The sequence below is a fragment of the Paenibacillus aceti genome (genome assembly GCF_003614185.1).
Taxonomy (GTDB): Bacteria; Bacillota; Bacilli; order Paenibacillales; family Paenibacillaceae; genus Fontibacillus; species Fontibacillus aceti.
On the sequence record NZ_KZ987724.1, the window covers coordinates 11,512 to 69,182 of the forward strand.

Genomic DNA, 57,671 nt, shown 5'->3' on the forward strand with positions numbered 1-57,671 from the left:
AGTTGAGTCCGTATAATTGTGTAAAAACAGCATCTCTCTAAAAATAAGGGAGCCATTTTCAATCCCCCTCGGTTAGAATGAAGTTGACTAGACAACATTCGAAGGAGAGGGAATTTGAAATGGCTCAATACCAGATTACCGTAGATTCGCAACTTTTGCATCAGCTTTTTCTCGGCAATTCACAGGATTCGGGAGTGGCCAAGTTGTTGGAATCCGTATTGAACCAAGTCTTGCAGGCACAGGCGACCGAACAGTTGGGGGCGGAACCCTACGAACGGACAGATGAGCGTCAAGCATATCGAAATGGTACATACCCACACCAATTGACTACACGTGTCGGTACGATCACGCTTCGTGTCCCTCGCATTCGCGGCGGGAAGTTCTCCACCGAGTTGTTCGCCCGTTATCAACGCAGCGAACAGGCACTGGTGCTGGCTCTCATGGATATGGTCGTCAACGGTGTGTCTACCCGTAAGGTGGCCCAGATCACAGAAGAATTGTGCGGTACGGAGTTTTCCAAATCGACCGTGTCCGATCTGTGCAAACGGTTGGATCCTATCGTGAACGCCTGGAACAACCGTCCGCTACACGATTCTTCGTTCCCCTTTGTCATCGTCGATGCCCTGTACCTGAAAGTACGCGAAGAAGGGCGGGTGCGGTCACGGGGCGCTCTCATCGGGATCGGTGTCAATGCCGATGGATACCGGGAGGTATTGGGCGTTATGCTCGGCGACAGCGAGTCGGAGGCCAGCTGGAGCGAATTTTTTGGCTGGCTGAAAAGCCGTGGGCTTAAAGGCGTCGATCTGATTGTGTCGGATGACCATGGAGGGTTGGTTCGAGCCATCCGCAGGAACTTCCAAGGGGTGACCTGGCAGCGATGCCAGACGCACTTCATGCGCAACATTCTTGACGCCACACCCAAATCCTTGCAGGACGAGATTCATAGCCGGATTCGCCCCATTCTGGAGGCACCGGATGCAAAGACGGCACGGATGCTGTTAGAGAAGGTACTGGAGGAGTATGAAACGAAAGCGCCGAAGGCCATGGCTGTCCTGGAAGCAGGCTTCGAAGATGTCACAGCCGTCTTGGCATTACCGGAAAAGTACCGCAAGCGTCTTCGCACCACCAATCCGATGGAGCGGTTGAATGAGGAAATCCGCCGCCGTGAACGCGTGATTCGGATTTTTCCGAATCGAGAGTCTGCCATCCGCTTGATAGGGGCCTTGCTCATGGAAACGGACGAGAAATGGGCTAGCGGCAAAAAGTATTTGGACATGACAGAATATCTTGAATGGCGTCAAGGACAATCCCCAATCTCCTCCCATACCAAAGTCACTCGCATCGGCTAATAAACACCGCATCTAAGCCTGTCAAGGCCGCGAAGCGTTCCATTTTTAGCCTTGACAGGCTGAATGAAATACACTTTTGAAAAACCCAGCAATCCCTTGCTGGGCCTGCCATACGGCGAGTGACGGGGTGCAGGGGGGGTGCTCCCTGCGTCTCCCCCTTCGGGGGACGGAAGGGGGCATTCTAACCGAGGGCAATTTTACACACAAATATGGACTTGATCTAACAAACCGGTTGGTTATAATTGCTTATTAAGGGGGTGTAGATTTGAAGTATTCCGTTATTCCGATTCCGTATCTGCCGGGATGTCCAATCCATTTCATGATGAATGATACTAACTCCGAAGAGCTCCATCAACACTCAGGTCTGGAAATCATCTGGCTCTTTACTGGAAAACTGAAAGTGACAATCGGCCCATATGATTATCATCTACATGAAGACGATCTTCTGCTAATCAACCATTTCGAATCCCATCGCGTCATTCCGCAAGCCTTGAATACTCGCTTTATTCAATTGCATATGGATAGCCTTTTTATATATAAACATAATCACGATTTTTACAGCTTGAATTATGATCTGAAATCCTTCAAAAATAGTGAAGACAATCAACATCCGTATGATGTTGTTCGTATTTTATTCAGTCAATTGATTGCCTATCCGAATAAAGGGAGTCGGGCAAAGAACAAAGATGTTCTTCGATTGCTCGGATACTTAACGTCTCGTTTCAGTAGAAAGCTCCCCACGCCGGAACCGGAAAATCGTGCTTTGAATAAAGATTTTAATATTGTCCAGCAAATATTGAACAGGGTTGAACTGGATTTCAAAGGGAAAGTTACGTTAAATCAAATCGCAAGGGAGCAGCATTATAATTCATCTTATCTGTCGGACATCTTCCGGAAAAACGTCGGGGTTACTTTTAAAGCTTATTTGGAAGAAGTTCGGATCAGGTATTCTTTGTTTTTGCTGCAAAACCAGGGAACATCCATTATGAACGTGGCCTTGTCTTCAGGCTTCAGCGATGAAAAAAGCTATTATAAAGCCATCAAAAGTAAATTTTCGTTAACCCCGCTACAGTTGCGCAAAAAGTATCAAGAGGGGAATAACGACGGCCCGGATTTGCTCGGAGCTTCCAACGAGCCATTGATTCATCACTACGCTTCGCTTCCGATCGAATTAAAAACAATAGAGGAACATACGATCCATTCCGCCATTGTCAAAGATATTCAAGCGGATGGATACGAATTGAAGCAGGTGTGGAACAAAATGATGAACATTGGATCCGCCAATACGCTGTTAAATCAAAATATTCGCGATCAAATCAAAGAGATGCGGGAAGAAATCCCAATCGAATATTTACGTTTTGAAGGCGTATTCAACCAGGAATTGGACGTGATTCAGAAAGATCGAGAAGGGTTGAAATTCAATTGGAAATTTATTAACAACATTCTGGATTATATGCGGGAGCTTGAACTCAAACCATTTATTTGCTTAAGTTACATGCCGCTTTTATTTGCCAGCAAAAGCACCAGTTTTTTTAATTATCAGGGAAATACCTCTCCCCCCAAAGAAATGAGTCAATGGCTATCCCTGGTTCAATCCTTTATGATGAATTGCATAAATCGTTACGGCCTTGATACGGTTTCGGAATGGTACTTTCAAATATGGACCGAGTTTCCGGTGCATGGTATTCATTGGAGCGGTACGCTGGAACAGTATTTCGAATTATATAAGCAAACGGCGCTGCTCATTAAGGGAATATCTCCATCGCTCAAAGTGGGACCTGCAGCGGAAAACTTCCATACGGACGATCAACTTTCTGAGAAACTGCTCGAATTCTGTCAAGAAAATGCGGTGCCCCTTGATTTTTACAGCTGCAATATTTACCATAATCGCGTCAAATTTAAAGATTGGCTGGAACGGTCCCAAACAAGTCCTGTTGATATTAAGGTAATTCCGTTTCAATATGAAGCCAAAAATCATACCAAGCATTTGCTGGAAAAGACGCATCGCATGCTGAAAGCTCACGATAAGGAGGATATGGAATTCATCGTAACACGCTGGAACTTTAGCTGGGATGTGACGAACTTCCTTCACGATACGGCCTTTATGGCCACTTTTATTATCGATAATATGCTTGATCCAGCGGCGGTGCATGCCAAGGCCATCGGTTTTTTATCGGCTTCCGATATTCTCTATGAATGGGATATTAAAAGCAATCCCTTTTTCGGGGGGACAGGGTTGGTTAATACGGAAGGCATCAAGAAATCCGCGTATTATGCCTTCGTCTTCTTATCTAAGTTAGGCGGCACCGTGTTTGCCAAAGGCAAAAATTATATCATGACCAAACAAGGAGGTAATATCCAAATTTTAGCTTATAATCACACCTACCCTGACCAATTGTTCATGAAGGGAGATCAATCGGAGCAGCATTCTTATGATATTTTTGAGGAATCCAATGATATGCTATTTAATATTCACCTTCAAAATATATACGGAACGTATAAATGCAAACAATACAGCCTTAACCGAAAGCATGGATCCGCTTATGACGAATGGATTCGCATGGGCGAATACGCCGATCTGAATCATGAAGAAACGGATTACTTGAAAAATATATCCAGACCTTCTCTGCAATTAAAACAGCTCACCTTAACAGGCGATTTTCATCTTACTTTGCATGTTCCGGTTCATGGGATTGAATGCATCATCTTAAATAAGTTCTATAAGTAAGAGTTGAAAGACTACTTTTTAAAAGTAAACCAAAGAATTCCCTGGATCATTTGGGGGAAATTCTTTGGTTTTTTATTTTTTCTTGCGGATATCCGCTGCACTTGCGCTTATCTTCCTATCACTTGCCCAAGAAATCGGAAGGAATCATGGACGGATCTGCATTAAAATTTGTTTGAAAGCGGTTTTATAGAGATTTGAAAAACAGATTGGAGGAGATATTGGATGAAGGCCAATAAACAGGTTCGCTTGTCTTATACCGCGAAGGCGAAGAAAATCGTCAGCCAAATGAGTTTGGAAGAAAAAGTATATCTCATGAGCGGAAGAGTCTCCATGGAAGAGATGCTGGAAGATTTTAAGGTGAGACATTACAACTGGCGACCTTATCCCGCCGGCGGAAATGACCGCTTGGGAGTGCCGGAAATGAAATTTGTCGACGGCCCGCGTGGAGTCGTATCCGGCAACAGCACCTGTTTTCCGGTAGCTATGGCAAGAGGCGCTGCCTTTGACCCGGAACTTGAAGAGCGCATTGGGCATGCAATAGGCAAAGAGGTTCGTGCGCAAGGCGGCAATTTTTTTGGCGGCGTTTGCATTAATCTCCCGTATAACCCGGGTTGGGGCAGAAGCCAGGAAGTCTACGGCGAGGAATCGTTCCACTTGGGCGTCATGGGCTCCTCTTTGGTAAAAGGCGTTCAGGGAGAAAATGTAATCGCTTGCGTGAAGCATTATGCTTTCAACAGCATGGAATGGGCTCGATTTAAGGTAAGCGTCACCGCCGATAAACGAACGGAACGCGAGGTTTTTTTGCCGCACTTTAAGGATTGTGTAGATGCGGGTGCCGGCAGTGTGATGAGTGCTTATAACATGTACCACGGAATTCATTGCGGGCATCATGATTATTTGTTAAATCGGGTTTTGAAGGATGAATGGGATTTTGACGGCTTTGTCGTCAGTGATTTTGCCTGGGGTATCAAAGATACGGTCGAAGCGGCAAATGGCGGTATGGATGTTGAAATGTGCCATACGAAATTTTTTGGCGACAAGCTGGTTGAAGCCGTAAGGAACGGCCAAGTCAGTGAAGAAAAAATCGATGAGTCGGCAGTAAGAATTGTCCGTACATTACTGGCATTTACAGAAGCAGACAAGGATACGTACGGGAAGGACCTGATCGCAAGCCAAGAGCATATCGCATTAGCGCTGGAAGCGGCCGAGAAGTCTATGACCTTGATGAAAAACGATCACCATGTCCTGCCGTTCTCAAAAACGAAAACAAAGCGTATCGCGGTTATTGGCGAACTCGGCAGCAAAGGAAATATCGGCGATCATGGTTCAAGCCGTGTGTTTCCGCCATACGTTGTTACACCGCTCCAGGGGATCGAACGTTTACTTCCAAATGCCGAGGTGATCTTCAATAACGGTAAAGACCTGGAGCAAGCGAAGCAATTGGCGAAATCCGTTGATGCCGTTGTCTTTGTCGTAGGATACGACCACGATGATGAAGGGGAATCCGTCACGAACGAAGATGCCGATTTGAAGGCGGGTGGGGACCGTAAAAACAGTCTTGGTTTGCATACGAAAGATATTGAACTGATCAACGCGGTTGGCCCCGTTAACCCAAACTCTGTTGCGGTATTGATCGGCGGCAATATGATCATGATTGAAGAATGGAAGCCGTCGGTTTCCTCCATCCTGATGGCCTACTATCCGGGAATGGAAGGCGGCACCGCCATAGCCAAAACGTTGTTCGGCGACGTCAATCCGGGCGGCAAACTGCCTTTTGTGGTACCGGCGAGCGAAAGCCATCTTCCCCAAGTGGATTGGGATGCAACCGAGATCAAATATGACTATTATCACGGATATGCCAAATTGGAGAAAGAAGGCATCCAGCCTTCCTTGCCATACGGATTTGGTTTATCCTACACCAGCTTTGCGATTTCCAATGCTTCCTTCAAAACAATGGATAATCAAATCATCGCTGCTTGCGAGGTTGAAAATACAGGGGACGTAACGGGCGACGAAGTCGTGCAACTGTATGTCGGTTTCGCCAACTCCAAGATAGATCGGCCAGTTAAAGTTCTGCGCGGGTTTAAGCGGATTACGCTGAAGCCGGGTCAAAAAGCGAAGGTTGAAATCGCCTGCCCGGTTGAAAAAATCAAGTGGTTCAATCCTGCCGCAAACCGGTGGGAGCTTGAAGAGATGGCCTATGAAGTGTACATCGGAACCAGCAGCACGGAGAAGGATTTAATCAAGGGAAGTATTTACTTACACTAGTTTCTCCTTGAAAACGTTCCCATCAGGAGGGTGCACAATGGCGACAAGAGAAGAGTCGAATCAAAAGTTGTCCTTATTGGAAAAAGTAAGCTACGGTTTGGGAGATACGGCTTCAAACTTGATTTATGCGGTGGTTACCACTTATTTAACTTTCTATTTTACGGATGTTTATGGCATTGGCGCTGCCGCCGTAGGAACGCTATTGCTGGTTGCAAGACTTGTGGATATGCTGGACAGTCCCATTTTCGGCATCTTTATCGACAAGACGCATACCAGATGGGGGAAATCAAGACCGTGGATTTTATGGTCCTGTTTTCCGTTCACCATCGTGACGATCCTGTTGTTTATGGGACCTGAGTTAAGCGCGTCCGGGAAGCTGGCGTATGCCTACATTTTCTATATTGCTTCCAACATCCTGTATACCGCCGTTAACAATCCGTTAACTACCTTGCTTCCGAGCTTGTCCAGCGATGTTCAGGAAAGAACGGTAGCTAACTCCTTTCGGATGTTTGGCGGGCAACTGGGCGGATTGCTTGTCAATCTGACGTTATTGCCGCTTGTCGCATTTTTCGGGAATGGGGATCAGCAAAAAGGCTTCTTCCATACGATGATTCTGTTTGGCGCAGTGGGACTTGTGATGTTCCTGATCACATTTTTCAATACGAGAGAACGGGTTCAGGATCGATCCGGGGGAAAATCATTGCCTGTACGAGAGAGCGTCAAGGCGATAAAAGGCAATATGCCATGGTTTGCCGGGGTTTTAGTGGGCGTCGTATTTTTTATCTTGTACGTGGTGAAATTGTCGTCGGGCATTTATTACATTACCTACAATCTGAATCAGCCTGACCTCGTTACTACGGCCAATACGCTCGGCTCGTTGACGCTGGTGGGAATTATCTGTGTGCCGTTCTTATCCAAGAAGTTCAGTAAAAAAACGTTGATGATCGCCGGAATGGCCATCAGCATGCTCGGTCAGTTGATTATTTATCTTGGCGGTAATAGTACGGCCATGGTGCTTACGGGTATAGTCATTGGCGCCGTTGGTCTAGGCTTGCCGGTCGGGTTATTGTTTGCACTCATTGCCGATACGGTTGACTATGGCGAATGGAAATCGGGCGTCCGCGCGCAAGGCTTGCTTGCTTCTACCGCTTCCGGGATCGCGATTAAATTAGGCTCCGGTCTTGGCGGAGCGATTCCGGCTTGGTTGCTTGCGGCAGGGGGTTATGTTGCCAATCAAACTCAGACGCCATCCGCACTTCATATGATAGAAATCAGCTTTATTTGGCTGCCGATCCTTTTATGTATATTGTCGATTCTCATCTTGGTTTCTCTGTACCGGTGGGAGAAACCGCATCATGAGATTGTTGCGGAATTGGAAGCGAGAAGAGTTCAATAAAATCGCGAAACGCAAACGAGCTCTCTTTCCCGACGAAAGAGAGCTTTCTTTTTCACCAATCCACCTGCTTGTAATCCTTTAAAAATACCCCGGTCCAAGGGCGCTCCGCATCTTTTCCTTCATAGATCGGATCGCAGATTCTGGCCGCGGCATCCTCAAAGTCCAGAGGCAATTCGATCGCCTTGCGGGCCTTCGCCTGCTCCGGGAACTGGTTCGACACCCATCCGGGATCCACGGAGGTAATGAAGATACGATCCTTTTTATATTCCTTGGACATGGTTAGAGTCATCATATTCAGCGAGGCCTTCGCCATGTTGGTGTGAACGTGGTAGCCTCCTTTTCTTTTCATTTGAAAACGGCCTTCCGCCGCGGATACATTTACGATAAAACGGTTTGGATGCGGACTTCGTATCATGGCGTCTTTCAGTTTGGTATTGATTAAAAAGGGCGCGGTCACGTTGATCAATTGAACTTCGAGCATCTCCACCACGGAAATTTGCCGGGACTCGGCCGTCCATGAATTTTGAAGCTGGGAAGAGGAAGCCGGCAAGCTTCGTTCCGGATTCAGCAATTGCAGATACGGGGAATCCGCCGTTTCACTGCTTATCGGATTGGCAATGCGGGGAAGAGCGGTTCCTCCGGCAAGTTGCGGAGACCCTTGTCCGCCAAAAAGCTGTTTTTGGAGTTCCGCTTCTTTTAGCATCAACCCATCGTATTCCTCGGGGGACATTCTCACCGTCTGCGCAGCATTATTGATAATAATGTCGATGTAAGGGAACTCCTTGTTTATGTAGCGGGCAAACATCTCGACTCTTTCGATTTGGCGAAAATCCAACCCGTAAATATGAATACGATCCTTCCAAGTGTCAAAGTCGGGCTCTTTGATATAACGCTGCAGCGCATCGTACGGAAACCGGGTCGTTAAGATAACCCGTACACCATCGCGGAGCAGACGCAGCGCCGTATGATAGCCGATTTTTGTCCGGCCGCCCGTCACCAGAGCGATATAGTTGTCCAGGTGATGCCTGGCTGTCCGTTTCAGCTCATTGTATTCGCCGCAGGCCCGGCATAGCTTGGTATAGTGGTCGTGGACGACCGGATTCGGTTCTTTGCATATATAGCATCTAAATTTTCGGCCGTTTTCCGTTGCTGTTCCCGGGTTCTTCATCTTACCACCTTGAGAAATAATTTACATCCATCATAACATATGATAAAATTTTCTCACACAGTAGCTTAATTAGTTTCCCCTGAAAAAGTCAGGGTGTTTTGAGCATAATTAAAAGGAATTCAGCACCTCAAAATGGAAATTGTTATTGACGAGATAACAAAGTTCCACACCCCGAGGGAAGAATTCCTTTGCTATAGGAGTTCAACAGAAGCCCTCGGGAATCCTTCCAAGAGGTGAAGAAAATGTTGAAACTTCGAGACGAGCAATTGACCATCTGGGATGCCATTCTCCCGGAATCTGTTAGAAAGTTGCCGGTCGAGCTTGCAATCATAGATCAATTACTGGACGACGACCGTTTTCTTCAACCGTTTACTGAGTTGCACCCGAAAGGCAAGAAAAGCGGCCGTCCTACGCTTGCAATTGAAAAGTACATCCGTCTTATGGTCCTGAAGCATAAATACAATTTGGGCTACGAGTCACTCGTGAAGGAAGTCGGTGACAGCATCACATGGCGAATGTTCTGCCGGTTTGCCATCGACGAACCGATGCCCGACCCGTCTACGCTCATCTATGCCCGCAAACGCTACGGCGACAAGATCGTCGAAGACATCAATGCCGCACTCGTAAAGCAGTGTGAGGAAAAAGCCGTTCTGAAAACCCGCAAATTGCGCACGGATACGACGGTTGTGGAATCCGACATCCATCACCCGACAGACGCTACGCTGTTGCAAGATGGCGTAAAAGTCATCACTCGAACGATTCAGAAAATCCGGAAAGTCGCCTCCCACACTGTTCAAGGCTTTGAAGATCGTACGGCAGAAATCAAGGAAAAGATTCTGTCCATCGCGAAAGTTCTACGTCGCCGCACCCGTGAATCTTGGGAAGAAGTTGACCGGATCACTGGGAGCGTAATCGAAGTAGCCGAGAACGTTGTGAACAAGGCGCAAGCCGTTATCGAGAAACTGCAAGACAAGGGCAAAGCTGCTCTTCGACAAAGTAAAACCAAACTGACCGAGGCGGTCACGCTAACCGGCAAGTTGTTGGAACAAGCCAAACAGGTCGTTTCCGGCAATCGAATCATCGCAGATCGGATCGTCAGTTTCTTTGACCCGGAAGCAAGACCGATTAAGAAAGGTAAGCTGGCCAAAGGAACTGAGTTCGGCTACAAGGTGCGAATCGACGAGACGGAAAGCGGCTTTGTGACCGGCTACGCTGTCTACGAGGGGAACCCCTCGGATGATGAACTGCTCGTTCCCGCTGTACAGGCGCATATCAAGCAATTCGGCAAAGCGCCGCAAGCTGTAGCGACCGACCGCGGTTTCTCAAGCAAGAAGAACGAAACGGCCATTACCGAACTTGGTGTGAAGCGAGCTAGCTTGCCGCGAAAGGGCAAAAAAGGCATTGCCCGATCCGAGTACGAAAACGAATTATGGTTCAAAGACTTGCAGCGTTACCGTGCAGCTGGAGAAGCGAAGATTAGTCTTCTCAAGCGGAAGTACGGTTTGAACCGCAGCAGGTATCGGGGCTTTGTCGGCTCAAAATGCTGGGTCGGCTTCGGGATTCTGACCCACAACCTGCAAAGAGCGGCAAAAATGCTCCAAAACTAACATGGAAACCGATCATTAGGGAAAGTTCCCCCTCACAACCCAGCCAGCAACCCGAAACTATTTTTGAAAATCGACTTTTTCAGGAGCAACTAGTTAGGGCTTGCTGAACGATTCTTTAACCGAAACTCATGGCTAGGCGACTGCGAGATAGCAGCGTAAAAATGAGGCAAAAAAGAACGCGGAGCCTGCGCTCCAGGTTCATCACCAGAAGTTGCAGCGTAATCACGGATTCACTTGTCTTTGCGAGGCGTGCTCGAATACAGCCAAGCCCGTACTTGCGCTTGCCTTCTCCGAACTTGCCTTCGATTGCGTTTCGTTCTCCGGTATCCTGTTTGGCCACTTGCCTATCTTCGCTTGTCGGGCCGTTTTTCGGCTTGCGTCCCAGTGCCGGTCCGCTGAGCCGAATCCCATGCTGTTTGCAGAATCTCCGGTTTTCGCGTGTGCGGTAGATCTGATCCGCTTGGACGACAGCCGGATAGAATCCCATGCGGCTGCGATACTTCTCGATCACGTCCATGAGCGTCGTGCTCTCGTTGAAGTTATCCCAAGATAGCCGATCAAGGAACGCGTAGCCCTTCGTCATGCTTACCGCGATCTTGGCTCCGAACTCGACGCGCGCCTTGGCTTTCCCGCGCACGATCGGCCTGACATGCGGCTGATGAATGCTGACGACCCGGTCTTCCATCTGGTGGGAACGCTCGTTGTACATGTGAAGCTGCTGACGGTACAGTTCGTGAATCACCAGCAGGTCGCGATAGGCTTTGCGGCCAAGTAGCGTGAGCGGTTGCGACTTGGCTTGCTCGGCGATGATGGAGAGGTTCCGTCCAACGTAACCGAGTTGCCTCCTGATCGCTTTGCGAATCACTTTCGGCCCCGGTCTGCGTTGCTTGGAAACGGCCAGAAACTGTTTGCGCGCTTTTTCCCGGTACGTGCGCGGTTTCGCCATTTGTCCGATGACCGGCTCATGCAGCGTATCGATGATCGCTTCGAGCTTCTCCCGCGCTTCATTCAACAGATTCAGATCGGTCGGATACGCCACATCCGCCGGCGCACAGGTGGCATCCACCAGCACGGTCCCTTGATTCGGCTGCTCAGGGGCTTCCCATTCTGCGGTCGATTTCGGATGCGCTTCGCAAACAAGTTTATTCGTTTCAGGAACCTCTGACTCTGTAGCCATCGACTCCACGGGAGACGCTGCTTCTGACGATGCGACTTGCGATTGTGCAAACATGGTTTGCTGCTCGACTTCTTCATCAGAGGCGCGCTTCTTCGAGCGCTTCCCTTGGCCTTTACCGCCGCCGGTCGCGTCGTTGCTGTCATCATCATCTTTCGTTTCCTTCGCACCTTCGGTGGCGACGATCTCATTCAACTCTGCCAGCACGTCCGTCAGACGCTTGCGGAAATGCGTCATCATGGAGTGATGGAACGGTGGCTTCATGACGAATCCAGGCAGACCAATGAAGTATTGCATGTAAGGATTTTCGCTGATCGACTCCAACGTTTCTCTGTCGGTCAGTTGCATTCGCTCCTGAATGATGAGCGCACCGAGCCCCATCCGAAGACTGATCGTTTGCTGGCCGCGAAAGGTGTCTTTGAAAAATTGACCGTATGTTTTCTCAGCCTCCGCCCACGGCACCAACCGCGCCAACTGGACCCAGCGATTGTCCTCGTCCAGCTTTCCGCCAAAGGGCAGAAAGAAATCGCCGGGCAGGATCAATTGATTATCGAGGTGCGCGGTCGGCTTAAACATCTTCGTCACTCCATCTGCAAAGGTTTTAGGTGGTTTTCAAACATTTCCTTTGCATATGATTTCGACAAATGGGCCTTAGAATCCTTGTTGTTATGCGGTTTTTGTTGTTTTTTTAAGTGTTCAGCAAGCCCTAAGTAGCCCTGTCTATTTTCTCATCCAGGCACAAATCAATCAGTTTGCAACGTTTTTGCTCCGTGGCCTGAATATCGCTGATAATTTTGTTCAGTCGCTTTTGATTATTCTGGTCGCTAAACACGGACTCCATTCTTTTCATAAGCTCGTCCAGCACATCCGAATTGTTGCGGCACACCAATTTGTAAGATTCGACAAAAGCACCCTCAATCAGCTTTTCCTCCAAAGCTTTGCTGCGAGAGCAGTATTTCTTCCCTTTTTTCGTGGCTGTCACGCACTGCCAAATCACCTTCTCATGCGGGGTTCCGCTGTGCCAGTTCCGCCGCGAGAGGTTGCTTCCGCAGAAAGCACATTCCAACTTGCTGCTGAAAGCAAATTTCCTGCTGTACTTGTCCCGCTTGCCTTTTGCGCCGCGGCGGCGATTCTCGCCTCTTCGATGCAATATGTCCTGCGCCTTTTCAAAAACTTCTTCGCTGACAATCGGCTCGTGATGATTTTTGACATAAAACTGATCTTCCTCGCCGTAATTGTCCAGTCTTCTCTTGGAAATTGGATCGACGGTAAATGTCTTTCCTTGCAACAAATCGCCTTTGTACTTCTCATTCTTTATGATACCAAGAACGGTTGTGTCCTGCCATTCGACTCTTCCGTACTTGGTTTTATGTCCCGCCTCAGTCAGTTCCTTTGCAATAACGTAAGCGCCGATCCCCGATGTATATCGTTCAAAAATATAGCGGACGATTTCGGCTTCTTCTTGATTAACGGATATCTTTTTCGTATTCACATCGTAATCGTATCCCAAACAACTTTGAAAGCCCACCAGTTCGCCGCGCTTCATTTTCATTTTCAAACCTTTTTTCACGTTGGCGGAGATGTTCTCCACTTCCTGCTGCGCTACGGAACTTAGAATGACAAGCAACAATTCGCCGTCCATCGTCAGCGTATTGATATTCTCGTCTTCAAAAAATACGGCGATGTTTTTTTCTTTCAACATTCGAACGTATTTCAACGTATCCAGCGTGTTTCTCGCAAACCTGGAGATAGACTTCGTGATGATCATATCAATTTTCCCGTCCATGCAATCGTTAATCATGCGTTGAAAATCCTCGCGCTTCGTTACCTGTGTCCCGGTTATGGCTTCATCCGCATAAATATCAACCAGCACCCAGTCGCTGCGTTTGCTTACGAGATCGGTATAATAGGCGACTTGCGACTTGTAGCTGTTCAATTGCTCCTCAGTGTCGGTACTTACGCGGGCATAAGGGGCGACGCGAAGAACATCCGATAACTTTCCGGCGTTGCGATCCGATATTTTCCGACTTGCTTTAATCACTTCCACTTCAAGAGCCATGGTGTTGTCCTCCATTCTTATTTACTCGCTATCAGTTTAATAAGAGATGGGCGGACCGACAAATGTGCGAATCAAGAAGTAAGGTCCGAAATGATGCCGTAATCCCGCATCGTTTTGTTCTTTATCAAATGAAATTCGTTTTCGGTAATCAAAGATAATGCCAGTAGCTGCCTTATCATAGCGATTTGCATACTGTACCGGATGAGTTTATGGTTCATAGCTACCTCCCATTAATCCAGCAAAGCTGAAAAACAGAGATGCGCAACAAACATAACCGCGTGTGCGCATCTCTGTTTCCGCCTCTGTTTTGGTTGCTTCTCTTCCAATAACCCTATCCGGCGGACAGTGGTTAGCCGTCCTCATAGGCTTCAAACCTCTTCCAGGATCGCTGCAAGCCGCCCCCATTGCGCTGAACTGTGGCTGGACGGAAGTATCATTATCCCTCCGCATGGGTCTTCGCCTTAAATGGAACCACCCTTTATGTATTGCATGGGCAAAATCGCTCGCAGTTTACCGCTTCTGATGAAAAAACATGCGAAAATAAGAATTGGCAAAATGGTCGTGGCGCGCCTGCAATTTGGCTATCCTTCCAGGCCATGCGGGGAACGTACCGGATAAGATTGTATTCGGTTGTCAAAGAGCTACGAGGGAGATGTTTTGTCCCTCTACTATCCGCTACATTTTCAGGGCAAAATCGGAACTGGATCGTCTACACTTAGTTGGACAATAAAAATGAGGGCTTGTAGAATAAACCTAACATCCTAAGGAGCGGATCTTGGATCGTCTACCCTTAGTTGGACAATAAAAATGAGGGCTTGTAGAATAAACCTATCATCCTAAGGAGCGGATCTCTACAATGCCAAAACAACAACGACGTACCTTTACAGCAGAATTCAAAAAAAAAATGGTAGAACTCTATGAAAACGGAAAATCCAGAGCAGCGATCGTGGAGGAATATGACCTCACAGCCTCCGCTTTAGACCGCTGGATCAAACAAGCCCAAACAACGGGTTCCTTCAAGGAGAAGGACAATCGCTCCTCCGAAGACAATGAGCTGATTGCCTTGCGAAAGGAGAACCAGCGTCTGAAAATGGAGGTGGATATTTTAAAGCAAGCCGCGCTGATCATGGGACGAAAGTAGCTATCATCCAGAACAACCGTGATAAATACTCGGTATCAGCAATGTGCGACGTCCTGCAAATCGCAAGAAGTACGTTTTACTATGAAGCGAAAGAACAAACGAGCGAAGACGATGTCGCCGAAGCGATTGCGGACATTTTCCATAAGAATCGAAAAGCTTACGGTACACGCAAGATTAAAGTCAAGCTCCAGGAACGTGGTTTCGTCGTCTCCAGACGTCGAATTGGCCGGATCATGAAAGAGCAGGGACTTGTTTCTACGTACACCGTGTCGCAATATAAACCCCTTAAGTCCGCGTGTAATGAAGCGTCTACAGCCAATACGCTGAATCGCGAATTCGATCAAACGGAGGCTAAACGAGTCGTTGTCAGCGATCTGACGTATGTGAAAGTTCAGAACCGGTGGCATTACATTTGTGTACTTATCGACCTGTTCAATCGAGAGATCATCGGCCATAGTGTAGGCCCTCATAAGGATGCCGTGTTGGTTTCTCGTGCCTTTGCAACGGTTCAGGGTGATTTATCTCAGATTCAATGGTTCCATACCGACCGTGGCAGTGAGTTTAAAAATCAAAAGATGGATGCACTTTTGGAGACATTTGAAATTGGCCGATCCCTGAGCATGAAAGGCTGCCCCTACGACAACGCTGTGGCGGAAGCGACCTACAAGATTATGAAAACAGAGTTCGTGAACCAGATGAACTTCCAGAGTCTTCGTCATCTGGAACTGGAATTATACGATTATGTTAACTGGTTTAACAAGCATCGGATTCATGGAACACTAGGATACATGACACCGGTTCAGTATCGCCATGCAGCCCTTAAAAATGCTGTCTGATTTACTGTTGACAATCCAGAACCGCCGTAAATTCTGTTAAGGGCAGATTTATTTTGCCCCCGACGACAATGAGGGGGCTAAGGTCATCCCCTGAATTATCCATGAAGCAACCCTTGCCTATGCTTCTACATTTTACAACTTGGGCTTGGTGGCACCGAAAGTTGAGTAAGTACGTAAATTCGACAGCCTTAAATTAAATTCCTGCAATTTATCCACTAAAAAACGAACCCGCGCTTGGAAGAAGCGCAACGAATGATTCGATAAACTTCGTTATAGTACCAAGGTTGGAGAATTCCTAACAATAGTAATAACAAGCCGATTCCACCAGGCAATCATTTTGAGCCTACAATGTGAGGCCTGCCAAACAGCACTTGTTTATCCGAATCGAACAGCCCGCGATAAACCACTTGTCCCCGAGTGGAGGAAGCGTCCACTACTTTGCCGTCTCCCGCATAAATGCCGACATGAGTAATATCCATGAATCTGCCATTACGCTCGTAGCTCCAAAACACAAGGTCACCTGGAACCAAGTCGGCCGCGCTTACTGTCAGACCAAAACCCATTGGACGAGATAGCTGCAATCCGTAAAGTGGTCCTGACCGGCCTTTGGTTGGCTGTACGGATCGCCTAGACGAGTCAGCGCCAACTTGACAGCTTCACTGCCCAGTTCCCCTTCGGGCAATTGCTGTTGAACCAAATCAAGCTGCTCCGGCGTCAAGCCAATATCCGCATCTTTTCCAAGTATCGCAAACATAAGCGGGCGGAACTCCTCGGACAGCATTTCCTTCATTAATTCTATCTGTTCATTTGTAAAGCGGTATATATCTGCCTGTTGCTCCGCAGTATGGCTAGTGACGGTAATATGCAAAATGCGCTCATATCGGGTAATCGTCTCTTCGCTGGTGCTCCCGTCCTCATGTTCTACCGTAACCGTTTCCTTATGTTCTACCGTTTCAACACGAGATTCCAGCGAATTCATATCCCAAAACACCGATCGGATGATACCGATTCTTGTTGCATCAAGCGTGGCCACATCCATTCCGTTTTCCGCATCCGTGACGGTCTTCACGGCAAAGACGGCGATAATGTCCATCCAGTTATCAATCGAGTGTTGTCCGCGCTGCCGGGATAATGAAATTCCACCCGGTCTACATTTCCAGCGGATCGCTGTAATTCTGCCAGCCGGGCGGCAAATTCATCGTCTATTTCCTGAACGATTCGGGTAAGCGGCTTTACATCGGCATCCGTATTTTCAACTGACACAAAGATACCGAAAGGAGAGGAAATAACCGCCGCGCTCACCATGACAATGCACAAAACTACAATTACCGAACCGCTGATCCCCAAAAGCGCCGTCAATCCATTGACAAGCAAGGCGGTGGCTCTTACAACCATTTTAATGATAAGGCGATTCAATCTCGCGATGGCTCGCGCGGTTTGAATGGATCGGTGGGCAGACATCGCCATCTGCGCAGCCCGCTGTGCTTCATTGACGGCATTCATTTTCCCTTCAGTTTGGGCATCCGAATGATTGTTAACGTGCTCTAGCCGATGCCCATTTTTTATAAATGGCGATAATGTCTTAAAATTTCGTACTTTCCGTTTGATCGTATAACCTGATTGTTTTGATATAGCAGAGGGGACTCGGGTTAACGGTTTCACGCGTCCATTTGCTGAACGAGATACCGCGCCGGAGAATGTTTCCTTCTTCCCGGCCGGTTTTGGATGTCCGATATCCCGTTTTTGCATCCGTTCAGGAAAGCTGCCTGTTCGAGAACAATGCAGAAGCCGGGCATTGACCCGGCTCCGTATAAAACGTTGTTTTCCTGAATGCGAGCCAGAAGACAAGACGTATTTTCCATTAACCGGCTTACGGAGACGTATGCTACGGGCAAGTCGCGGTGTACGCGCAATCGAAGACTCCGCATTAACATCAATCGGGCTCTGACTTGTGACAGAATCACCATCTGGCAACGGCCGCCTTTTTAGAATGTGCCGGATCAATCTCTTGTTGATACGCAGACTCATCCCCATTTGGGCACGAATCGTTTTTTTCGTAGCCGCTGCGGAATGGCGCTGCGCATATTCAACTGGAGACGAGGAAGTCGTCTTGTCATTCTCAACTTGCCGCTTGGCACGATCGCTTGAACGCCTTACACGATGCAACACGTTTGGGAATCTGTCCAGACGTTTGATGTCTTTAACAACACTCCTCGTTTTAATTTCCTTCATCGTCCCATTCCACTCCCGTCGTTGGCAGCCATTCAGCGAATTTGTTCGGCCAGCCGATTGATCGTTCTCTCGTGACTTCGGCAATATTCGGGATAACGAAGACGAATCGCTTCAAAAAAGTAGGGGGCATAGCTGCAATCGAATAATTCGTGGGGAGTGGAGTAACGTTCGCCGCCTGCTTCGGTCCAGCCGTTCCATAAATTAAAGGCGAGCCGACACACTCGAATGGAACTGCCGGTTTGCCAAGGGGCCGAAAGACCTTCGGGCTTAATGCCGCTATTGGAAAAATCATACAAATCGCGGGTATAACTTCTGGTTTCCCGGGAAATGCCCAATGTATAGAAAAGTGCCCGATGGTACCCGTCGTTGCATTTCCTTTCATCCAGCATCTGAACATAAAATCTCTCGTGTTCCTCATCTCGAAATCGAATCGAATGCATCGCTACAAACCCCTTTCATGGAAAATGAGCGGCTGGTTGCAACCAGCCGCTGACTGAACATGGTCCTCTATATAACAGTTCATTTTGGCAGGAAAATCGGACCCTCCGACGAAACAATTACATGTTTTTGAGCAAGTATTCCATTTGTTTCAAGCCTCTTTGGATAGATTTACGAACCGCCCGCTCATCGACATGCTCGGCTCTGGCAATAGCGACTTTGCTCATGCCCAAGAAATAATGGGCATAGATCCGTCTGGCGGATTTCACCGGCAATTGGCACATAGCTTCATAAAGTTGCTGCCGTGAAAGTTTGCGCTCGTAATACTCCTCCGGTGAAATCGAAAGAAATAAAACATGCTGCTCAATCCCGTCATTGCGATCAAGCGAAAAATAGGCCCGATGGCGATACGTTCGCAGCCTGTAGGCGCTTTCTTCCAAGTCGAAGCGGCGGATTTCATGGGCAACTTCTTCATCTACATCGACCCATACATCCGTCTTAAAAAAAGGATACATATTCCGCAAATTCATCTTTTTCATTCAAGTCCCTCCATTTTGGTTTGTTGGCAAACCAAAACAGAGGGGGGAGAACGACAGCCAACGTTCCATTTCAAACGTTTGTTTATTTTTCGTGAAAAACAAAAAAGACCTTGCCGCAGAGCATTCCAACACTCCATTGCGACTAAGTCTGAAAATGATATCCATCGTTGATGTGTTAGAAACCGTACTAGTAGGACAGACACATAAAGAGACCGCTGCCTGACATTGCAGGCATCTGAGAGCACATAATATCAGCTCCATCTCACATGGCAACACCGCTGCGAGAAGAAAGATAGTCTGTTTTTATGTTGGTGCTGTCATACGTTTTTTGTCCAAACGCTCCTTTTCATCTCGAACTCAGCCGGTTATAGGTCATTTGTTCGATGAAATTGAACTTACAAAACGACATTTTTTGGCGCCGTGCATAAACTCCTTTCAAAAGGGGACTTAATACCCTTGCATATAATTGTTAGCACCTTTGTTCAAATGATTATCCTCTAAAAAGCATTGGACAATCTCATTAAATCGTTGTGGTTGGCACAAGTTGCTTGGGTTACAGGAATCCTCAATGACTTGTAAACGAGCATTGGACAACAGCCCTGCAGTTTCATTCATTTGCCTGATAACTGGATAGGAATGGTCCCCCGCAATACAAAGCGCGGGCACTTTAATTTGCGGCAAGAACGGGGTGAAATCAATCCCCCTGACCGCCAGACGCTGTTTATACCATTCTCCAGATCTTTTTTGCAGCATTCCTTTTCGAATTGCACGATAAGCCAAGTCCCACTTATAATAAGTGATCTTCATCGAGCGTAAAAAGAATTCACCTGGCAAATAATACGAGAGCGAACTGATGAGATCGATCATGGAGACGAATTTGCCAAGCATAGTTGTCCTGACATTTATACTCAAGCAGTCTGAAATCACGATTGCGCTTACTTGGTTTGGATACAAATTCGAGAATTTCTGAGCAATGATTCCACCATAGGAAACGCCAACAATTACAGCTTTTTTAATTCCCAAATACCCCAGGAGGAGACTTAGATCCTCACACTGGGTTTCTATAACTCTTCCAACCGGAACTTTCAAATTTCCAGACTGTCCGTTTCCTCTCAGATCAAGGAACACAGTTTGATACGATTGTTTAAAATAATTTTTTTGAATTTCAAACATTTCATGTGTTAGTCCAAGACTATGAATAAAGACGAGGGATGTTCCTTGACCACAAACTTCATAATATAGCGAAGTTCCATTCACTTTCCAAAGTGGCAACATTCCCAACTCCTTTTCGTTAACATCTATTAACTTTTTTCCATTAACTATCTGCTAAAACGTAATTATTTTTCATGAGACGATAAGCTATGTTACCCTTCATCTTGATAATAGCAAGCCTCAATATCCGCAATCACCAACACATCCATATGGCGTCCATAACGCAGAATCGGCCTGATTACGGATCGTTTCCATATTTTTTCCCACAAGGTCCGCTTCGATTGCCCGACAATCATCTGCGTACTTTGGATATCGTTGGCTTTATTCAGCAAAAGGTATGGAATCTGCCTTCGGCTCCGGGCAAACAGCATCATAAACTTACCGCCCAACCGCGCTGTCAAGTCTTCCAGCACTTTGATGCGTTTTTTCAACTCATCAGCAACCTCAGCATGATCGTGAACATACGTTACAACCCAGTCAGCCTTCAAACGATAAGCAATTCGAAACCCCCGCCTGATTAAGCGCTCAGCATTGGTGCTTAATGTTACCCCGACGAAGACCGTCTCCTGCTTTCTCCAAGGTCCGCGAAGCGAATCGTTTCTTTCCCAGGCTTCCAATCGTTCGTCCACATCGTCAGCGATTTCCCGTAGCGCCAATTCACGCAAAGCAATCAAATTGCCCGTTCGGAAGAAATGATTCAAGGCCTGATCCACTTTATCTAGCGCATAGATTTTTCCTTCCCGCATTCGTTGCTGCAGCGTTTTTGGATCGACATCAATGAGCTCGACTTCATCGGCCATGCGCAACACGTGGTCGGGGAGGGTTTCCCGAACTCGCACGCCGGTAATCTGTTCAACCGCATCGTTCAAACTTTCCAAATGCTGTACGTTCATCGTCGAAATAACGGAAATGCCTGCGTTCAAAATGTCTACAATATCTTCGAATCTTTTTTTGTTTTTACTGCCGGGCACGTTCGTATGTGCCAGTTCATCCACGAGTACGACTTCCGGATTGCGGCGAATGATGGACTGGACGTCCAGTTCTTCCAGATTCGCTCCACGATACTCCAACTTCGCCCGCGGGATCGTTTGCAGCGAACCGACTTTCGCTAACGTTTCTTTTCGTCCATGCGTTTCGAGAAGTCCGATGACGACGTCAATGCCTTTCTTCTGCAAATCGTTCCCCTCGCGAAGCATCGCATACGTTTTCCCGACCCCGGGGGCGGCGCCGATGAGCACCTTGAATCGTCCTCTCCGGATTTCCCCTATTTTTCGCTCCACTTCCTGATCGCTTAGCCTGCGGTAGCGATCATCCGACCGACCTTCCGTCAGCATTTTGGTCGGCAGTATCCGCTCTCCTTCCTTTTCAGCACGATCCGCAACGAAGTAGATATCCGTATGTCTCGATTTTTTAAGGATGCCGTTTGTAATCGATCCCCGCCACAGCTCCTGCCAGCGATTTAGCTTGGAATGGCCGAGTACAATTCTCGTTACCTGATGCAAGGTTGCGTAACGAGCCAACATGCCGGGAAGCTTCCGTCTACTTGCCAAGGTGAGTTCTTCGAATTTAGCTCCTATTTGATCGGCCAATTTCAAGAGGGAACGCTTAAATGCAGTTGCTTCGCGAGACAGCATTTTTTTCGGATGGACAAATGTGACGATCATCAAATCTCCACCCAAGCGTTTGGCAATTTGTTGGCCGCGGCGGACATGAATGGATCCGTTCCAATGGTATTGCGCCGAGACGAGAATGCGTTCCGCTACTCCGGAAGGCCCGGTTAAACCTTGCTCCATGCGGTATTTTTCGTGGGAATCGTTCACATCTTCCGCCACTAGCCGCAAAGCCAGCTCCCGTAATTTTCCGATGTTGCTTCGCTCAAACAACATGGGCGAGGAGTCACCGTTGACATGCCCCTCCTCCAGCCGTTTCAGTATCGTTTCCGGCGATACGTCGATCAATTGGACTTCATCCGCCATCTCCAATGTGTTTGCCGGGACGGTTTCCTCCACCACGACACCGGTCCATTTTCTCGCCAGTTCCGTCGCGCCGTCGAGTTCGTACACGTTGACGGTTGTGATTACGCTGATGCCATGATTCAGCAAAAATTGGATGTCATCCAGACGTGTCGGAAACTGTGCTCCTTCCCGATTGCGATGGGCAAGCCCGTCAACTAATACCACTTCCGGATTGCGTTTGACCAGCGCCTCGAGGTTCAAGTCCTTACGCTCCATTCCATCCTTGATCCAGTGAATGCTGGGTACACGTTCCAAGTCTCCGAGTTGCTCCACCGTTTCCGGCCGCTGTCTTGTCGAAACCGCACAAATGACGACATCGATTCCCTGCTGCTTCAAATGCTGACCTTCCTGAAGCATGTGGTACGTTTTACCCGAACCGCTGACCGCGCCGATATAGATTTTGAGCCGACCACGGTGTAGCTTGGAAATGGAGTACAGGATTTCTTCCGGCGTCTTCCTGCGAAAACTTCCCACTCTTGTTCCCCCCTTGCGCAAGCTCTTTACTAAAATGCGATAACCCCGCCTATTTGGCCATAGGCAGGGCTCGCAGATGATATTTAACTATTTCATAAGTTCGCGCAGCGCGATGTTCAATTTCAACACATTGACTCTTGGATCCCCGAAAATCCCCAAATCCCGTCCTTCGGTATGTTCTTGTACCAGTTTCTCGAGCTCGCTCGAAGACAAACCGGTCAACTTGCTGATACGCGGAATTTGCACGTTGGCGGATTCTGGCGTAATATGGGGATCCAGCCCTGAACCGGAGTTCGTGATTAAGGCAATCGGCAATTGGCTAACAGGAACGTCCGGATTGTTTGCCTTCCACGCTTCAACGGATTCTTCCGTCCTTTTCAGCAAGTCCGGGTTCGATGGCCCGTAATTGTTGGAACCGGAGGCTTCCGCTTTGTATTCAATGCTGGAGACCCGGCCTTGAAAATATTTTGGATCGGTAAAGTTTTGCCCGATTAATTCGGAACCGATGATTTCTCCGCTGCTGCTTTTGATCAAACTGCCGTTAGCCTGATCTGACATCAAAAGTTGCGCGATGCCGGTGCAAACGAGCGGATACACAATTCCGCATAGCAATATGAACAACAAACTGAGCCGAATCATGGAAAACAAGTAAGATCCGCGGGAAAGTCCCTGAACATGCTGCTCTGAATGATTCATTCCATTTCAATCCTCTCTGTATTCCGTTTCAACTACACCCATAAGTGAACGACCATGTCGATCAATTTAATCCCGACGAACGGCGCGATGACACCGCCCAATCCATAAATAAGCAGGTTCCGGCTGAGCAATTGGGCGGAACTCATCGGTTTGTAGGCAACGCCCTTCATGGCCAACGGAATAAGCAACGGGATAATGATCGCATTAAACACAAGCGCCGACAAAATGGCCGACATTGGTGATCCGAGTCCCATTACATTCAATACGTTCATTTCCGGAATCGCCTGCATGAACATGGCCGGGATAATGGCAAAATATTTGGCGATGTCGTTCGCCACGCTGAAGGTGGTCAGAGCGCCGCGCGTCATTAGCAGTTGCTTGCCGATCGCTACGACTTCAATGATCTTCGACGGATCGGAGTCAAGATCGACCATGTTGGCCGCTTCCTTGGCTGCCGTCGTGCCGCTGTTCATCGCAAGTCCTACATCCGCCTGCGCGAGTGCCGGGGCATCGTTCGTTCCATCTCCGGTCATGGCTACCAGCTTACCGGCCGCCTGTTCCCGCTTGATCACGGCAATTTTGTCTTCCGGCTTGCTCTCGGCGATAAAGTCATCCACCCCGGCCTCTCGTGCGATTGTCGCTGCTGTCAACGGGTTGTCTCCTGTACACATGATCGTTTTGATTCCCATCTTTCGCAACTGATCGAAACGCTCCCGCATGCCGGGCTTCACCGTATCCTTCAAATAAATGAGTCCGTAAATTCGATTGTCGACGGCAACGGCGAGCGGCGTTCCGCCCTCCGATGCGATCGCGTTCCCTTTTTGTTCCAAATCGGTGGGAATAACCCCTCCTTGTGCACTGACCCAAGCCTTGACTGCGTCAACCGCGCCTTTGCGAACTTTTCGTCCATTCGGCAAATCGATACCGCTCATGCGAGTTTCCGCTTTAAATTCTATGAATTCCGCACCTTCAACCGCATTCGTTGGATACGTATACCCTTCTTTTTTCATGAGTTCGAGTACGGATCGGCCTTCGGGTGTTTCATCCTTCACTGAACTGACGGCTGCCCATTCGGCTACCGTCTCTACGGTCGTATCCCCAACCGCGATGAACTCGCTGGCCATCCGGTTCCCAAACGTGATTGTACCTGTTTTGTCCAAAATCATCGTATCGATGTCGCCTGCCGCTTCCACCGCTTTCCCTGACATGGCCAGTACATTGAAACGGGTTACTCGGTCCATCCCGGCAATACCGATTGCGGATAATAAACCGCCGATCGTTGTTGGAATGAGACATACCAGCAGCGAAATCAGAACGGGAATCTCCAATTTGATTCCAAGATAATCGGCCATCGGCGCCAATGTCACCACAACGATCAGGAAAATCAGGGTCAGGCTGACAAGCAGGGTATTCAGCGCGATTTCGTTTGGCGTTTTTTGTCTCTTTGCGCCTTCGACCAATGCGATCATCCGATCGATGAACGATTCGCCAGGGTCGCTTGTAATCCGTACGGTTATCCGGTCGCTAACGACCCGCGTGCCGCCGGTTACCGAACTGAAATCGCCGCCTGCTTCTTTGATGACAGGAGCGGATTCGCCGGTAATGGCTGACTCGTCCACGGAAGCGAGCCCATCAATGACCTCCCCGTCACCCGGAATCATCTCCCCTTGCGAGACAATTACAACATCGCCTTTGCGCAGTTCCGTGGACGGAACCACCTTCACGCTGTTGCCGGTCACTTTATTGGCCATGATTTCTTTTTTCGTCTTCTTGAGAGTGTCGGCCTGCGCTTTTCCTCTGCCCTCAGCCAATGCCTCGGCGAAGTTGGCGAACAGCACGGTAAATAGCAAAATTAGAAAAACCGCCAGATTAAATCCAACTCGTCCTTCGGTACCGAAGTAGCCCGGAAACAACGTCATTAACAACACGACGAACGTTCCTGCTTCGACGACAAACATGACCGGATTTTTCATCATGACAACCGGATTTAATTTGATAAAGCTGTCCAAGATCGCCTTTTTGACAATCTCTCCGGACAACATGCTTCTTCGTTTCGTATTCATGATCTCACCTCTTCTATTTCAGGAGCGTCAAATGTTCTGCGATCGGACCGAGAACAAGGGCGGGCAAAAAGGTCAAAGCTCCGATAATCAGTACGATACCGACGAGAATACCCGTAAACAATTTGGTGTCCGTGCGGAACGTTCCGATCGTTTCCGGAACCCATTGTTTCGCCGCCAGAGAACCGGCTACGCCGAGCAATGCCACAATGGAAACGTACCGTCCGAACAGCATGACAAGTCCCGTAGAAACGTTCCAGAACGTTGTGTTGTCAGCCAAACCTTCGAAGCCGGAACCGTTGTTCGCGGCGGAAGACGTATACTCATAAAGCACCTGCGATATGCCGTGGAAGCCGGGATTGCTGATGGCCCCTTTCCCCAAGTCCGTCAAAAAGGCAATGGCCGTAGGCGCAAGAATAATAAGCGGGTGAGCGAGAATCGCGATGGCAACCAGTTTCATTTCTCGAGCTTCAATTTTGCGCCCCATAAATTCCGGCGTGCGGCCGACCATCAATCCGCAAAGGAAGACACCCAATATTGCGTACATAAGCATGTTGACCAAACCGACGCCGTCGCCACCAAACACACAGTTCAGCATCATTTGCGCCAGCGGGACGAGACCGCCCAGCGGCGTCAACGTATCGTGCATGTTATTGACCGAACCTGTTGTAGCCGCAGTCGTAACCGCTGTAAACAAAGCCGACTGCGCTATACCGAACCGAACTTCCTTGCCCTCCATGTTGCCTTGCGAAGCGTCGATTCCGAGCGCATTCAGCGCTGGGTTCCCTCGCAGTTCCGATGTATAAACGATGGACAGGAAGGAGACAAACAAGATGAGCATCGCGCTGAAGATCACCCAGCCCTGTTTTTGATTTCGCGCGAATCTGCCGAACGTATACGTCAGCGCGGCCGGAATGCACCACATGGACAACATCTCGATAACATTGGTTAGCGGATTCGGATTCTCAAACGGGTGCGATGAATTGACGCCCATAAATCCCCCCCCGTTCGTTCCCAAGTGCTTGATCGATTCGAGGGAAGCTACCGGACCGATCGCGATTTGCTGCGTCCCGCCTTCAAGCGTAGTCGCTTGAACGGTCGGACTAAGCGTTTGCGGCACTTTCAACGCAACTAGTGCCAATGTCACGATGATCGCCATCGGGATAAGCAAACGGGTGTGCGCTTTGACAAAATCGGTGAAGAAGTTGCCGAGCGTTTTCCCTTTGCTTGTCAAACCGCGAATGAACGCGATCGCTACGACGATGCCGGATGCCGCTGATGTAAACATCATCATCATAATAACAGCCATTTGCGAAAAATAGGACAGACCCGTTTCGCCGCTATAGTGCTGCAAGTTCGTATTCGTCATGAAGCTGATGACCGTATTGAAAGAAAGCGTTGACTCCATGTTATCGATGCCGTTCGGGTTGATCGGCAGCCATTTCTGGATGCGTAAAATCAAATAACTGACCGCCACCAAAATAACGTTGGTCAATATCAAGCTGAGCGTGTATCGTTTCCAGCTCATTTCAGCGCGGTTTTTCAAACCGGTCAGTCCGTAGATCAACCTTTCAATCGGTCCGAATATTTTGTCGGTCCGGTTGGGTTCATTGGAAAATACATGAAAGATGTATGCCCCCAAAGGTTTGACCAAAAAAACTAAAATCACAATGACCGCTACCAGTTGCAAAATGGCCATTTCATGCCCTCCTCAAACATATACAGATCATATTAAAATTTTTCGGGATTCACCAAAGCAAAAACGAGATATAAAAAAATCAAAACCGTAAAAACAGCAACTATTATCATGAGCGTTCTCCCCCCGATTCACCTGCAACTCGTCCGCACCAAGCTAAAAATAAGCAAAACAATCCATATACGCCACCTAGTGTTAAAATCATTGCGATATCCATCATGAATGATCATCCCTCCCTTCAAGCATGTACCCGGTACGTTTGCCTGATATGGATTCAGCTTTCGTTATCAAGCAGAAACGAAACATCATCGCTGCGGGTGTAAATGACATAGCTAGCGCCAAGTCCTTTGTAGATGAGTCTTGCATTGTTGCTGCCGGTGATGATATAGATCGGCTTGCCTGTCCAGGATCGGCAGATCTGAATGTATCGGCAAATCAAGGGCAAACTTGACTCAAACAAGTACACCTTCCCTACCGGTAACTCTGGAATGAGCCAGGTTTCCCGGTCTACAGTATCGACCATTAAGATGTGCTTGACGCCCAAATGTGTCAATCTCGACTTCTCTGTTTCATTATTGGCAATCGCTGCATAAGGTATTCCTTTGATTCGCAACGCTTTAATAAACTGCTCCCCGGTTTTGTTGGGCGCAGAGACGAGTACAAACTCATCTTGAGCTTCCATAGCCAATCTCCTCCATCCTGGTACAGGCAACAAAAAAGAAGCTTTCGGAAGAGGAACTCTTCGTCAGCTTCTTAGGCACGAAAAAACACCGTGTCTAATCACGACAATTGTTGCCTCTCTTAAAGACGCTTACGAGGTTAGCTGTCGGATTCGGGCGTAAGAGTCGCCCTACGCCGGATTTACCGGCGATTCACCCCATGAAGCCGACAAGACCGGCTTCGATTGGTTCCCCCGCTCCTTCGTGTTAATTGAAGAATTCAGCGATTGAAACGATGATTATCATGTTCACGAAACACCACAGAGGCATAAGCACTGTGGTCGAAACTTACGATCACAAGCTTCATCATCCTCTCTCTACAAGGGCCACACTTTTGAAAAGAGTATAAGCGGGGGAGTTCATCCCTTACGGATCCGGTTGACTTGCTCTCACACAAGCACTGATCCGTAGTTGGTTCCCTCTTGTTCCTGAGTCACAATTAAGCAACTGTAAATGAAAAACAATTCAATTCATGGACGTATGTTACTCCGAGACAAAAAAACTGTAAAGTGAAGCATATTGTATATCCGCTTAAAAAGAGTGCTTTATGTTTGGGAATTCATGACCCTGGCAGAAGATCTTCATTTTTCTCGTATTTACTCATTATTTTGAGGTTTTTCAATCATTTTTACGAAATTTTTACGCCCAGTACCGGTTTATTTTACTCTTTTTTTACAGTAACCTAGAGAGGAGAGACACAAAAAAGAGCAGGATGTGTTTTGCTATGCATAAATGGAATGCGGTATGGATTTCGTTGCGATCGTACGTAAGCACGACTTTGCTGATCGCTCTCATGACCATGGTATTAAAACCGTTTGGTCTTGCTTTTGACTTGGTCAATATTGCTCTTATCTATTTACTCCCGGTTCTTTTCAATGCCGTCTTCGGGGGACTGCGTCCTGCTTTCTACGCGGCGATCCTGGGTGTCTTAGCCTTTGATTTCTTCTTCGTGCCTCCTGTACTGAGCTTTACCGTATCAGACTTGCGCTATCTGGTTTCATTTGGCGTCTATTTGGCGGTGGCAGCATTAACGGCCAGCCTAGCGGCCAAGCTGAAGCAGCAGGTCCTCTTTTCCAAGCAAAGGGAAGCTTACACAGCTGCGTTGTACGCGCTTAGCAAGCAGATGAGCGCGATCGCGGACATCCATTCCATGCTGGACAATTTTTCCCGACAAGTTTCGCAGACCCTTGACACAGAAATCGCGATCTATTTGGCGGATGACCAGAATACCCTGAAACTTGCCCATGAGTCTGCCGATTTTCCTGACTGCAGGCAAGAGAATACGGAAATGTCTATCGCAAAGCGAGTGTTTGAGCACGTCGAGACGGCCGGAATGGAAATTTCGCGTTTGAACGAATCTCCGGGTTATTTTATTCCGCTTCGGACCGAAGACCGCACATATGGTATCATCGCGCTCTATCCGAATGAAGCGCGAACCGGGATCACAACCGAGCAAAAGCGGCTCTTCGAGGCTCTCGGAGGCTTGGCGGCCAGCGCAATCGCTCGCCTCAGGCTGGCGGAGGAAGCCCGAATTGCTCATCTAACAGCAGAGTCGGAACGCCTTCGTACTGCAATTTTGGATTCGGTCTCCCATGAACTACGCACCCCTTTGGCAACCATCATCGGCTCGGCAACCGGTCTGATCGAGGGCGGGCATATTTTCTCTGCAGAGGATCGAATGGAGCTTCTTGTCACGATTCGTGACGACGCCCTTCGTATGAATCGCCTAGTGACGAATCTGCTCAGCATGGTGCAGCTGGAGAGCGGGATGCTGCGCCTCAGGAAAAACTGGTGCGATGTGGAGGACTTGATCGGCGTCACGTTATCTCAGGTCAAAGACTTTCAACAACATCGAAAGCTGCGCACCGAGTTGCCGGATGACGGGCCCATTATGGTCCTGGGTGACGAAGTATTGCTAGAGCAAATGTTGGTCAATGTCGTGAGCAATGCGATCAAATACAGTCCGGATTATAGTGAAATCGTCCTGTCAGTGAAAACCGGGGAAGCAGGCGTTGTCATCTCGGTCTCCGATACGGGGATTGGACTGAACGAGGACGAATACGATCGGATATTCGAAAAGTTTTACCGTTCAACCGCTGCGAAGCAAATAACCGGTACGGGATTGGGACTTGCCATATGCAAAGGAATCGTCGAGCTTCATGAAGGAACGATATCGGCGCAGCCGAAGGAACCGCGAGGGACCATTGTAACGATAACCCTTCCCTTAAACAAGCAAGACGACTTGCTTGCAGCAGCTGAAGAAAGGGGAACCACGAATCATGACCATGAATGAACATGGGGCTCGCATTTTGATCATCGATGATGAACCCCAAATTCGAAAGCTTCTGAAGGTAACCCTGCAAGCCCATCAATATGCCATCTACGAAGCCTCGACAGGAGAGGAGGGCCTCCAACAGGCATCCTTGATGTTGCCGGACTTGATCATACTTGATCTCGGGTTGCCGGGCATATCCGGCATGGAAGTGCTCGGCCGCATCCGGGAATGGTCAAATTCGCCGATCATTGTGCTGACGGCAAAAGACAGGGAGGAAGATAAAATCGTCGCGCTCGACAGCGGCGCCGATGATTATGTAACCAAGCCGTTCGGGATGGGAGAGCTCGTCGCTCGAATGCGTGTTGCGCTGCGGCACGTAGCCAAATCGTCGAATGAGCCCATCCTCCAGATCGGCGAGCTGACCATCGACCTGGCACAGCGAAGCGTGGAGTTGAAGGGAGAACGGATCAAGTTGACCCCAACAGAATACGATCTGTTGAAAATTCTCGCCTCCAACGCCGGGAAAGTAGTCACGCAGCGTCAGCTGCTCCAACAAGTATGGGGCAGCCACCACAATGAGACCGACAGCCATTATTTGCGGGTGTACATCGGACATCTACGCAAAAAACTCGAGGAAGACTCGACTCGGCCCAAGTTCATTCTGACGGAGCCGGGGATCGGCTATCGCTTCCTGTCCAGGGAGTAACAGAGTCGCTTACCTCGGCTACGTCCATCCTCCGTTCAAAAACGTAAGAACGGGACCTTCGTGTAGAAAAATTGCCGTCTCCGTAAGTTTTTGTCCGATGCATCCGTTTTCGCGCACGAGAAAAGGCTAAAAATCAAAAATAGGCGTTGGATTCGGCTTTTACATTGTCTTGCAAAAAGCGTATGATCTCTATCAACAACTTCAAATTCATTTGAATCGCTGAATTCCCTAAGGGGAAACGGGGGAACCAACAGAAGCCATTAAATGGTTTCACGGGGTGAATTCCTTGTCTGCTTGGCACTTGGAAAGGGTACTCTCAAGCCCTAACCCGACAGCTAACCTCGTAAGCGCATTGAGAGAGAACCGTATCCGAGCTGCGTTTGTCTGATGGACTGACAACAGACTGCCCGAGAGCTTCGTTTCTCTGCTCTTCGGGCTTTTTGTCGTACCCAAAAAAACATTTAGGGAGAGTGGCAAGCATGTGTACCTCTGTCAATAGAGTAGACACAAAGAATCGAGAAAATTATGCGGCAGATCGGTACATACGTTCGTACTCATTGGGCGTAGAATACCCAATCGCAGAATGGATTCGTTTTCCATTGTAGAAGCAGGTAATATATTCAAAAATGCGTTTCTTGGCTTGCTTGCGTGTTTTGAACTTCTCCAAGTAGACAAGTTCTTTCTTGAGCACACTGTGAAACGATTCGATACACGCATTATCGTAGCAGTTCCCTTTGCGGCTCATACTGCCTTTCATCTTGTAGGTGCGCAGCCGCGCCTGGTAGTCATGAGAAGCGTACTGGCTGCCGCGATCCGAATGATGCAGAACCTCTTCGCACGGTCGCTGCTGGCTGTGGGCGCGGTCCAGCGCCGTTAACACGAGTTCTTTCGTCATTCGCTCATCCATGTGAAATCCAACGATTTTACGACTGTACAGGTCCATGATGCTTGCCAGGTATAGCCACCCCTCATCGGTCGGGATATACGTAATATCAGCCACCCAGGCCTCGTTCGGAGCGGATGGATTAAACTCGCGGTTCAACACGTTGTCTTGAACAGGCAGGTTGTGCTTCGAGTTGGTTGTGGCCTTGTATTTCTTCACCGTGCGAGAACGTAAACCTAGCTCCTTCATGATCCGAGCGACTGTTTTCTCGGACACTCGTAGGCCCTGCTTGTGCAGTTCTTTTGCTACTTTGGGGCTTCCATATAATCGACGGGATTCCAGAAAGATACGACGGATCCGCCGCTCCAGCTTGCGACGTCGCTTTTCACGTTTGCTGGCTTTTCGCTGGATCCATTTGTAATAGCCGCTTCGGGATACTTCAAAGGCTTCGCACATCTTCGAGACGCGGCACTTGAAGCGATGATCGTGGATGAAGGCATAGATCAGCGCCGGTCTTTGGCGAAGTAGTGCATCGCCTTTTTTAAGATGTCGTTCTCCTCTTCCAGATCACGAAGGCGTTTCTGAAGATCTCTCATTGCTTTATCGTCGGCTTTCAGTTGCCCACTGCCTGGAAAGGCCTGTGCGCCGTCTTTCTTGTATTCCGCCATCCAACGATACAGGGTGTTGTCGCTGATCCCCAGTTCGCGGGCGACCTGCGCCACCGGCTTCCCCTGTTCCTGAATCATTTTTACGGTTTGGATTTTAAACTCTTTGTCATATTTCTGACTCATCTTCGGACACCTCGATTTTGCTAGGTTTATTGTCGCATTCTCGATTCTCGGTGTCCACTATTTAGTCTAGCATCAGCAGTCCTGATTTCCATGTAAAATTTTGCTTATCATTATTCTAACTGCGCCACTCGAACCTCGATTCGTTTCCAGACATAACGGCTGGGAAAGTCCCTCGCAAGCTTGAGTAGGATAGAGCGACCATGCCGAATGAGCGTTGCGGCGCAATAAAAGAATTCCAGACGGAACCGGGCAATCGTATAGCCTTGATGGACTGGCTCACAGCAGTCACGTTTGAAGCGCTCGAACAAATTGTAGGCCAGCAGCTTGATCAGCAGATCCAGACCATTGGCTTTGAAATCACCTGTCGCAATGCGATCGATGGAAAACCCGTTCTTGGCTTCCTTAATGTAATTTTCCATGCAGCAGCGCTGATTGTAGAATCGCCACAAATCGATCGGTTCCCATTCCAGATTAGTCACCATGGCTTCGTACTGCCAGTCCGAATCGAATACAATGCGGCCTTGGCCCTCCTCGAACACTTGCGCCTTACGGATGATCGCTACACGACGCGCCTTGTTCCAGGAGGTCGCTTGGTAGATCAAGCAAATACCTTCGATGATCCACTCTTCGTCGACATATCGCGTCCAGTAACGACAAGCCCCAACTTCCTTGGCCAGCCGCTGGGTCCATTTCAGCTTGCCGACATAGCCGATGTGGTGCTGCTCCCACAAGCTGTAAAAATCTTCACCGCCAAAGCCTTTGTCGAACCTTGCGTACTTCACTTTGTGTTCGTCGAGCAGTCTAAAGGTTTGCCGCAGGAAGTCGGCCGCATCGGTGGAAGAGTGCGTATTGCCCGGTCGAAGCACGGCGTTCAAGTTTAGTCGGCTCTGGCCTTCAAAGGCAAGCAGGGGATGATAGCTCTTACGCCCGGGCTTGTGTGGATTTGTGCCTTTGGCCGCGCCGGACTGATCGCCATACACGGTCTCTACCGTGGAATCCAGATCGAGAATCAGCTCAGGTGGCAAGCAGGGTCGAATGATCTCTTGATTCAGCCTCCGCAGTTCGTTAACCAGAGAGGGACAGAAACGACCAAGCCGGATCAATTCCTTGTACAACAGACTGTGATGCGGGCAGCGGCCGCCGAGAAAGCGCCTCAGCAGCACGTCGCTTTGCAAACGACGGAAATGAAAAATCCGTTCGCAGCCAAGCATCCAGCCAACGATGAGATAGAGCAGAATACGGTAAACGGGGAAGAGGGAGTTGCGCGCTTTGCCGCCGGAGAGGCTGCACATCGCCTCCGGCAGTTTGATTTTTTCGAGAAAGGCCAGGAAGATTTTGATGCCGCCGCAGCTCGTTGCGTTTTGTAGTGAAAATTCTGTTTTAATTTTGCTGATCGTTGTGGTAGACTTCACCTATAAGGTGCTCCTCTCTTTGGGTGTAGTGTTCCAAGTAAACACCATTCTACCAAAGATTCGGAGCCCTTTTCATATTTTCAAGAAGCGATACTTTCGAAATTCAGGATAATATCTTTTATACCGCGATAACCCGTGCGAAAAATAGGTTAAAAATATATTGGACGCCTGAGACAGAGAACAAGATATTAACTAGTTTGGAGAAAAAAACAAGTGTAAAAGACGTGGCTTTACTAACATCCAAATTGTAAGTATATAGTGGACTCTAGCATAAAGAGTTGTCAGATATGATTACATTATTCCAAGAAAGTAAGGATGTGATGGTGCGTTTTTTTGCCTCTTTACTTTCTTACAAGCCTTTACCTCCACAGCCTCCTAATTAATATGGAGCCCTCCATCACGACAATGTAGACCTAGTACATGAAGAGGAGTTCAATGCGAAAAATGTCTGAGCAGAGGGGATAAAGCTGCACATGAGGTATTGTCTAATATTAGGACAGTCGTGGTTGCCAGAAAGTAAGGAGTAAATGTGAATTTTCGCGACTTTTCATAGTAATCCACCGTTTCAGCTACGACTGAGACTTCTTCTGCTGTCAAAATCGATTGAAGGGTAAACTGGATCGTGATAGACTTTTTCATGGCGTTGTCACCTTTAGGTTGCGTTTGTAGGGGTACAATCATTTTATCGAGTTACGGGCTCTTTTTCTACCATTTAGTGGTTAATCATCAGGCGTGATACATTATAAAAGTAATAACTGTTATTGAGTTCAGCGGACTTTTTAGCGAACATATGATTGTATTTATGAAGGGCGAATGTTATAATAATTTTGTAATTATATGTACCTCTGTACTCCCTATTTTGCTGGAGACAAGAGCTTGTCGTCCCGAAAGGACAAGTAGTTTTATTACCTCCCCTGTAAGCTTCTATTTGGAAATTCCAGATATGAAGAGAGGAAAAATGCAGGACAATTTCACTTGATCCGTCACTTCCGTTTGCAGAAGACAAGGATTGAAGAGTACCGAAAGGCTCTGATAAAAGTTTTACTTTTGCGCATTCGCGTGCGTCTTTAGAAATTTGGATACTGTTTTTAAAAGCCGATTTTTGCATGGATTATTCTGTGCAGAGATCGGCTTTTTTGCATTTATAAAATATGAAAGGATGATTGAATTGTTCAATTTGTTCAAAGGAAAGAATGGAAAAAATGTCGATGTAGCTGTAGGAAACTTCTTGCAAGAAGAAAAGAAGCGGCATAAACGTGCTGTGGATTTTCTGCAATTAATGGCTGGAGTTACAGCCCATGTTGCAACAGAAGTATGGGGAATGGCTGATCAAGATGTGCAAGTAAGTGATACAGTCAGATTTGATCTTGCTACCCAAAGCTTCTTCTTTAAAGGTGCGGAGTCTGATATTAATGTTCAGGCACTCAAAGGACAACCTTTCTGGCAGAGTGTTCAGCAAATTATGTATTTCGGACAAGAGTTACTGGACGATATCAAAGAAAGAGAAGAAGGCAGAAAGCAAATTGTCTCAAGCATTTCTGATCTGACAGAGAAGATAATGCAAGTTCAATTATCGTAAGTCTCTTGAAGCAGTTTCGAGTGTAAAGAGAATAGATCATTTTAAAAGCCGATTTCACGCACGCTTCTTTGTGCTTGAGATCGGCTTTTTATATTTATTAAGGGGCGAATAGTTATGAAAAGAAATTGGAGAGTAAATTCAGCACCAGTATCCCATACGATTGAAAGAGCATTTGATGCTTATATTTTAGGGAAATTGACCAGACATGAATATTGCAGCTGTGTTGCATATCTTCTGTATGCAAGAGGCTAATAAAAAAGTGATTTAACCATCTGATTAATCTTTCAGGTGGTTTTTCTATATTTCAAAAAACAAGGAGGACTATTCAGTGAATTCAATTTTGAAGGATGTTGTAGCTGTTCCGTCCAGCCAAGGGAATGCGATTGGTTATTTAACCTGGAATTCATTATCCAACATGCTGATTACCCCTGATGAGCTTAAACAAAAGCTCGTTGATTCTGGATTAGGAGCTGGTTGGATGCCGAAGGATATCCGATTACCGGATGCATTCAGAAGAGCCACAAGTGAAAAATTCAAAAGAGAAGTGTCACCAGGAGTATATGAAAACTATATGTTCCGAGAGGTGGCTTCTACCAGCACTTTCGTTCAACGAAACCTAGTTTGCGAAACCAAGGATACAAAAGGTAGAAGATTAAAATATGTTCCAGACGTAGGAGCGCTGGTATTAGATCGAAAAACGGAGACAGTAGAGACCAGCTATATTTCATCAATGGCGCAGCAACTAGTTAATAATGCTGCGTTGCAGTTTGAAATTTATCGAAACAATTATGGTTCTACTACACTACGTACGTTGATTACCAACGTCTTAAAAAGTATGTCACCTACACCGGTTAGACCATCAGGTGGTGTTTACTTCATACCGGCACAGTTTGAGAGCAACTTGGATGCATTGGTCAAATTCGTATCATCTCTTGAAAAAGGAGAAGCGGAGAAGGTTCCTGTAATGAACACCATGGATATGAAAAACATGGTGACACGCAAGCTGTTAGATCATCTCCGTGACACTCTCGCTGCATGCGAAGAAAGCACGGAAAGACAGCTGACCAAAGGCCAGATGAAAGAGTTGATAGAAAACGCTCGGTCGGTGGCAAACGATTTTGCGCAGTATCGCGAAATTGTCACCGGCGATCTGGAGGAAATGGAACGTCTGGTGTCGGCGCTTCGCATGAAAGTGGGTGAAGCGCTAGTGAATATGGCCGTGTAATTCTCCAGAAAGGAGAAGAAAAGAAATGAATGCCGAAACTGAGCATAGAAAGTTTGTTGAACTGCTTGAAGAGGGAGATGGAAAGCTTGTGATTTCCAAACATGCGCTTCACAGACAAATTGAGCGCGGCATCTCCGAAATAGACATACGAAACGCCGTCTTGAACGGATGGCCGATTGAGAGGTGTCAGGACGGTGCGGATGTTACCATCGTTCTGATGTATTTTCTTAAAATCGGAAAAGGGCAATACCGTCCGCTCCATGTCGTATGCGTTTTTAATGTTGTCCATCCAGAATCGTGGACGGTGAAAACGACATACGACCCCCGAAGCGGGGAGTGGAGAGACAACTTCCAAAGAAGAAAATAATTTTTGTAATGCAAAAATTTATCTGAACGGATATAATAAAGGGTAAAGGGGTGTGATCGTCATGTCCAAAGTCGGACGACCCAAGGCTGATCATCCGCGGAACTTTACCCTTCCAGCCGTTCGGGTGAACAGGGAGGAAAACCGTATGTTTAAGCTTAAAGCGGGAATATTTGCGAACGGCAGCTTGGCGAAGTTTTCGCGCATGGCCATGGAAGCGTACCGCGAGAAAATCCCGGAAACGATTGAACTGGCCGGACGAACTGGTCATCTCCGGTACGGAACGGAAGTTTACACTGTGGAGGTCGGGAATGAAATCTACACAGTGACGGTTACGAACATACCGGAATACATTTTTGACGATGGCGAAACGGTGTCAGATTTGATGCTCCGCGCGAGCATCGAAGAAGAAGTGAATGAAATGGTTTTGGAATGCATCCAGAATCGTCGTCCGGTGCCTGAAGCCATCGATCTGCTTGAATGGATCGGGTTGCCAGTCACGGTGTAAAAACAAAAACACTATTAAAAGCCATGAGTTTCCCGTGCGGGATTCGTGGCTTTTATTTTTTCGGAGGTTGAATGTGGAGTTGACGTGGGCATCTTGGACTTCCTGCGATTGACCCCACATTATAAAAACAAAGAGCTGATGACTTCTTCATAAGAAGCGTTGGCTCTTTTTATTTTATCTAAAAATGGAGGTAGCTAAATGAAAATCAAGGATATCCAGAATGCATTAAATAGTCAATATTCTGAACGAGAAGAAGTGATTGAGGGGCTGATGGTAGCATTGATCGCCCGTCAGCATGCTTTGTTGATCGGGCCGCCCGGAACAGGAAAGAGCGCCCTTGTAAGTGATCTGACTAAGCGGATTACAGGAGCAAATTATTTTCAATGGCTGCTGACTCGTTTTAGTACGCCGGAGGAACTGTTCGGCCCTGTTTCGTTGAAGGAACTGGAACAAGGCGTGTACAAACGGAATACGACGGGAAAGCTGCCGGAAGCCCACACCTCATTTCTTGATGAAATATTCAAGGCCAATAGTGCAATTTTGAATGCATTGCTGACTCTCATCAATGAACGAGTGTTCTACAACGATGGTGCACCGGCACAGGTTCCCTTAATGTCCTTAATCGGAAGTTCAAATGAATATCCCGAAGAAGGTGAAGGACTAGAGGCATTGTTTGACCGTTTCTTGCTCCGATATGAAGTGGACTATATAGGTGAAGATCAATCCTTTATTTCGATGCTGAAAGGTTCTGCACCATCTACAGCCGATATGAGCATTGATGAACTATTTGAACTCCAGTTCTTCAGTGATACGGTTACTATCCCTGATGAGGTTTTTGAAGCAATGAGCAAGATCAGAAGGGAACTGATGGATGAAGGCATTCGTCCTTCTGATCGCCGATTCAAGCAAGTACTAGCAGTGATTCGTGCTAAAGCTGTATTGGCTGGCAGAGATTATGCAGAACTTGAGGATCTCATGATTCTCAAGCATAGCCTGTGGGAAAAGCCGGAGCAGCGTGATAAGGTGGCGAAGATCGTTCGCAATCTTGCTCAGGATGCGGTGAAGACACGTGTGGAAGAGATTAAAACTGAAGCTGCTGATATCTTGAAGAGTCTTGAACAGTCTAACAACTCAACGGATGTGGCTGTAGAAAGTACGAAAAAGCTCAAGAGCTTAGTCAGCGAACTTAAAAAGCTTCAAAAGGATAATCCGAACCGACCAGAAGTCGAGCAAGCTATTGCTCTTGTTCAAAAGTCATTGACGGATATCGCATCTCAAGTGTTGGGGGTGTAGGAGATGAAGGAGCTTAAAGGTTCTGTTTTAAACACAGATTCATATGATCGAAGACGTTTTGGGCAGCTTTTAGAGATGTCTGAGAAGCTCAGAGAGGTTAGTAAAGAGGGAAGTAAATTATTTCCCTCTTTCCAACCTTTAATGGGTGACATGTGGGCAGGCCTTTTTAAAATGAAGCCTGAGTTGCTGGAAGAAGTTCCTGAAGGGCTAGAAATGAATCATCAACTTATGGAACGAGTCATGTCAGACGAAGGCTATCAGGAGTTTCGTGAGTTTACTCGTCTGGATGATCTGGCCGCTGCACTTGGAACAACAAAGTACAGCGAGACTGTTCTTGGCTGGGTGAAGGAACAAGCGCAAAGGGATCAGGACTTGGCGAATGCGCTGCAAAACTTTGTGAAGGGAAAGCAGGGAGCTTCACAGGAAGCGTCAGAGGCCTTATCTTCAGCTTTGAATCAAAACGGCAATGAACTATCTAAGATGCTTGCCAAAGCTGCACAGGAAGCAATAGAAGCCAAGGAGAATGTGAAATCTCTTTTGGGAGGTATGCGGGCTGGAAGCGGAGATAGTGAATTGAAAAAGGTTCCGTTGAAAGATCAACTGATTCTGGCTGAAAGATTAAGCCATGATAAGAAGATGAAGGACATTGCGAAATGGGCTGGTCGAATGAAAGTGATTGCGAATCGGAAACAGCGCTCGAAGCATAAGGACGCCATCAACCGTAATGGGATTAAGCAGGGAAATGATATAGAACAACTGCTTCCGATGGAACTTGGGAGCTACGCCAGCCCCATGACGAAAATGGATTTCCTACGCCGATATGTCGAGGGTCAAACGCTTCAGTATGATACAAAGGGGCCTGAACAGCTTGGCAAGGGGCCAATCATCCTGTGCCTGGATCAATCCGGAAGCATGAGTGGACAAGACACCATCTCCAAAGGATTTGCTCTTGCCTTGATGAGTATTGCCCGCAAGCAAAGAAGAGACTTTGCATGGATTCCATTTTCTTCGCATGCTGCCGCCCCATTAATCTATGAGCGTGGAAAAATTACCGTTCAGGATATGATACAGCTTGCCACTATTTTTTTGGGTGGAGGAACAAGCTTTGAACCACCGCTTAGGGTAGCAAGTCAAGTCATCCAACAGAGCCGGTTTAATCAGGCGGATATTGTGTTTGTGACAGACGGCGAATCCCATGTGAACGAGCATTTTCTAAAGTCGTGGAATGAGTTGAAGGACAAGAAAGGATTGGCGGTCTTATCTTTACTTCTTGGAAGGGAATCTGTTCAAGGAGTGGAAGGTTTCTCAGATCGAATTGTAAGAGCTTCTTCATTTGAAGATGAGTCAGTGTATCAGGCGTTTGAAATATGATGAACATAACAGGGCAGGTAAGCAACTGTCCTGTTCTCTATCTTGGAGGAAATAGAATGAAAAATAAGTCTAAATTTAGGTAATTGGATAAATTTAGATAAATAACGCAATCAAAATAATATAAAAGTGGTGTGAAGAGCATTGATGCTTTCGACTATAAATAACAGAATGAGATTTTTCTCTCGCTAGATACTTTGATGTTGTTTGTTTTAGCGCGTGCCCTAGCCGATGAATGTTTTTTGACATGAAAATATCAGTATTAATTGTGACCTGAAATTTTGAGACCACATCCAAAAAAAGAGACATATATGTTTAAATGTGGTATTGTTAAAATATTAATAGGTTTTATACATGATTTATCCAAAAAACCTAATTGATGCAAACTGCGATACTAATCTATCAGTAGGTAGGTGAATGAATGTTAGAAAAATCCATTTTGTAGAGTTCAATATAATTGAAAAGCATGAAGATTGCTGTTGCAACAACAATGACATATATACTTTTGCTTAAGGAGGAATTGATATATGCCGCGATTTTCTGTAATAGCACCAACATATAATAAAGCTGCCGAGTTAGATTGTACTCTGATGGGGTTTACACGGCAGACATTCAAAGATTTTGAGGTGGTTATCGTTAATGACGGTGGAGATGATGAGACTGAGAGGGTTGTAAATAAGTATGATTCGATGCTGAATATTCAATATACCAAGCAGCCAAATCTGGGAAGAAGTTCTGCTCGTAATCATGGTCTTAAACTCGCTCAAGGGAACTACATAATACATATTGACAGTGATCGGCTTCCTGATGAGAATTTTGTTAAAGCACATATGGATGCGCTTTCATCAAGGGAGAAAACTGTAGTCATAGGTTCAAAACATTGTGTACTTCGAAAATATACTAATTCACTTAAGATTTTTGATTCTGTCAAAAAGGGATATATGGATTTGCTCGTCCGTAACAAAAAAAATGTTGAGGGAATACTAAAAGAGGAACAAGAGCTACTTACGGCCGATACTTTGCGAGATAATTTCCATGAGGCTATTCGTAGATGTTACTTATTTGAGGGGCCAGATAATTTCCCTGAGGTCAGAAAAGTATTTACTGATAAACTTGAAAATTTTCATTTCGGGTGGGTTCTGGCTACAACGGGCAACATGTCTTATCAAAGATTGGACGAACAACTTGTAGATGAGAACTTCAATGGCTGGGGGGGGGAGGACACCGATCTTGCCTTTCAATTTTACCTGAAGGGGTATAGCTTTGTGTTTAACCCAGAAGCGATAAATTATCACCAAGAGCATCCCCGGGAAAGAGAGTTACAAAACGAATTATTCGCCAATGCTCGTTACATGTACGAAAAATATAGTATGGACGATAAAACGTCGCTATTAATTATGCTATGGCTCAGAACATTTGCTCATTCATCAAAAATTACTTTGTCGGAGGCAAATGCTATTTATGAAAATTATATTAAGATAAGCGATACTGCTTTAGCTCAGGATTATATCGCTTACGCCAAGCATCATGCCGCCAGTTTGTTTAACCTACGATGAACTTATTCACATCAATTTTTAAAACAAATAAGTTTGGATATCTGTCAGTATATAAATGGATATTTTCATATTTAAAACCTTACCGAAATCAGGTTGGATTATTTCTGTCCCTTGGGATCGCGGTAACATTATTTGAAATGATAATTCCCAAAGGTGTGCAATATATCATTGATGTCATTATTCCACAACAGGATTTTCGTAGACTGATTTATTTTGTCGCCTTTATGCTGGTACTTGTTTTATTGATAACCGGCATTACGGTATGGAAAAATTCGGTTCAACGTAGTATTCAGGAATATGCTGCAAAGGATATCCAATGGGACGTTTTTCGTAAAAGCAGAGAATTGGGCTTCGCTTATTTCGAACGAACAACAATTGGTGAAACATTAAGTATGGTTGGGCAGGAAGTTGAATCTGTGCAAAAGATGTACCGTTTATTGATACCAGAGTTAGTGAAACAAGGTCTAATCATGAGTGTTGTCATATGTATCATTTTGACCATTCACTTGGAGCTCTCGTTACTTTTACTGCCCTGCTTGTTGATATATTATGTTCTCAGCCCGAAGTTTGAGCGCAGAGCTGCATATTACACTAAGTTATGGCCAATTAAACGCAAGTTAGTACTTCAGAAGGCTCATGAGACTTTGAACGCTTTGACGGAGATTCGCATATTTGGAAGGCAACTCTGGGCAATGGAACGGTTCGTCAATGTTATTGATGAATTTTTGTTTGTCTGGAAATACTCAATGCTGTTTAACCTATTAAGGAATTCGTTCAGACAATTTACGGTATATACCGGGATTATTGCAGTTTTCTTGTACGGACTATTCTTGGTTAATCATCAGGAAATTACGGTTGGAGGATTTTCTGCCTTCCTATTCTATTATTTTATTTTAATTAATTCTGTTGCTCAGTTTCTTACTGTGATGATGGAGCAACGTTTATTGATCCAAAATGCCAGTCAATTGTATTCTTTTATGAATTTAGAACCGGAAGTAAAAGAAACATCAAACCCTTGTGTGCTCGGAAAAGTAAAGAAAGAGATACTATTCGAGGAAGTTTCTTTTCGTTATCCCAGCAGACCAGAATTACTCAGTGGATTAAATTTGCGAATTGAGGCTAATCGAAAAACGGCACTGGTCGGCACGAGCGGAGGAGGGAAGTCAACAATAATTAAATTGCTATGCCGTTTCTATGAAGTCACAGGGGGGAGAATCACCCTAGATGGTATTCCAATCAAACAATTATCCTTGAAAGGACTTCGAGAAGAAATCGGAATAGTACATCAGGAGAATTTTATTTTCGGTGGTTCCGTAATGGAGAATATTGCTTTCGGAAGAGGTGATGCCACAAGAGAGGAGATCATTCAAGCTGCGAAATCAGCAGAATGCCATGATTTTATCATGGAGTTGGAGCATGGATATGATACTATTGTCGGGGAACGTGGGCTAGTTTTGTCGGGAGGCCAAAAGCAAAGAATTGCCTTGGCAAGACTTTTTCTGAAGAATCCATCAGTGATCATTCTTGATGAAGCAACATCTGCACTTGACAATTTGACAGAGAAGAAGATTCAAAAAGCGATATGCAAACTAGCAGAGAATCGTACTGTAATTACTATCGCCCATCGACTTACCACAATTAAGGATTACGATAAAATAATTGTGCTACACAAAGGCAGAGTTGTAGAAGAAGGAACTTACGATGAGCTTGTAAAAAGTCGAGGTTTTTTTTATAGCCTGTTGCTTTCGGGGGAGTATGACCATGTTTAGCAGGTGGATATTGGATTCAATCAGGAATATACGTTGGGGTTTAATGTTTGGGGGCGTCTTATGGTTAATGGAAAGCTTATCAGAGATTTCTCTTATTTACATACAACGTATTATCATTGATACCTACATGCTAGGCGATAAAACGGAGTTTTTTGGACAGACGATGTTGTTATTCCTCGCACTGATTTTATTATATGTTACTATGCATACTTTGGCCCCTTTTTACAACGGAACCCTGCAGTTTTCCCTGTACAGGATATTGTGCAAAAAATTCATGCAAATAGTCTTTCGATTACCGATTGGGAAATTTTATGGAGAGCGAATTTCTAATTATGTGAATTATGTGACTCGAGATACGATTAATCTCTCTGCAGGTATCGCAGACTATACTCCTAAGATTATTGGTATTCTCATCAAGATCCTAGCTATTTTGATAATCATATTGAATGAGCATCGTGTGATCTTTATGTTGCTTTGCCTTATCGGATTGTTATACCTTGCTTCAGTTTATTACTTTTCCAAGCGCACAAAGCAAAGCGCCCGCTCTGTTCTGGATTCGAAGTCGGACATCTTGCTATTTATGGAAGAGAGTATTTCTGCTACACGTGAATCAATTTCTTACAACCGTATCGATTATGAGAAAAAGAAATTTGATCAGTTATTTGAACGGTATTTCAGAAATATTCTAACCGAAGGAAGGGTAAGCAACAACCAAGTATTGCTTTCTGAACCTTTAGTGTGGGGAAGTAAATTAATTATTATAGCTTATAGCGGTTATCTCATCATGAACGACAAGCTTTCCGTTGGCTCTTTTGTTGTCATCTATCAATTAAGTACATTGCTGCTGAACTCCTTAAATGATTTGTTTCAACGTATACTTTCAACTTACGGAACAGTGGCAAGTCTGGAACGCCTTAATGCTGTAATGGATGAGAACTGCAATCTCGAAAAAAACGGAGAATGTGTCATCGCTGGAGCTATAACAGAGCTTCAGTTTAAGAATGTCAGTTTTTCGTATGATGAAAATTCTCAGGAGTGGCTTATTTACAATCTTAGTTTACAAATCCCAATAGGAAAAAAAGTTGCTTTCGTAGGAGCAAGTGGTAGCGGTAAATCCACACTTTTGCAGTTGCTTGCCGGATTGCATAAACCTTCTACCGGAGCAATTGTGGCTGATGGTCTACCGATAACGGAAATGAATGAACATGATTGGTCGAGAAGGGTTTCCTTCGTTCAACAAGATCCGTTTATATTTCCTGCAACTATCATGGACAATATTACCCTTGGAGACCCTCGCATATCAATTGAAATGGTCACAGAGATGTGTAATTCAATGCAAGTATTTGATTTTATTAATGATATGCCTGGAAAATTTGAAACATTGATTGGCGAAAGGGGGATTACTCTCTCTGGAGGGCAAAAACAACGTTTAGCTCTTGCTCGAGCAATTGTTAGAGATCCAGAAATACTGATTCTAGACGAGGCTACCTCCGCTCTAGATAGTGATACTGAACGGTTGGTGTTGAACTACCTAGACAAAGTTAGAGCCGGTAAAACGACGATATATAGTGCCCACCGTTTATCGACCATAGAAAACTCCGATTATATCTTTGTTATCCGGGATGGAAGAATTGTAGAGAGAGGGACACATCAGCAATTAATGCTCAATAAATTGTATTACCATCAATTACAATTTTCGGATATGTATGGAGGTTGAAAGTTCCAATTGAACACGTTACTTATTAATGTTAATAGTAGTATGGGTCAAAACACGAAATGGAATACTACTTAATAAATTATTGTATTTATCTTTGAATTAAGTAAAACCAGTTTCCAGGGCTCTTCAAGTTAAAGAGTTACCTTGAAAATGTCAAAAATCAAATTTCGCCGCCACTTATTGAGATTCTCATTTATCATCCCGCTCTAGCAACGTTCTTACTATGCAATTAGCATTTTCATAATTGAGCGTTTTGCAGTAATCTGAGGCCTTGAGCCGTAAGGATTTTCGGACATAAAAAAGGGACTTCACCCCAACTTGGAGAAGTTTTCAAGTGACCAAACCCAAAAACCTCAAGGATGGAGGAAGTCACTTTGTATATTCTCCAAGAATGTCTGTTTTCCTTCGAAGAACTTTTAAAAATTCAACCCAAGGAGAGATTGCCGATCTTCTTCAGTTCTCTCGATCTGAGACCGTATGCCAAGGAACTGAGAAGCCGTTCACCCCGAGGCGCTGAGGGATACTGCAGACAAGGTATTCTACGAGCACTCTTGGCTGCGCCGCTTGAAGGAATAAGTACCTTTTCAGGGTTGCATAAGCGTTTGGATACGGATCTCCGGTTTCGTTATCAGTGTGGTCTTCCGCTGGATCGAGAAGCTCCTTCCATATCCACATTAAGCCGAGTTTTCTCAGAACTGACGAGAAAGGACTTGGCAAAACGGCTTTTTGAGGATTTGGTCACACGCTGTCAGCAGGAAGGTATCATAGAAGGCAGTAACGTCGCCATAGACAGCGCCGCTCTCCGCGCTTACGAGAAAAAGCAGCCCAAACGCAAAAGCGAGCAAACGGGTAATGCGAACTGGGGCGCAAAAATTGATTCCTTCGGCAATAAAATCACATGGTTTGGTTACAAAATTCATCTGGCGGTCGATACGAAAAGTGAATTGCCGATCGCCTTGGAAGTAACGCCGGCGCATGTCAATGATGGAGAAATGGCGCCGGGCCTGATCGAGAAAACAGCGTCCAGGACGAGCACACGATTTTTCATACTCGATGCGGGCTACGACCAAATGAAAGTTTATGAGGCCGCCCGCAACGTCAAGGCACAAGCCATCATTCCCCTTAATCTGCGGGGGGAGAAGGAACCGCCTGCTGGCATGACCTCGAACGGAACACCGTGCTGTTCCATGGGTTATGCGATGACATACTGGGGAGTTGACGGCGATATGCATAAATTTCGCTGCCCGCATGCCACGGGTAAAGTCGACTGTCCGCTTGGCATGGCTGCCTGCTCGTCTTCAAACTATGGAATGGTCGTCAAAGTAAATGCGAAGGATGATCTCCGGCGATACAGCATCCCTCATCGGGATACAAAGCGTTGGAAGGAACTTTACAATGAACGAACCAGCGTAGAACGCTGCAACTCCCGATTGAAAACCTATTTGACGGCAGACGCCGCACATGTCCGGGGCATTCAGAAAGTCACAACTCACCAGTATTTGAATGCCATTGTTCTGCTTGCATCTGCGCTCGCCGTTTCTCATCATTCAAAACGGGCTGCCGCTTAAAAAACGAGCTGTTCTAAAATTCTGCAAGTCTGCCCTTTTCTTCACCCATATAATACCATTTTCGAAAATTACCCCTTAACGACAGTGAATATGCTATCGCTTCTTCTCTGAAACGGAATTATGCAAAACACTCAATTAAACAGACACCAGGCACCTAGTATAGCGAGGAAGCTCTAAATATTATGAAAGAGAATCAAACACTCGTATAAGTAACCTCAACGATTATTACGGGTTTATGAGAAGTCTTTGAAAAAGAGAAGCGACATGGTTTTAGTACACGGTGACACACAACCCAGATTCGATTTTAATTTATCCTGTACATCTAAACCCGATAGTGAGAGAAATCGCATATAGTATTCTCTCCGATCAAGAAGGGATATTTTTATTAGAGCCTTTAGATTTTGCTGACATGGTTAACCTAATTGCACGCTCTTATTTAGTTTTTAGTCATACGGGTGGTTTACAAGAAGAATCTGCAGTCTTTAGCACGCGAGAGATACTACTGAAAAGTAAGAGATAAATTGCTTCTAATTCTGTTGTTATAATGGGAACCAAAGAAACGGACATATATAATATTTGCCGATCCTTGCTAACAGACGAAGTGGTTTGTAAAAAATGAAAATTTCTAATAATCCGTTTGGAGATGGAAACGCTTCAAATCGGATTGTTCACTACTTGGCTTATTACTTTGGCTTAATCACCAACGCTCCAGACCAATTTAAAAAAATACTATGAAATGAGGAATGAAAAATGAAATTGAAAAAAAAAGGTCTTACCCCCTTGTCGGTTTTAGATAAGCCTAAAGAAGAGTTTGAAGAGGATAAGGTGCTATACACTGGCAGAATACAAAACTTTAATGGAACTCTTACTCGGGAGGAGTTTTTAAGAATTGCTCCAGCACCTTGGACCGTTGACTTCCAACTGACGGCTGTTTGTAACCAACATTGTGTATTTTGTTCTTATGAAGAAAGAAACAAGCATTTACAAAAGAATAAACTTGAAGTAATACGAAGGACTCATGAGGAATTAATTCAGATGGGGACTCGTGGCATCATTTATACTGGTGGTGGCGAACCTTTGTCTTGGCGAGATGGCGGAGTCGATCTTCCAACTTTAATTGAAGAGCAAAATTATGGAGAACTTTGTAAACCAAGTCTAGTCACTAATGGAATAATGCTACGTGGAATGCTGAAACCCGAAATATTAAAGAAACTTCATTTCATTGCGATAAGTGTGTATGCGCATACACCAGAGTTATTTCGAAACGTTGTATTGACTAATGGTTTTAAAGTTCAGACTGAGAATATTAAAAGACTTATCAAAATGAAAGAGGAGATGGGGTTAGTCTACCCAGAGGTCTCGGCAAAACTATTGATCAATAGGGTTAATTATAAATACTTACCTGAAATATATGATTTCTACAAAAATCTTAATACTAAATATATATTTATGAGATGTGTGAACAACTTTGAGGAAGGTCAGGATGTAGAACTATCAAAAGATCAGAAAAATGAACTTGAACAGTTGGTTAGACGTAAAATGAACATTAATGAGGAGTACGTAGATGACTTTTTGAGAAGTTTGTTGCCCCCAAAAGATATACAACCGGCAAGTAATTGTTGGACTGTTATGATGGGGCACAATTTATTAATTTCAACCCTTGGTGAAGTTTTTATTGAGGTACCATATGGAGCTAATAAGGAATTCTGCATAGGTAATATTAATAACCAAACAATGAATGAGATTTGGGGATCAGAACAACATTTAAATGTTATTAATAAGTTGAATAGCCAAATGAAGAGAGGTGGGTGCGATCTAAGAATGTGCAGACACCATAAATACAACAAAGTTATGGATTCCTTTTTAGAAGGAAGTATCAACGCTCCTAGACTTGATAAGTTTGACCTTAAGCACGGATATTATTTGTAAAAGGGGCGTGAAGATGATATATGACTACTAAAATGGTAGGAATCCATCAGCCTAATTTTTTGCCTTGGATTGGGTTGATACATAAAATTGCAATTTCTGATTTGTTTGTAGTTTTAGATGATGTTTACTATTCTAAAAATCAATTTCAAAATAGAAACACCATTTTGACTAAAAATGGGACTGTATTACTATCAGTCCCAGTCAAAAAAAATAAATCTAATAAGTATTTAAACAAGATCGAAATTTCATATGACATAAATTGGAGAAAAAAACATCTTGATACTTTGTATTATTCGTATAAGGGTAGCAGCAATTTTTCTCCTTTTTTTGAAAGACTTGAACACATTTATCAAAAGGAAAATACATTTCTTATTGACCTAAATATGGATATTATAAAGAGTATTCTCGATTATCTTAATTTAGAATCCCAAATGATATTTTCGTCTGACCTCCAAGTTCAACTAGGGAAAACAGGAAGACTGGTAGATATCTGCATGAAATTAGATTCTGATTGCTATATTTATGGTGGAGACAGTAGTTATCTTGAAAGAGAACAATTTCAAGAGAAAGGAATAAAATTAGTTTCTCAAAACTTCATTCATCCTACATACCGCCAAAATTATAGCAATGAATTTGTGAACAATTTATCTATTATAGATTGGTTGTTTCAAGCCTCTAGGCAGGATATAAGAACATACTTTCTTAGTGAAAAGGAGAGTTTCGCTGTTGAATATAAAAAACAGTTTACCATGGTTTAGTAGTGAAGATAAAACTGCTTTTCTGACCCATTCAAAAAATATACTAGAATCAGGTGTTCTAATAGATGGACAATACACCTTTAATCTTGAGAGTGAAGTTAGAAACGTAACATCATCTAATTACGCTGTTAGCCTTTCTTCCGGTACTGCCGCCCTCGAAATTATTCTCAAATACATACATTGTGAAAATAGGGAGGTGTTAATCCCAAATAACACATTTATTTCAACTCTTTACGCTATTCAGAATGCAAAGGGGATCCCAATCCTTGTTGACATTGACCCACAGAATTATTGCATTAATCTTAAGGATTTTATTTCAAAAATTAATATTAACACAAGAGCTGTAATTTTAGTACATGTAGCTGGGTATGTTACTGAGCAGATTGAGGAAATTCAAAAAATTTGTGCTGAAAAGAACATTCTATTGATTGAAGACAGTTCACACGCGTTTGGTGCAAAATATAAGGATTATAAAGCTGGCAGCATTGGATTCGCATCGGCGTGCTCATTTTACCCAACTAAAATAGTGACAGGAGGGACTGGGGGGGGTTTAACAACAAATGATAAAGGCTTATTTGATTTTGCTATGATAGCTAGATCTCATGGAACTGATAGAATGGGTATTAATCATTTCCTATCTTCGAACTGGTATATAAGTGAGTTTAGTGCACTCCTTTGTTACTTACAAATCAAGAAGCTTGAAATGATAATTAAAAAAAGAAATGAAATTGCAACATTATATAGTGGGATCATATTAGGTGAATATAGCGAACACTTCATAATTCAACCAATAAACAATGAGAGGATTCACCCATACTATAAATATATAGTTGGAACAAACTTTATTGTTGAGGAAATAGTTGAGTATTTTAAATCACGGGGAATAGCATTAGGTCATTGTTACGGAATTCAAATTAATCAACATCCAAGTGTCAAAGATAAATTCTCAGAAATTATGCCAAATTCTCTCAATTACGCTGGAAAACACTTTACTTTGCCCTGCCATCTAGGTTTAAGTCTGTCAGATGCTCAAAGTGTAATAGAACTGCTAGGAAATTTTGTTAAGCAAAAGAATCCTAAAAAATATTATCGGAAGGTTGGAAAGCGATGAAAAGGGTGCTAATTCTTACTGCACATCCAGATGATGCAGAAATTGCAATGGGGGGTACAATCTTAAAGCTTGTCGATAAAGGTTGCATTATTAAAAATATTATTGTCTCAATTCCAAATAATGTTGATATCAGAAAAATAGAAACTAAAATGTCATCGGAATTTATGGGAATAGATTATGAGTTTTTTGATACTAACTTTCCCTGTGGTGTTGAACAAATTAGCAAATATGAATTGGTGAGTAAATTAGACGGTTATATCGCAGTGTTCAATCCTGATGCAATTTTTACACATTGGAATAAAGATAGCCATCAGGACCATCGGATATTATCTGAATCCGTCATAAGCTGCTTTAGAAAACACAAATTTGACTTATATTACTTTGAACAAACCAATCAAAGCAACTTTATAAAAAGTAATGAGTTTACACCAAATGTTTATGTGGACATAACTGATTATCTGGAAAACAAAGTTAAAGCATTTTCTATGCATCAGTCGCAATTAAAAGGATACATGGCTCATTATCTTCAAGACCTTATCAAATTGGCTGAATGGCGTGGGTATCAAATGAATGCAAAATACGCTGAAACATTTCAATTAGTAAATAAAAAAGAAATAATATAAGTCCTTTTAAATTACTTCTGAAGGGAAGGGGTATACTTTGTCTTCGTTATCAGTTTGTCTTATGGTAAAAAATGAAGAGCATAATATTAAGGATTGTTTGAATAGCGTAGCTCAATATGCAGATGAAATATTGGTTGTTGATAATGGTTCTACAGATAAGACTTTGGACATTTTAAAAGATTTCGGGTGTAAAGTTATATATTCCGATGAGTATTATTTCGATCGGGCAAGAAATCTTTATTTAGAGCAAGCGACTGGAGAATGGATCCTTGCAATTGATGCCGATGAAAGACTTACTTCAGAGGGAATGAAGCAAATAAGAAAATTTATTTCAAACGCACCTCAAATAATTATGGGGGCTTATTTACCTTTTTATCAATATCTGGGTACTGGGAGATGGGCATATATAGAAATGATGCGCCTATTCAGGAATCATGATCAAATTCGTTATAACGATAAAAAGATACACCCATCTCCCAGACCATCAATTGATAAACTAGGAGGTGTCATACATAGAGGGCTATATTCACCAATACATCATATGGATAGCCTTGATGGTAAAAGGACAAGCAAGAAAAGGGAAAAATATATTAAATTATCAATGGAGGAAATAAAAGACCCTGGTATACAAGTACTTTTAGGCAATGAGTACATTGCAGTTGGGGAATATAAAAAAGCTGAAGTCAATCTGGAAAAAGTTATCTTATCACAAGCTCCTTCTGATATTAGAAATAGAGCAGCACTTCATTTAGCACAATTATATATTTTACAAGATGACTTCGATAAAGCTAGTTTTGTTTTGGATAACATAAAAACAGCAAATGTCCAGTTCCAATCAAAAATTCACACTGCTTCAGCAATGAACTATATGAAATTCGGATTGTTTGAAAAGGCATTGAGTGCTTCCTTTCGAGCAATCGAAAAGGATCCTAATGCTGCTCATAACTATTTAAATATCGGTGTAATATATGACCGATTAGGAGATTCTAAAGCAGACGAATACTATTATTCTGCTCTTAAATTGAATCCTTATCTATTAAATCCAGTTATTTACTGTGACGGAGATTCTCCGAACCCATATTTACATCAAAATGTTGTTATAGAATCAAATCTGGAAAGGATTCTCGCTTGCATGAAGAACAAGTAATTCCTAATGAAAGGTTCCGAGGGTAAAGGTTTATTATTGCACAATCAAAAAAAAGTGGCGATGGGGACAGGCCTTAAAGTTATATTCAAAATTTCACCTATACAAAGGAGAACCAAATGATAATTAGTGTTATAATCCCGACGTACAATAAATCAATGTATTTGGACTTAACACTTTCATCGTTTATAAACCAAAATTTCAATGAATATGAATTAATAATCATTGATGATGGTAGTACAGATAATACTAAAGATATTGTGAGTAGTTACGAAAGTAAATTGAATATTAAATATATCTATCAACAGAATAAAGGCAGATCTGCCGCTAGGAACTCCGGTCTAAGAGAAGCAGTTGGAAAATACGTAGTATTCAATGATGATGATAGAATTGTTCACCCATCATTTCTTAGCGAACATTTAAAGGAACACATGACCGGAGATAATAAAATTGTAATTGGATGGAAGCATAACATTTTAACGTTTCTACAACCAGGGATAGTTTTTCGTCAAAATGAGCTAGTTCAGATATTAGCAAACAATCCAGAACTGTCAAAAGAGCTATTGCAAGGGTCAAGTATAAACTTGGTTAAGAAGGAAATGATTGAACGATTTCATACTCCTGAATTCGAAAAATACATTGTCTGGAATGGCTATGACAACTTTCCTGCTATTATTAACAAATATGGGGACCAGCTTGAGGGGTTTTACTTTCCTTGGATTCTCGGAACTACCGCAAACTTATCAGTATCACGGGAACTTTTGGATAGTGTTGGTCATTTTGATGAAAATTTTATTGGTTGGGGTATGGAGGATACCGATTTATCATACAGGCTATTTAGAGCTGGAGGAGAAATGAAAATTAATAGAATGGCATATAATTTCCATCAATATCATTTGCGAGAGAATCCAAAACAAATAGCACCTGCATTAAGAAAAAACACATTATATTTTTGTGAAAAATATAAAGAGTTAGCTTGTTATTTATATTATCGTTGTTGGAATCTTGGGAAAATTGAAATTTCGACTGCTAATGAATTAATGCGTTTTGCTAATGAAAATAACAATGTCTTAAGTGAACTAAGGGAACTTTACTCAATTCAGCAAAGTTAGGATTAGTAGGATTCTGTTAGATTAGCTTTGATTATTTGCGTATTGCAGGTAATTATTTATTTGCAATCTCCATGAGCTTTGTTAGCTCATTTTATTGAGGTGCTTCTTTCACTTCAGAGTAAAATGTACTTAAATAATTTCGTTAGACCGTCACAGATTACTGATATCGAGTATTAGTAAATGGTTAATCTTGTGATATGTATATCGCCCCATGATCGGAAAATCGATTTGACAAGCTTAAGTGTTAAGTGATGTGGGAAATATTTGAAAAAATAAAGAACCAATATAATAGGAAGATTGTCATACCATTTTTATTAGATCTGAAAGGCTGATAGCCAAATGAAAATTAAAAAAGCTATTATCCCGGCAGCTGGTTTAGGAACCCGCTTTCTCCCGGCTACAAAGGCCATGCCGAAAGAAATGTTACCAATTGTAGACAAGCCGACAATACAATACATAATTGAAGAGGCTGTTGAATCCGGAATTGAAGATATTATCATCGTTACAGGTAAGGCAAAACGTTCGATCGAAGATCATTTTGATAATTCATTTGAACTTGAACAAACTTTACTCGAAAAAGGAAAGCTGGAACTGTTAGAGCAAGTCCAATTGAGCTCAAAATTGGCTGATATTCATTATATTAGACAAAAAGAACCTAAAGGTCTAGGACATGCAATATGGAGTGCTCGAAAGTTTATCGGTAATGAACCGTTCGCTGTGTTACTAGGTGATGATATTGTGAAAGCGGACAAACCATGTTTGCGGCAAATGATTGAACAATATCAAAGATACAACACATCAGTGATAGGTGTACAAAAAGTGGATTATAATGATGTAACGCGCTATGGGATTATTAAAGGAGAGCAATTTGATGAACGATTGTATAATGTAACTCATCTTGTGGAAAAGCCAAAAAAGGAACATGCACCATCCAATTTAGCAATAATGGGGAGATATATTTTAAATCCTGCGATAATGGAGATTTTAGATAATCAGGAGCCAGGGAGAGGAGGAGAAATTCAATTAACAGACGCAATTGCCAAACTAACTGAGCATGAGCAAGTTTATGCTTATGAGTTTTTGGGAGTTCGTTATGATGTCGGTGAAAAGATTGGATTTATTAAAACAACGTTAGATTTTGCATTACATCGAGAGGATTTGCGGCATGAGTTGCTCGAATATTTAACCATGGTTATAAAAAAAGAACGTATTAAGATTTAATCATGGCCCCATATTAATATGGGGATCATAACACCGATACATATTACATATAACTTCAATTTTAGTAAATACGAATAAGAGTAGCGAATGAGTGGCAAACGAGGGTCTATAATTGCAGTTTTATTGGAGGGAATTTGGTGATTCCAAAACATTACTTATCTGCGGCTTGCAATTGTACTTAATGAGAATAACGAAATATTACTAATAAAAGGCCCCGATCGTGGCTGGGAAATGCCTGGAGGGATGGTCGAAGAAGGAGAATCGTTGAAAGAAGCGGTGGTTAGGGAGACCAAGGAAGAGAGCGGTATAGAAATTGAGGTAAAAAAATTTTGTGGTGTTTTTCAAAATGTATCACTTGGCATTTGTAGCACCTTATTTTTAGGTAAAGTAATCGGTGGGAACTTAACAACATCTCCTGAGTCTTTGGAGGTAGGTTTTTTTTCAAACTGAGGAAGCCTTAAAGATGGTAACTTGGAGTAATTTCAAGCAGAGAATAGAGCTTTGTTTAAATGAAGAGGCACATCCATTTTTACATGAATTTTATGGCTCAATCTAAAAATCAGTGCTTGACAGTCAGTCCAATAAACGATGGCGGTTGCATTCAATGAGAATGCCCGCTATGTAGCGACTACGGTTACGGGTGAAATAATGGCGGCGTTGATAGGCTTTGATGCGATTGTGTCGTCCTTCGACGGTTGCATTCGTGAAGCGACAACGATGATAGTTCACAATGGCGTCTTTCCAGTGGCGCATGGTCTTTAAGGTCGCTCGAACGGCAACATGATCGATCTGATCCCCTTGCCTGCACCAGCGATCAAACCCGAGCAAAGCGACGGCATGATTCGGCGAATTGTCGTACCAAACGGAAAAAGCTTCCTTCCATTCCCATACGCTTCGTAGCAGGAGCGAGTAACCCAGCAGGATTTCCAAACGTTTCTGGCCCTCTTCCGTTAGTGTGTCTTTCGGCGGATTTAGCAGGCGATGCTGCGATTTGAGCAACGCTTTGGCTCGCGGTGACAGCGTGCTTTGAACCGTTTTGCGTACCGCCTGCAAGCTTTCGATCACGTGACCGTGCACATGAAAACGATCGGCAATCCGGATGGCATCGGGAAAACATTCGCTGATCCACGTATGATAAGCCGGGGCCAGATCCATCACCACCGCATAGGGAGACAGCTGCCGGAAGTCCGGATGCTGCAAGGCATACGCGCGCAGGTCGTCCAGCTTGCGTCCGGAAATCACATCCAGCATGGTTTCACCGCGCAGATTGTGAATGCCGGTGTTGTACGTATGTCCCTTCTTGATCGCACAATCGTCGACACCCAGGACCAGACGGTCGCTTGCCGCTGCCTCCTTCCATGCCTGTTCACGGATGCGCTCCTGCTCAGCTGGAATCGCCTCCTCCTGCATCCGCTGTACCGTGCTGGCAGGGACTCGCTGCATTCGGGCGCTGTGCGCAGCTGTGGACCCAAGAGCTTGTTCAACCGTATGGGAGCGAAAGAGCCGGCTGTAGCGCTGCTTCGGTCCGACAAATTTGTAGGCCCAAACGAACCCGGTTTCGCAACGATTACAATGCATGCGAATGGACGGTACGTGCAGATAGGTTTTCTTCCCGAAAACCGGAAGATGCCTGACGATTCGCGGCTCATTCCTGCCCTTCAGGATGACATCCTGATCGGACCCGCAGCATGGACAAGACTGCTTGTCGCCCAGCGGTATAGCATCTATATGAAGTTCATCGGTATCGATGGACAGAATTTGGTGAATCCTTAGCTCTGGCAAGTTGAGCATTTCATTGATATACTGGGTCTGCATATGTCAATTCCTTTGTTGATTGGTCGGACTTTCAACATTACAGGAATTGCAGATGTTTTTCTATCTCTATCCTCGGATTAAACCGTCAAGCACTGATTTCGGCTTTGAGCCAATTTTATTATTAAATATGCTCCATAGGAATGTCTTTTCTTAATCCTTACTAGAAATAAAAGTCCAAGAATGATTTTATGAAGTGCCCCCTGTCAAGTAGACAATGTAAAAAAACAAAAATAGCCAGTATCCTCCGTTCATTAATAAATTGAGCGGATTTTTTTCTCCTCTTATGCAGCTTGTCGGAATTCGTTATGTGACAAGCCGATTAAACTTTCTGGATAACGTACAATTAAGTTCGCAAAAGTAAAAAGGAAAAGTCATCGGTATCTCCAAATTGGTAAGTGTCCATCAAACCAGAAGGAGAGAAACCGATGACCTACCTTTATTTTAATGGAAACTTAGAGCAAATGCTATTGCAATTATGTCGGAGCATTATAACCCAAATCCTAAAACGATCAGAATTATTATTTCAGAATCAAAATGAAATCACCTAGTGCAAACAACATTGTTAATTTTAATAAAAATGGTATATAGCGAAATTAAGAGCTTTAAACATGCAACACTTGAGTCCGTGGAATAAATTGTGAAAACTCCTAAAAATGGAAAAATATAGAAGTGATAGAAAGATTGGGAGAACACATGGGAATTTGGTCAAAGGAACAATTACGGGCTTTCATTAAAGAGAACAAGTTGGTTACTGCCTGGAATGCTCAGAACGCCTTGAAAGATATGTTTGCAGAGACGCTCCAAGAAATACTGGAGGCCGAGATGGGCACCCACTCGGACTACGAGAAGCATGAGGTCTAGGCCAAAATGATGCTAAATAGCCGCGACGGAAATAAGCTAAGAAGAGCGTCATATGCGATTATGGCGAGCAGGAGATTTCCGTTCCCCGATACCGGACAAATAAAGCATCAGTAGAACGTGACAGGCATCGAGGATCAGATCATCGCCCTCTACGCCAAAGTCGTCAGCAAACGGGAGATTCAGGATCACTTACAAAATCTATATGGAATTGAAGTCTCGCCCACGCTCATTTTCAATATTACAAACAAAATAGTACCCTCTCATCAAGGAATGGCA

General features: G+C 44.7%; 44 protein-coding genes, 2 pseudogenes and 2 riboswitches (1 of these 48 running past the window's edge). Of the genes and pseudogenes, 28 read left to right on the forward strand and 18 right to left on the reverse strand.

Annotation, left to right across the window (positions count from 1 at the left end; translation table 11 throughout):
* Positions 1-119 precede the first annotated feature (119 nt).
* From BFJ94_RS00060 to BFJ94_RS00075, 4 genes are all read left to right on the forward strand, one after another.
* Positions 120-1,349: an IS256 family transposase gene (locus BFJ94_RS00060; RefSeq protein WP_120460043.1), complete on the forward strand. Its 1,230-nt coding sequence runs from the start codon at positions 120-122 to the stop codon at positions 1,347-1,349.
* 319 nt (positions 1,350-1,668) lie between these two features.
* The gene (locus BFJ94_RS00065) at positions 1,669-4,077 is read left to right on the forward strand and encodes a GH39 family glycosyl hydrolase (protein WP_162944081.1); all 2,409 of its coding nucleotides are present in this window, start codon (positions 1,669-1,671) and stop codon (positions 4,075-4,077) included.
* 222 nt (positions 4,078-4,299) lie between these two features.
* Complete coding sequence (locus BFJ94_RS00070) at positions 4,300-6,345, forward strand: beta-glucosidase (protein WP_036625723.1); 2,046 nt, start codon at positions 4,300-4,302, stop codon at positions 6,343-6,345.
* Positions 6,346-6,382: 37 nt separating this feature from the next.
* The gene (locus BFJ94_RS00075) at positions 6,383-7,741 is read left to right on the forward strand and encodes a glycoside-pentoside-hexuronide (GPH):cation symporter (protein ID WP_120460047.1); all 1,359 of its coding nucleotides are present in this window, start codon (positions 6,383-6,385) and stop codon (positions 7,739-7,741) included.
* A gap of 52 nt (positions 7,742-7,793) precedes the next feature.
* Here BFJ94_RS00075 and BFJ94_RS00080 read toward each other — a convergent pair whose 3' ends face one another.
* The gene (locus BFJ94_RS00080) at positions 7,794-8,909 is read right to left on the reverse strand and encodes an SDR family NAD(P)-dependent oxidoreductase (RefSeq protein ID WP_036625719.1); all 1,116 of its coding nucleotides are present in this window, start codon (positions 8,907-8,909) and stop codon (positions 7,794-7,796) included.
* Positions 8,910-9,151: 242 nt separating this feature from the next.
* Here BFJ94_RS00080 and BFJ94_RS00085 point away from each other — a divergent pair, with 242 nt between their 5' ends.
* Entirely contained in the window at positions 9,152-10,516 is a 1,365-nt protein-coding gene (locus BFJ94_RS00085; RefSeq protein ID WP_019007868.1) for an ISNCY family transposase, read from the forward strand.
* Between the two features lie 115 nt (positions 10,517-10,631).
* Here the strand turns inward: BFJ94_RS00085 and BFJ94_RS00090 are convergent, their stop codons facing one another.
* Entirely contained in the window at positions 10,632-12,266 is a 1,635-nt protein-coding gene (locus BFJ94_RS00090; RefSeq protein WP_009225464.1) for an IS5-like element ISPaen2 family transposase, read from the reverse strand.
* A gap of 130 nt (positions 12,267-12,396) precedes the next feature.
* Positions 12,397-13,749 carry a recombinase family protein gene (locus BFJ94_RS00095; protein ID WP_229717210.1) on the reverse strand — a complete coding sequence of 451 codons (1,353 nt, stop codon included), beginning with the start codon at positions 13,747-13,749 and terminating at the stop codon, positions 12,397-12,399.
* An 856-nt stretch (positions 13,750-14,605) separates the two neighbouring features.
* On the opposite strand from BFJ94_RS00095, the gene BFJ94_RS00105 reads away from it, so the two are divergent.
* Positions 14,606-15,726, forward strand: a protein-coding gene (locus tag BFJ94_RS00105; RefSeq protein WP_120460049.1) for an IS3 family transposase whose coding sequence is annotated in 2 segments (ribosomal slippage) — positions 14,606-14,855 and positions 14,855-15,726 — 1,122 coding nt in all. Because the reading frame shifts where the segments join, the coding sequence is not laid out codon by codon here.
* 332 nt (positions 15,727-16,058) lie between these two features.
* On the opposite strand, the gene BFJ94_RS25580 is transcribed toward BFJ94_RS00105, so the two are convergent.
* The 12 genes from BFJ94_RS25580 to BFJ94_RS00160 all read right to left on the reverse strand — a co-directional run bounded on the left by BFJ94_RS25580 (position 16,059) and on the right by BFJ94_RS00160 (position 27,770).
* Positions 16,059-16,238 (reverse strand): hypothetical protein, encoded by a 180-nt coding sequence (locus BFJ94_RS25580; protein WP_240431882.1) that lies wholly within the window; start codon positions 16,236-16,238, stop codon positions 16,059-16,061.
* A gap of 35 nt (positions 16,239-16,273) precedes the next feature.
* Complete coding sequence (locus BFJ94_RS00110; protein ID WP_205571014.1) at positions 16,274-16,819, reverse strand: hypothetical protein; 546 nt, start codon at positions 16,817-16,819, stop codon at positions 16,274-16,276.
* Positions 16,792-17,958, reverse strand: coding sequence for a hypothetical protein (locus BFJ94_RS00115; RefSeq protein ID WP_120460051.1), 1,167 nt, complete (start codon positions 17,956-17,958; stop codon positions 16,792-16,794). The genes BFJ94_RS00110 and BFJ94_RS00115 overlap by 28 nt, the downstream gene beginning before the upstream one ends.
* 32 nt (positions 17,959-17,990) lie before the next feature.
* Positions 17,991-18,398: a DUF6075 family protein gene (locus tag BFJ94_RS00120; RefSeq protein ID WP_120460053.1), complete on the reverse strand. Its 408-nt coding sequence runs from the start codon at positions 18,396-18,398 to the stop codon at positions 17,991-17,993.
* A 117-nt stretch (positions 18,399-18,515) separates the two neighbouring features.
* Positions 18,516-18,935, reverse strand: coding sequence for a sigma factor-like helix-turn-helix DNA-binding protein (locus BFJ94_RS00125; protein ID WP_120117243.1), 420 nt, complete (start codon positions 18,933-18,935; stop codon positions 18,516-18,518).
* Between the two features lie 447 nt (positions 18,936-19,382).
* Entirely contained in the window at positions 19,383-20,210 is an 828-nt protein-coding gene (locus tag BFJ94_RS00130; RefSeq protein WP_061574125.1) for an alpha/beta fold hydrolase, read from the reverse strand.
* Between the two features lie 89 nt (positions 20,211-20,299).
* The gene (locus BFJ94_RS00135) at positions 20,300-22,636 is read right to left on the reverse strand and encodes a histidine kinase (protein ID WP_120460055.1); all 2,337 of its coding nucleotides are present in this window, start codon (positions 22,634-22,636) and stop codon (positions 20,300-20,302) included.
* An 87-nt stretch (positions 22,637-22,723) separates the two neighbouring features.
* Positions 22,724-23,332, reverse strand: a complete 609-nt coding sequence (gene kdpC / locus BFJ94_RS00140) for a potassium-transporting ATPase subunit KdpC (RefSeq protein ID WP_054819097.1) — start codon at positions 23,330-23,332, stop codon at positions 22,724-22,726.
* A gap of 32 nt (positions 23,333-23,364) precedes the next feature.
* Positions 23,365-25,395 carry a potassium-transporting ATPase subunit KdpB gene (kdpB, locus tag BFJ94_RS00145; protein WP_120460057.1) on the reverse strand — a complete coding sequence of 677 codons (2,031 nt, stop codon included), beginning with the start codon at positions 25,393-25,395 and terminating at the stop codon, positions 23,365-23,367.
* A gap of 13 nt (positions 25,396-25,408) precedes the next feature.
* Complete coding sequence (gene kdpA / locus BFJ94_RS00150) at positions 25,409-27,091, reverse strand: potassium-transporting ATPase subunit KdpA (RefSeq protein WP_120460060.1); 1,683 nt, start codon at positions 27,089-27,091, stop codon at positions 25,409-25,411.
* Between the two features lie 32 nt (positions 27,092-27,123).
* Positions 27,124-27,201: a potassium-transporting ATPase subunit F gene (locus tag BFJ94_RS26175; protein ID WP_080612102.1), complete on the reverse strand. Its 78-nt coding sequence runs from the start codon at positions 27,199-27,201 to the stop codon at positions 27,124-27,126.
* Positions 27,202-27,362: 161 nt separating this feature from the next.
* A complete protein-coding gene (locus BFJ94_RS00160) occupies positions 27,363-27,770 on the reverse strand; it encodes a hypothetical protein (RefSeq protein WP_120460062.1) in 408 nt (135 codons plus the stop codon).
* 111 nt (positions 27,771-27,881) lie between these two features.
* Positions 27,882-28,043: riboswitch (cyclic di-AMP (ydaO/yuaA leader) on the reverse strand.
* A 488-nt stretch (positions 28,044-28,531) separates the two neighbouring features.
* On the opposite strand from BFJ94_RS00160, the gene BFJ94_RS00165 reads away from it, so the two are divergent.
* Positions 28,532-30,100 carry an ATP-binding protein gene (locus tag BFJ94_RS00165; RefSeq protein ID WP_120460064.1) on the forward strand — a complete coding sequence of 523 codons (1,569 nt, stop codon included), beginning with the start codon at positions 28,532-28,534 and terminating at the stop codon, positions 30,098-30,100.
* Positions 30,087-30,788, forward strand: coding sequence for a response regulator (locus BFJ94_RS00170; RefSeq protein WP_120460066.1), 702 nt, complete (start codon positions 30,087-30,089; stop codon positions 30,786-30,788). The genes BFJ94_RS00165 and BFJ94_RS00170 overlap by 14 nt, the downstream gene beginning before the upstream one ends.
* Positions 30,789-30,995: 207 nt before the next feature.
* Positions 30,996-31,154: riboswitch (cyclic di-AMP (ydaO/yuaA leader) on the forward strand.
* Between the two features lie 157 nt (positions 31,155-31,311).
* Here the strand turns inward: BFJ94_RS00170 and BFJ94_RS00175 are convergent.
* Together BFJ94_RS00175 and BFJ94_RS00180 are read right to left on the reverse strand one after the other, a co-directional pair.
* Positions 31,312-32,462, reverse strand: a protein-coding gene (locus BFJ94_RS00175) for an IS3 family transposase (protein ID WP_268238247.1) whose coding sequence is annotated in 2 segments (ribosomal slippage) — positions 31,312-32,207 and positions 32,207-32,462 — 1,152 coding nt in all. Because the reading frame shifts where the segments join, the coding sequence is not laid out codon by codon here.
* A gap of 110 nt (positions 32,463-32,572) precedes the next feature.
* On the reverse strand, positions 32,573-33,874 hold the full coding sequence (locus tag BFJ94_RS00180; RefSeq protein WP_009226929.1) for an IS1380 family transposase: 1,302 nt from the start codon (positions 33,872-33,874) through the stop codon (positions 32,573-32,575).
* A 1,168-nt stretch (positions 33,875-35,042) separates the two neighbouring features.
* Between BFJ94_RS00180 and BFJ94_RS00190 the strand changes: the two genes are divergently transcribed.
* From BFJ94_RS00190 to BFJ94_RS00280, 19 genes and pseudogenes are all read left to right on the forward strand, one after another.
* The gene (locus tag BFJ94_RS00190; protein WP_120460068.1) at positions 35,043-35,453 is read left to right on the forward strand and encodes a hypothetical protein; all 411 of its coding nucleotides are present in this window, start codon (positions 35,043-35,045) and stop codon (positions 35,451-35,453) included.
* Between the two features lie 328 nt (positions 35,454-35,781).
* Entirely contained in the window at positions 35,782-36,678 is an 897-nt protein-coding gene (locus BFJ94_RS00195) for a DUF6744 family protein (protein WP_120460069.1), read from the forward strand.
* A 25-nt stretch (positions 36,679-36,703) separates the two neighbouring features.
* Positions 36,704-37,045, forward strand: coding sequence for a DUF4258 domain-containing protein (locus BFJ94_RS00200; RefSeq protein ID WP_120460071.1), 342 nt, complete (start codon positions 36,704-36,706; stop codon positions 37,043-37,045).
* 145 nt (positions 37,046-37,190) lie between these two features.
* Entirely contained in the window at positions 37,191-37,550 is a 360-nt protein-coding gene (locus tag BFJ94_RS00205) for a hypothetical protein (protein WP_120460073.1), read from the forward strand.
* Between the two features lie 198 nt (positions 37,551-37,748).
* A complete protein-coding gene (locus tag BFJ94_RS00210) occupies positions 37,749-38,843 on the forward strand; it encodes an AAA family ATPase (protein WP_120460075.1) in 1,095 nt (364 codons plus the stop codon).
* 3 nt (positions 38,844-38,846) lie between these two features.
* Positions 38,847-40,214 carry a VWA domain-containing protein gene (locus BFJ94_RS25265; protein ID WP_162944083.1) on the forward strand — a complete coding sequence of 456 codons (1,368 nt, stop codon included), beginning with the start codon at positions 38,847-38,849 and terminating at the stop codon, positions 40,212-40,214.
* A gap of 524 nt (positions 40,215-40,738) precedes the next feature.
* Positions 40,739-41,767 carry a glycosyltransferase family 2 protein gene (locus tag BFJ94_RS00220; RefSeq protein WP_120460077.1) on the forward strand — a complete coding sequence of 343 codons (1,029 nt, stop codon included), beginning with the start codon at positions 40,739-40,741 and terminating at the stop codon, positions 41,765-41,767.
* Positions 41,764-43,536, forward strand: coding sequence for an ABC transporter ATP-binding protein (locus BFJ94_RS00225; RefSeq protein WP_120460079.1), 1,773 nt, complete (start codon positions 41,764-41,766; stop codon positions 43,534-43,536). Before BFJ94_RS00220 ends, BFJ94_RS00225 begins: the two co-directional genes overlap by 4 nt.
* A gap of 43 nt (positions 43,537-43,579) precedes the next feature.
* Positions 43,580-45,253, forward strand: a complete 1,674-nt coding sequence (locus BFJ94_RS00230; RefSeq protein ID WP_268238248.1) for an ABC transporter ATP-binding protein — start codon at positions 43,580-43,582, stop codon at positions 45,251-45,253.
* A 374-nt stretch (positions 45,254-45,627) separates the two neighbouring features.
* Positions 45,628-46,821 carry a transposase gene (locus tag BFJ94_RS00235; RefSeq protein ID WP_016311143.1) on the forward strand — a complete coding sequence of 398 codons (1,194 nt, stop codon included), beginning with the start codon at positions 45,628-45,630 and terminating at the stop codon, positions 46,819-46,821.
* Positions 46,822-47,101: 280 nt separating this feature from the next.
* Positions 47,102-47,341 (forward strand): UDP-N-acetylglucosamine 2-epimerase, encoded by a 240-nt coding sequence (locus tag BFJ94_RS26180; RefSeq protein ID WP_120460083.1) that lies wholly within the window; start codon positions 47,102-47,104, stop codon positions 47,339-47,341.
* 230 nt (positions 47,342-47,571) lie between these two features.
* Complete coding sequence (locus BFJ94_RS00245; RefSeq protein ID WP_120460085.1) at positions 47,572-48,750, forward strand: radical SAM protein; 1,179 nt, start codon at positions 47,572-47,574, stop codon at positions 48,748-48,750.
* A gap of 20 nt (positions 48,751-48,770) precedes the next feature.
* Positions 48,771-49,508 (forward strand): WbqC family protein, encoded by a 738-nt coding sequence (locus BFJ94_RS00250; protein WP_120460087.1) that lies wholly within the window; start codon positions 48,771-48,773, stop codon positions 49,506-49,508.
* Positions 49,477-50,619: a DegT/DnrJ/EryC1/StrS family aminotransferase gene (locus tag BFJ94_RS00255; protein ID WP_162944087.1), complete on the forward strand. Its 1,143-nt coding sequence runs from the start codon at positions 49,477-49,479 to the stop codon at positions 50,617-50,619. The genes BFJ94_RS00250 and BFJ94_RS00255 overlap by 32 nt, the downstream gene beginning before the upstream one ends.
* Positions 50,616-51,242, forward strand: coding sequence for a PIG-L deacetylase family protein (locus tag BFJ94_RS00260; protein ID WP_120460091.1), 627 nt, complete (start codon positions 50,616-50,618; stop codon positions 51,240-51,242). Before BFJ94_RS00255 ends, BFJ94_RS00260 begins: the two co-directional genes overlap by 4 nt.
* Positions 51,243-51,279: 37 nt before the next feature.
* Complete coding sequence (locus BFJ94_RS00265; protein WP_162944089.1) at positions 51,280-52,389, forward strand: tetratricopeptide repeat-containing glycosyltransferase family 2 protein; 1,110 nt, start codon at positions 51,280-51,282, stop codon at positions 52,387-52,389.
* 116 nt (positions 52,390-52,505) lie between these two features.
* Positions 52,506-53,498 carry a glycosyltransferase gene (locus tag BFJ94_RS00270; RefSeq protein ID WP_120460104.1) on the forward strand — a complete coding sequence of 331 codons (993 nt, stop codon included), beginning with the start codon at positions 52,506-52,508 and terminating at the stop codon, positions 53,496-53,498.
* Between the two features lie 339 nt (positions 53,499-53,837).
* A complete protein-coding gene (galU, locus tag BFJ94_RS00275; protein WP_120460105.1) occupies positions 53,838-54,719 on the forward strand; it encodes a UTP--glucose-1-phosphate uridylyltransferase GalU in 882 nt (293 codons plus the stop codon).
* A gap of 134 nt (positions 54,720-54,853) precedes the next feature.
* Positions 54,854-55,275 (forward strand): annotated as a pseudogene (locus tag BFJ94_RS00280) (NUDIX hydrolase).
* A 17-nt stretch (positions 55,276-55,292) separates the two neighbouring features.
* Here BFJ94_RS00280 and BFJ94_RS00285 read toward each other — a convergent pair.
* Entirely contained in the window at positions 55,293-56,534 is a 1,242-nt protein-coding gene (locus tag BFJ94_RS00285; RefSeq protein WP_120460108.1) for an ISL3 family transposase, read from the reverse strand.
* A gap of 693 nt (positions 56,535-57,227) precedes the next feature.
* On the opposite strand from BFJ94_RS00285, the pseudogene BFJ94_RS26280 reads away from it, so the two are divergent.
* Positions 57,228-57,671 (forward strand): annotated as a pseudogene (locus BFJ94_RS26280) (transposase) (its annotated part continues 50 nt past the right edge of the window); the annotation flags it as partial.

Coding starts and splice junctions, on each gene's coding strand:
- BFJ94_RS00070 (WP_036625723.1), top strand. CDS start 4,300: ATGAAGGCCAATAAACAGGTTCGCTTGTCTTATACCGCGAAGGCGAAG.
- BFJ94_RS00060 (WP_120460043.1), top strand. CDS start 120: ATGGCTCAATACCAGATTACCGTAGATTCGCAACTTTTGCATCAGCTT.
- kdpC (WP_054819097.1), bottom strand. CDS start 23,332: ATGAATCATTCAGAGCAGCATGTTCAGGGACTTTCCCGCGGATCTTAC.
- BFJ94_RS00075 (WP_120460047.1), top strand. CDS start 6,383: ATGGCGACAAGAGAAGAGTCGAATCAAAAGTTGTCCTTATTGGAAAAA.
- BFJ94_RS00115 (WP_120460051.1), bottom strand. CDS start 17,958: ATGAAGGAAATTAAAACGAGGAGTGTTGTTAAAGACATCAAACGTCTG.
- BFJ94_RS00065 (WP_162944081.1), top strand. CDS start 1,669: ATGATGAATGATACTAACTCCGAAGAGCTCCATCAACACTCAGGTCTG.
- BFJ94_RS00200 (WP_120460071.1), top strand. CDS start 36,704: ATGAATGCCGAAACTGAGCATAGAAAGTTTGTTGAACTGCTTGAAGAG.
- BFJ94_RS00250 (WP_120460087.1), top strand. CDS start 48,771: ATGACTACTAAAATGGTAGGAATCCATCAGCCTAATTTTTTGCCTTGG.
- kdpA (WP_120460060.1), bottom strand. CDS start 27,091: ATGGCCATTTTGCAACTGGTAGCGGTCATTGTGATTTTAGTTTTTTTG.
- BFJ94_RS00125 (WP_120117243.1), bottom strand. CDS start 18,935: ATGAAAAAGATGAATTTGCGGAATATGTATCCTTTTTTTAAGACGGAT.
- BFJ94_RS00260 (WP_120460091.1), top strand. CDS start 50,616: ATGAAAAGGGTGCTAATTCTTACTGCACATCCAGATGATGCAGAAATT.
- BFJ94_RS00170 (WP_120460066.1), top strand. CDS start 30,087: ATGACCATGAATGAACATGGGGCTCGCATTTTGATCATCGATGATGAA.
- BFJ94_RS00110 (WP_205571014.1), bottom strand. CDS start 16,819: ATGGACATTATCGCCGTCTTTGCCGTGAAGACCGTCACGGATGCGGAA.
- BFJ94_RS00230 (WP_268238248.1), top strand. CDS start 43,580: ATGTTTGGGGGCGTCTTATGGTTAATGGAAAGCTTATCAGAGATTTCT.
- BFJ94_RS00245 (WP_120460085.1), top strand. CDS start 47,572: ATGAAATTGAAAAAAAAAGGTCTTACCCCCTTGTCGGTTTTAGATAAG.
- BFJ94_RS00120 (WP_120460053.1), bottom strand. CDS start 18,398: ATGCATTCGATTCGATTTCGAGATGAGGAACACGAGAGATTTTATGTT.
- BFJ94_RS00225 (WP_120460079.1), top strand. CDS start 41,764: ATGAACTTATTCACATCAATTTTTAAAACAAATAAGTTTGGATATCTG.
- BFJ94_RS25265 (WP_162944083.1), top strand. CDS start 38,847: ATGAAGGAGCTTAAAGGTTCTGTTTTAAACACAGATTCATATGATCGA.
- BFJ94_RS00270 (WP_120460104.1), top strand. CDS start 52,506: ATGATAATTAGTGTTATAATCCCGACGTACAATAAATCAATGTATTTG.
- BFJ94_RS00165 (WP_120460064.1), top strand. CDS start 28,532: ATGCATAAATGGAATGCGGTATGGATTTCGTTGCGATCGTACGTAAGC.
- BFJ94_RS00095 (WP_229717210.1), bottom strand. CDS start 13,749: ATGGCTCTTGAAGTGGAAGTGATTAAAGCAAGTCGGAAAATATCGGAT.
- BFJ94_RS00205 (WP_120460073.1), top strand. CDS start 37,191: ATGTTTAAGCTTAAAGCGGGAATATTTGCGAACGGCAGCTTGGCGAAG.
- BFJ94_RS00085 (WP_019007868.1), top strand. CDS start 9,152: ATGTTGAAACTTCGAGACGAGCAATTGACCATCTGGGATGCCATTCTC.
- BFJ94_RS00160 (WP_120460062.1), bottom strand. CDS start 27,770: ATGGAAGCTCAAGATGAGTTTGTACTCGTCTCTGCGCCCAACAAAACC.
- BFJ94_RS00210 (WP_120460075.1), top strand. CDS start 37,749: ATGAAAATCAAGGATATCCAGAATGCATTAAATAGTCAATATTCTGAA.
- BFJ94_RS00220 (WP_120460077.1), top strand. CDS start 40,739: ATGCCGCGATTTTCTGTAATAGCACCAACATATAATAAAGCTGCCGAG.
- galU (WP_120460105.1), top strand. CDS start 53,838: ATGAAAATTAAAAAAGCTATTATCCCGGCAGCTGGTTTAGGAACCCGC.
- BFJ94_RS00130 (WP_061574125.1), bottom strand. CDS start 20,210: ATGTTGCCACTTTGGAAAGTGAATGGAACTTCGCTATATTATGAAGTT.
- BFJ94_RS00080 (WP_036625719.1), bottom strand. CDS start 8,909: ATGAAGAACCCGGGAACAGCAACGGAAAACGGCCGAAAATTTAGATGC.
- BFJ94_RS00090 (WP_009225464.1), bottom strand. CDS start 12,266: ATGTTTAAGCCGACCGCGCACCTCGATAATCAATTGATCCTGCCCGGC.
- BFJ94_RS26175 (WP_080612102.1), bottom strand. CDS start 27,201: ATGATAATAGTTGCTGTTTTTACGGTTTTGATTTTTTTATATCTCGTT.
- kdpB (WP_120460057.1), bottom strand. CDS start 25,395: ATGAATACGAAACGAAGAAGCATGTTGTCCGGAGAGATTGTCAAAAAG.
- BFJ94_RS00285 (WP_120460108.1), bottom strand. CDS start 56,534: ATGCAGACCCAGTATATCAATGAAATGCTCAACTTGCCAGAGCTAAGG.